The organism is Streptomyces sp. A 4/2 (assembly GCF_940670765.1).
Lineage (GTDB): Bacteria > Actinomycetota > Actinomycetes > Streptomycetales > Streptomycetaceae > Streptomyces.
In genome coordinates this window covers 1-56,238 of record NZ_CALNVW010000023.1, presented here as the reverse complement: position 1 = coordinate 56,238, position 56,238 = coordinate 1, and the positions used below count along the sequence as shown (strand labels likewise).

The window sequence follows — 56,238 nt, the reverse complement described above, 5'->3', positions numbered from 1 at the left end:
GTGGGCTCGGTGCGGTCGGTCTGCGGAGGGGGCGTTTCCATGCCTGCCTTGGATCTGAGTGGCTGTCACTCGTGGGTCGTGAACCGAACGGTCATGAACGGATCGGCCATGAACGGATCGGCCAGGAACTCATCGGTCGGTATCTGAATCTGATCGGTCGTGCACTAGTGCGTCTTGTCGTGGTCGGCGCTGTCCACGCCGTCCCACAGGTTCGCGTACCAGGGCCGGTCGGCCGCCCCCTGCTTCTCGGGGCGCTGCGTGCGGGAGTCGGGGTCGACGACGATGTAGCTCGTCTCCCCCGGCCGCACGTAGTGCAGTTGCTCGCGGGCCAGCCGCTCCACGTACGCGTCGTCCTGGAGCCGGGCCTTCTCGTCCCGCAGCTCCTCCACCCTGGCCTTCGCGTCATGCACCTGACGTCGCTGGTCGGCGATGTCGTTGCGCTGCGACACGTACTGCCGCATCGGATACGCCAGGGCCACCACCAGCGTGCAGAGCACCATCAGCAGGACCGCCGCCCGGCCGGTGAGCCGGGGCCTGCGCGCCTGGCGCTTCGACTGGGAGCGGTAGACGCGGGCCGCGGTCTGCTCGCCGAGTGCCTTCAGTCTGGTCGCGGTGGAGAACCGGTCCCGGTTCCCTGCCATGCCGCCTCCCCGTGTACGCACGTCCGTCCCCGGACACGGTACGGGACCGGGTGCGAGGACGGACGGAGGCGGGAGCGGATCAGCTGGAGCGGAAGCGCGGGAATGCCGAACGGCCCGCGTACACCGCGGCGTCGTCCAGGATCTCCTCGATGCGCAGGAGCTGGTTGTACTTGGCGACGCGCTCGGAGCGGGCCGGGGCGCCGGTCTTGATCTGGCCGCAGTTGGTGGCGACGGCCAGGTCGGCGATGGTGACGTCCTCGGTCTCGCCGGAGCGGTGGGACATCATGCACTTGAAGCCGTTGCGCTGGGCCAGCTCGACGGCGTCCAGGGTCTCGGTCAGCGAACCGATCTGGTTGACCTTGACGAGCAGGGCGTTGGCCGAGTTCTCCTCGATGCCACGGGCCAGGCGCTCCGGGTTGGTGACGAAGAGGTCGTCGCCGACGATCTGGATCTTGGAGCCCAGCTTCTCGGTGAGGACGTTCCAGCCGGCCCAGTCGTCCTCGAAGAGCGGGTCCTCGATGGAGACCAGCGGGTACGAGGCGACGAGCTCCTCGTAGTACTCGGTCATCTCGGCGGCCGAGCGGGACTTGCCCTCGAACTCGTACGTGCCGTCCTTGTAGAACTCGGAGGCGGCGACGTCCAGCGCGAGCGCGATGTCCTTGCCCGGGGCGTAACCGGCTTCCTTGATGGCCTCGAGGATGAGGTCGAGGGCGGCGCGGTTCGACTCCAGGTTCGGCGCGAAGCCGCCCTCGTCACCGAGGCCGGTCGACAGACCCTTGGTCTTCAGGACCTTCTTGAGGGTGTGGTAGACCTCGGCGCCCCAGCGCAGGGCCTCGGAGAAGGACTCCGCACCGATCGGGGCGATCATGAATTCCTGGATGTCCACGTTGGAGTCGGCGTGCGACCCACCGTTCAGGATGTTCATCATCGGAACGGGCAGCAGGTGCGCGTTCGGGCCGCCCAGGTAGCGGAAGAGCGGGAGGTCCGAGGCCTCGGAGGCGGCGTGCGCCACGGCGAGCGAGACGCCGAGGATGGCGTTGGCGCCGAGCGAGCCCTTGTTCTCGGTGGCGTCCAGGTCGAACATCGCCTGGTCGATCAGCCGCTGCTCGGTGGCGTCGTAGCCGACGAGCTCCGGGCCGATCTGCTCGATGACGGCGAGGACGGCCTTCTCGACGCCCTTGCCCTGGTAACGGTTCGGGTCACCGTCGCGAAGCTCGATGGCCTCGAACGCACCGGTGGAAGCACCGGACGGAACTGCAGCACGACCCGTGCTGCCGTCGTCGAGGCCGACCTCGACCTCGACCGTGGGGTTACCTCGGGAGTCCAGGATTTCCCGGGCTACGACGACGTCGATCGACGGCACTAGCATCTCCTTCTGGGATGTGACGCTATGGGCGCAGGGTCTCTTTGGCCTTGCGACAAGAGCCTAACCGCCCAGGGCACCGCCACCGGCAGGGCGCCCGGCCCCTGGGACGAAAAAGGGCCCAAAAGCTCGTATTACGGTACGGAAGTCAGTGAAGTACTGACCAGTAGCCAAAAGACCCCGACCCGGCGCGTACGGGGGAGTCGCGCCGGGCCGGGGCGTTCAGGGGAGGAGAGCCGGGGATCAGCTCAGGTGAAGCTGCTGACCCGGGTAGATCAGGTCGGCGTCCTTCACGATGTTCTTGTTCAGGTCGTACAGCTTCTGCCAGCCACCGGGGGTGTGCGCGGCGGCGGCGATCTCGCTGAGGGTGTCGCCGGCCTTGACCTTGTACTCGCCGTCGCCCTTCTGGATCACGACCGGGGCGGCGTGGCGGGGAGCGGCGTGGCGGGGGGCGGCCTGCTTCGGGGCAGCCTGCTTCGGGGCGGCCTTCGTGGTGGTGCGGGCCTCGCCGCGCGAAGCGGTCTGCTGCTCGCCGCGGCTGCTCTGCTGGCTGGTGCTGGAGCTGGCGCTGGAGCTGCCCGAGTGGCTCGACGTGGAGGTGTTGACGCCCGGGTCGACACCGTCGTTGCTCAGGTTTCCGGCACCGGCGCAGGACCAGGCACCCGGGCCCTGGATGGCGAGAAGCTTCTCGGCCACGGCGATCTGCTGGTCCTTGGTGGCCAGGTCGGCACGCGGGGCGTACTGCGTACCACCGGCGGCGGCCCAGCTGGAGGCGGAGAACTGGAGCCCACCGTAGTAACCGTTGCCCGTGTTGATGGACCAGTTGCCGCCGGACTCGCACTGCGCGACGGCGTCCCACGTGGAGACGGAAGCGGCGGAGGCCGAGGTCGCGCCCAGCAGCGGCACGGCTACGGCCGCACCGGCGACACCGGCGAGCGTGGCGATGCGGACGGCCTTGGAGGGGCGACGGTGCTTGGACTTGCTGGAAAACAGCATGGGGACTCTCCTCACCGACGCCTACGAGGTGAGCTGTCGGGTTCGGGCCAATGAGTTGCCCGGCTGCGCGACCTAGCGCACAGCTTCACCCCAAGCCGGTTCCAGTTCGTACCGTTCGCTGACTCACGAACGGACGGCCGGCCCCGGCGCTTACCTGGGTCCCCCGCTCCTGCCTACGGCGCTTTACGCGTCGACTGTTTCCCCTCGACCGATGGCAGGATTCGGCGTGGCGATCGAAGAGGCCCGCGGTGCGAGCGGTCTGACAAAAACACAGGACTCTCCGATATTCAAAGATGACCATGAAGGGCGGAACGCCCTGGTTTACAACCCCCCGCATCCTGTTTTCGCAGGTGAGGGGCGGCGCACGCCGGGCGGACAGTCTGGACATTCAGCAAGTCGAACGAGAGCCATGTCTCACTCGAACGAAGCGGACATAGCCCCGCGAACTACCCTTGTTTTTGGTCGAGATCAAGGCTCTGGCCAGGAACGATGTGGTCCGGGTCGGCGCCGACCGTCCGCTGGTTCGCCTCATAGAGTGCGGGCCATCCGCCGGGCAGATCGTGCGCTTCCGCGATCGCCCAGAGGTTGTCACCCTCGCGGACGGTGTAAGTGCCGTCCGTACGGGCGGTATCGCGAGCCGGACCGGCGGAGCGCGAGGCGTGGCGGCCGGAATCGTCACGGCCGACACCCGCACCGTCCTGCGCCTCACCGCCACGGTGCCTGCCCGCCGTTCCCCCCTGACCGGATCCCGTGGCACCCTCAGGCGCCGACGTGGAGCCGGAAGGTGAGCCGGAGTCAGAGCCGGAGGGGTTCGCAGAGTCGGACGGTCCAGAAGAATGGGACTTACTTGATGAACCGGACTTATTTGATGAACCGGGTGAAGTGGGTGAAGCGGGCGAACCGGGCGATGCGGCCGAAGCGGAGCCCTTCGATCGCGGCGCCGAGGCCGAGGACTTCGGTGCGGGCGTAGCCGGATCCGAAGCGGAATCGGTCGCCGAGGGCGTGGGGCTCGCGGTGTCCGGAGCGCCCGGATCCACGGACGGGGTCGCGGTGTCACTCTCCGTCAGGCCCGAGATGTCCGCGCAGCTGGCCCAGGGCTTCGAACCCTCGGCCGCGAGGACCTTCTGCGCCACGGCTATCTGCTGGGCCCGGCTGGCGAGGTCGGGGCGGGCCGCGTACTGCGTGCCGCCGTACTGGTCCCAGGTCTTCTGCGAGAACTGGAGCCCGCCGTAGGCCCCGTTGCCGAGGTCGGCGCTCCAGAGGCCGCCGCTCTCGCAGAGCGCGACCCGGTCCCAGGTGGAGGCGTCGGCGGCGTGCGCCCCGGTCGCGGCCAGCAGTGGAAGGGCCATGGCGGAGCCCGTGACTCCTGCCGCTACGACAAGAGCTGGAGCCTGACGGGGGCGGCGGTGCCGACCGTTCCCGGTGCGCATGCGGTGGCCTTCCGTGTGACGGATGAGTCGAGGGGTGAACGTAGCCGTACTCGAACGTCAGTCACAAGTCGATGCAGCGCAGATCACGTGAATGTCACATCCTTGACGGTGCGTCACTTCTGGCTGGGGCCGAACTCCACCGGAAGGGTGCGCAGTCCGCGCATGATGAGCCCGCCGCGCCACCGCAAATCGCCAGGTTCCCCCGCAAGTCGCAGGTCCGGCAGCCGCCGCAACAAGGTGGCCAGCGCGGTCTGTGCCTCCAGTCTGGCCAGGGGGGCGCCCAGGCAGTAGTGGATGCCGTGGCCGTAGCCGAGGTGCTGGTTGTCGGTGCGGGAGAGGTCCAGGGTGTCGGGCTCGGTGAAACGCTCGGGGTCCCGGTCCGCGGCGGCCAGGACGACGAGCACCGGATCGCCCTCCGCGATCGTCTGCCCGCCCAGTTCCAACTCCTCGGTGGCGTACCGCCAGGTGGCCAGCTCGACCGGGCCGTCGTAGCGCAGAAGTTCCTCGACCCCGGTGGCCAGCAGCTCCGTCTCGCCCGCGGCCAGGGACGCCTGGAGCCGTGCGCGCTGGTCCGGGTTGCGCAGCAGGGCGTACACGCCGTTCCCGATGAGGTTGACGGTTGTCTCGAACCCGGCGAAGAGCAGGATGAACGCCATCGCCGCCGCCTCGTTCTCCGTCAGGTGCTCACCGTGGTCGCTCGCCCGGATCAGCCCCGAGATGAGGTCGTCGCCCAGGTCCTCCCTCTTACGGTGGATGAGTTCGGCCAGGTAGTTCCGCATCTTCTTGACGGCCCGTCCGACCCCGCCGCGCGGGCCGCCGCCGTGCCGGATCATCATTCCCGCCCAGTCCCGGAAGTCGTCCTGGTCCTCGCGCGGGACGCCGAGCAGATCGCAGATGGCGTAGATGGGGAGCGGGAAGGCGAACTCATGGATGAGGTCCGCCTCCCCCTTCTCTCCCTCCCCCTTCTCCGCATCCGCCTTTTCCAGGAAGGCGTCGATCAGCTGGTCCGTCAGTTCCTGCACGCGCGGCGCGAAGAGCGCCACGGTGCGCGGGGTGAAGGCCTTCGAGACGAGGCGCCGCAGCCGGGTGTGGTCCGGCGGGTCGATGTTCAGCAGATGCGTCATCAGGTCCGCCTTGCGCTCCCCCGGGATGCCGGTCTTGCCCTTGGCGTGCGGGGACTCGGCGTGGTGCGCGGGGTTCTTCGACAGCCGGGGTTCGGCGAGGGCGCTGCGGGCGTCCGCGTACCGCGTCACCAGCCAGGCCTCCACGCCGCTGGGCAGCGCGGTCCGGTGCACGGGGGCGTGCTCGCGCAGCCAGGCGTACGCGGGGTACGGATCGGTGGCGAACTCCCAGGTGAAGAGGGCGGGGGTGGGGCCTGCGGCAGTCTCGTCGGTCACGTCTCGACGTTAGACGGGCCTGTCTCCGTCTGCTGCATCGCGTCCGGGGGCGGTGCCGCTGTCGAGCTGGGCGAGGGTGTCCGCCGCATGGATGCTGCCCGCGTCCGCGGCCCTGTGGTACCACTTCCTCGCCTCGGCCCGGCCGTCCCCCCGCGTACCCATCTCTCCCCCACCTCACCGGCGTCCTGCCGACCACGTGACGACCTCACCCGCGACAGCGAGCGCGTGAGGTGGTTACCCGTCAACTCCCGCTTCGGCGGCCCGGATCGCGTCCCGGTACGCACGCGCCGCGGCCCGCAGCGCGGACTCCGGTTCGGTGCCTTCCGCCTCGGCCCGTGCGGCGAGTGCGAGCAGTTGGTAGCCGACGCCCTCCCCCTGCGGCAGCGGAACGTCCAGTCCCCCGGCGCGCACCCGCGAGCTGAGCTTCGCCGCGAGGGCCAGCGCGGGCTGGCCGACCGGAACACCGTCGGTGACCGAGACCCGCTGCTTCTCGATCGCCTTGGTGCGGTTCCAGTGCGCGTGGACGTCCTCGGCGGTCAGCGCCGTCTCGTCGCCGAACACATGGGGGTGGCGCCGGACGAGCTTGTCGACGAGGCCGCCCGCGACGTCGTCGATGGAGAACGGCTCGTCCCCTTCTTCCCCGCTCGCCTCCTCCGCGATCCGCGCGTGGAAGACGACCTGGAGCAGTACGTCGCCCAGCTCCTCGCGCAGTTCCTCGCGGTCGCCGTCCTCGATCGCCTCGACGAGTTCGTACGCCTCCTCGATGAGGTACTTCGCCAGCCCCCGGTGGGTCTGCTGCGAGGTCCACGGGCACTCGCGGCGCACCCGGTCCATCACCTGGACGAGGTCGAGCAGGCGCGCGCCCGGCAGGTCGTACGAGCCGGGCAGCAGCTCCAGGTCCGGCATCCGCACCCGGCCGCTGCCCGCGAGCCGGGCGAGACCGTCGGTCAGTGGCCGGTCGCCCTCGCCGGAGGGGAGGACCACGACCGTACGGCCGCCCGCGCACTCCTCGACGAGCCGGTGCGCGTCGGGCGACGCGTGCTCGACGGTGACGCCCGCCTCCCGCAGGTACGGCAGCTGGGGGTGGGTCTCGTCCCCACACAGCACCCGGTCGGCGGCGTGCAGCAGTTGCCAGGCGGGCCAGGACAGCAGCCCCGGCGCGACACGGTGGCTGGTGGTCAGCAGCACGATGCGGCCGGTGGCGCCGTCGGGGCTTTCCGGACCGGCGGGGACGGAGGCGGCGTCGGAGGCGTTCGGGGTGTCTTCAGCGGTCACCCCTCGAACGTACCCCGCCGGCCGGAGGCCCTACGCCCCGGTCTGGATGCCCTGCCCCTTGGCGGTCTGCGCGATCCACGGTGCCTGGTACTCGCCGAGCTGGCTCTTCTTCGCGTTCCAGACCCCGTAGCGGGGATTGACGTCGACCCCCATGGCCTTGGAGGTCTTCGCCATCGCCTGGAGCACCACGGTCTGCCCGGCCGAGGTACCGAGGTCGGCGCCCAGCTGCTGGGCCAGCTTCGACGCGGTGACCTGCTCCTGGAGCGCCGCGTCGATCTGGCTGGGGGCCACGCCGTTCTGCTGGAGGTAGACCTGCTGGAGCCGCTGCTCGCTGCCCGCCTGCTTGGCGAGCTGGTCCCGCGCGTCCTGCACGTCCTTGCGGGTGACCTTGACCCCGGCGTCCGCCGCGGCCCTGGCGAGCACCCGGTCGAAGATCATGCCGCCGAGCTTCATTCCGCTGAGGTTGTTGCTGCTCTTGATCATCTCGGCGGCCTGCGGGGACTTGTTCTGGGCGTCGCGCACCTCCTTCACCTGCGCCTGGACGGCAGCGACCGTGATCCGGTCCTTGCCCACGACGGCTGCGGCCCCGGGATGCGCCTGACTGCCGCAGGCGGCGAGGAGCGGGGCTGCGCCGAGGAGCGCGGCGGATACGGAGAGCGCAGTGCGACGGCGGCGGTGCAAAGGAGCCTCCTGGCGGCGAGTTTGTGCAGACATCGGTGCGGGTGCCCGGCGCCCCCGGCAAGGGGGTTCAGGGCCTGGCGACGAGCGGGTAGCACAAGGCCTTGCGGTGATCGATGTTAGGCATTCGGCGTGGCGGGGGCCACTGGTTCGACCAACGATTCGGAGGCTTCCGGGTTGTCGGGGCGGAGCATGATCGTCCGTGAGATGACGAAAGTGAGCGGAATGGCCGCCGCGGCGGCGACCAGCGGCGCGTAGTGCGGGCCGAGGTGGGCCAGGTCCACCAGGACGTAGACACCGCCCGTCGTGATCACGAAGTTCGCCACGTTCGTCAGCGGGAACAGCAGGAACTTCCGCCAGGTCGGCCGGATCCGGTAGGTGAACCGGGCGTTCATGAAGAACGAGCCGATCATGCTGAGGCAGAACGCGAGGGTGTGCGCGGCGAGATAGGGCAGCTGGGTGAGGAGCAGCAGGTAACAGCCGTAGTACGTGGCGGTGTTCACCCCACCGACCAGCGCGAAGCGGACCAGCTGGGCGATCGGGGCGGTCATCTGCGTACAGCTCCAGGAGGCAGGGGTGAGGGGCGACCCCTCTCGGTGAAGTCAGGGAGAGGCAGCCCTTCTCGGTGAAGTCGGGAGGGGCAGCCCCTCCCGGTGAAGTCGGGGCGACGGTTCGGTGAACTCCCCGCACTACGGGCCAATTCAGCCGATTCCTTGCCATATTCGACGGATGACGTTCCGCCGTAGGGCCCTGCCGCCCCGCCTCCGCGCCACCGTACTGGCGACGCTGCTCACCGTACTGGCCGTGTGCACCGGTGATGCCGCCGCCCGTATCTACCCGTACGGCCCGCGCCACCGCAGCGTCAGCGACCTGGGCAATCAGTACGTCCCCTTCCACGCCCACCTCCAGGACCTGCTGCACGGCCGGGCCGACGGCGGGCTGTTCGTCAACTGGCAGTCCGGGTTCGGGATGTCCTTCCTGCCCGACCTGGGGACGTATCTGAGCAGCCCGTTCGCCCTGGTCGTCGGCTTCTTCCCGAAGGACCGGGTGGATCTCGCTCTGTACGTCGTGACCCTGCTCAAGATGGCGGCGGCCTCGGCGGCGATGGCCTCGCTGCTCCTCACCCTGCGGCCCGGCCGCTGGTGGGCGGCCGGGCTGCTCGGTGCCTCGTACGCGCTGTGCGGCTGGTCGGTGCTGGAGGCGTCGTACAACCCGATGTGGCTGGACGGGCTGATCGCCTTCCCGCTGCTGTGCCTGGTCGGCGAGTGGGCGAGGGAGAGCCGCCGGCCGCTGCTGGGACCGGTGGTGGTGGCGCTGGCCTGGACGGCGAACTTCTACACCGCGTACATGGCGACGATCGGCGCCGCGCTGGTGCTGGTGGTGCGGCTGCTCCTGGAGAGCGGCTCCGGGGAGGCAGCCGGGGCAGTCGGGGCGGGTGCGCGGATACGGATACGCGCGCTGCTCCGCGCCGCCCGGACCGTACTCCTCGGCATCGCGCTCGCCGCGCCCCTCCTGTACCCGGTGTTCCTCGGGACCGAGCAGGCCTACCCGGGCTGGACAAGGGAGTTCACACCCGCGTCCTGGACGGACCTGTTCGCCCGGACGCTCCCCGCGACGTACAGCTTCTCCACCCCCGCGCTCTTCCTCGGCACCGGCACCCTGCTGCTCGTCTTCGCGCTGGCCTTCCACCGGGCGGTGCCCGTCCGGGAACGCGCCGCCTGGACGGGGCTCGTGGTCCTGGTCGCGCTGTCGTTGCAGTGGAAGCCCACGCATCTGTTCTGGCACCTCTTCGCGACACCGAACGGCAGCCCGTACCGGCAGACGTTCGTCCTCAGCGGGCTGCTGGTCATCGCGGCCTGGACCGCGCTCTCGTACGGTCTGCCGGACCGGCGCGCGCTGCTCGGGGGGTGCGGGGTGCTGGCCGTGATCGGCGCGGTCGCGGCGTCCTCCCGGATCGTCACCGTGTTCACGTACCCGCTCCTCGTGCTGGGCCTGGCGGCCCTGGCGGGCGGCCTGCTGGTACTGGCGCGGGCCACCGGCCGGCGGGGGATGGTGGCGCTGGGGGTGCTGCTGCTGGCGGCCTCGCAGGCGGGGCAGGCGGCGGCGACGACGGCCTACGCGGACCGGGTCCGGATCCACCGCCTCGACGACTACGCCCCCTGGGGCCGCCATCTGGACCAGGAGGCGGCGGCGGTCGCGAAGGCGGACGGCTGGCCGCGCTACCGCACCGACCCGGGGCGCGAACAGACCACCGGGAACGACCCGTTGCTGGTCGGCGGGCAGGGGGCTTCGTACTACAGCAGCATGACGCCGGACGTGTACACGCGGACGATGGCGGCGCTCGGCGACGGCTGGACCTCGCGCGGGCGGAACATCCAGTCGCTGGACAACCCGGTCACCGACGCGATCTTCTCGGTGGGCGCACGGGTGCACTCGTCACCGGACGACTCGTCACCGGACGGGACCCGGCCGCCGACCGTGACCCGGGCCGAGGTCCCCCCACTGGTGACGGTGCGCCCGCCGGGTCCGGTACCGCACTTCGGCCGCTCGCCGTTCCGCAACCAGGAGGCGCTGCTGGGCGCGTCCGTATATACGTATGCCGCCGCGTGCCCGGCGGGCAGTGAGGTCTACTACTCGGCGCCGAACTTCACGGGCACGGTGCGCCTGGGCCCGACGGAGGTGGCGCTGAACGGCGGCCAGAAGGGCCGACGGGCGGCCGTGCAGCCGATGGGGACGGCGCCGGGCGGGGTCGCGGTCACGCCGGGAGGTGCGGCGATCACCACGTCCGGGGAGAGGGACACGCCGCATGGGGAGACGGTCACACCGCACGGTGAGACCGTCACGCCGCACGGGGAGGCGGGATCGTCGCCGCACGGGGAGACGGGCTGCCTGTCGAAGGCACGGCTGGCGCGGGCAGTGGCCCATCTGAAGGCCACCGGAGCGACCTCGGTCACGGTGACGGACGACTCGATCCGCGCCCAACTCCCCCCGAGCTCCAGGGGAACAGCCGTCCTTGCCATGCCGAGCATCCCCGGCTGGCAGTGCCGCACCGGAAACGGCCCCGACCACCTGGCAGGCTCCTACCTGGGCCTGGTGTCCGTACCCCTGAACGGCCGGGCAACGACGGTGAGTTGCACGTTCCGGCCACCGGGACTGCGGGCGGGGTCGGCGGCGGGAGCACTGGCGGTACTGGTGCTGGCGGGAAGTGCGGTCGTACGGCGGGCAGTTCGGGCGCGGCGCAGCGGCGGGGGCAGCACGCTGACACTCGCGGGACCGGCCTGAGGCGGGCGTCGACCTGAGGCAGGCATCGACCTGAGGCAGGCATCGACCTGAGGCAGGCATCGACCTGCGGCAGGCATCGACCTGCCCGCCCAAGGCCGGTGCGTCAGCTCTGCCAGGCAGCAAGCAGGTCCGCCGGACCGAGCGCCACGTCCGGCCGCACCCCGTCGGCCAGGCCGGCAGGGCACACCGCCAGCAACTGGGCGGTGTCGGCGCCGGGCACATGGTGCCGCGCTTCGGCGAGATGAGCGAGGTCCCGGGCGCCGAACTGCTTGTTCCCACGCCACTTCACCGAGCCGACCAGCAGCGCCTTCTTCCCGGCTGCCGCTGGAAGAACGATGTCGTACTCCGTGCTGTTGTCACGGTTCCACCAGCTGCCGGCCTGCCCTGCGCCCTCCAGGCCGGGCAGGTCGGGGCCGAGGCGCGACACGGCGTCCTGGACGAGTGGTTCGACGGCCCGCCCGCGCCAGCTCAGCCAGCCGCGGTCGAACGCGCTGCGGGCGATGTCCGGCCGCCCCCGTGCGATGTGCGGCAGTTGCTCCTCGACGAATCGGAACCAGAAGCGGAGACAGGGATCGGCGATGCGGTAGCGGCGCAGCTTGCTGTTCGCGCCGCTCCCGACGGGGACGTCGACGGTCACCACGCCCTTGTCGGAGAGAACCCTTATGGCACGCGTCACCGCGGTCTGCGCGGTGGAGTCAGCTCCGGGGAGCCGGCCCACGACCTGGTTGAACGTACTGGAGCCGATCTCGGTGCCCCCGATGACGGAGAGCACCCTCCTGGCCTGCTGCGCATCGGGGAATTCGGAGTCGAGGGAGCGTTGCCCCATGACCGCGAGATCGCTGTTCTCGTCGCCGAGCTGCTCGTGAACGAACGCGGTGGTGCTCTCCGCGCGCGCCCGGTCGGCGACCAGTCGGGGGTAGCCGCCGGTGACCAGCGCGGTGTCGAACGCGGCGACGGCGTCCGCTTCGGTACCGACTCCAGCACTCAGCGCTTCAGCGCATTCGGCAGGGTTGAACGGCGAGATCGTCTGGTTCTTCGCCCGCCCGTACAGCGGCCGGTCGTGCTCGGTCAGCCGCTCCATCATCGTGACGTCCGAGCCGATCAGCACGAAGAGCACGGGAGTGTGCTCCAACTGGCGGTCCCAGGCGTTCTGCAGCTGTCCTTCGAGCGACGGATCGGCCGCCGCCGCCCACGGGAATTCGTCGACGACCACGACGGAGGGCGTGTCCCGACAGGCCACAGCGATCCGGCCCAGCGCGTCCCGCCAGTCCGTCGGCGGCGCGGCGAAGAGGGAATCCGCGTCCTTCAGCGGGGTGGTCGACGTACGCATGTCGGCGACGAGGGTCTGCAGCTGAGCTGCGGGGGCCGCGTTCTTGACGGCGGTGAAGTAGAGATACGGCAGTCCGGACTGTTCCACGAACCGGGTGAAGAGCCGGGACTTCCCGACCTGTCGTCGCCCGCGAACGGCGAGCAGCTGACCGGTGCCGGTGTCGCGGATACGGTCCAGTCGGCGGCCGAGGTCGTCGAATACGTACCGGCGTCCGTAGAAGTCCACGCCCGCTCACCTTCCGTCAGCCCCCGTAACATACATCGACGTATCATACATCGATGTATGTTTACTGGCGGGCTTGTCCCGCCCGCTCCGCCTGCCCCCTGGCGCCCACCTCGCGGGCCGCGGCGGCGATGTTCTGCAGCGCAGCGATATGCCCGTCGAGCGCGTGCCGTCCGGCCGGGGTGAGAGACAGCCAGGTCCGGGGCCGCTTGCCGACGTAGCCCTTGCGGGCCGTGAGGTATCCGGCGGCTTCCAGCGCGGAGGAGGTCTTGCTGAGGACGGAGTCGGAGACCTGGCAGCCGTCGCGTACGGCGGCGAACTCTGCCTCGTCGCAGGCGGAGAGGAAGGCCGCGACAGCCAGCCGGGTGGGGTGATGGATCGTCTCGTCGAGAGCCGGGCGATCATCCGGCGTCGGGCCATCATCCGGCGTCGGGCCATCATCCGCCCCCAGACTGCCATCCGGCCCCGGAGGTCTGCCGTCGGTGGTCACACGAGCTCCCCGAGCTTCTGCTTGATCGCGGCGTTGCGTACGACGCAGACGCACCACACGCCGAGCCCCCACAGGGTGAACACCGTTATACGCGTTGCACCCGCACCCAGTCCGGACAGCGAGCACACCACCCACGCCACGACACCCGCAGCAACAGCGACCAGCAGCCCGAGCCAGCGCTGCCTGAGACGCGAGGACAGGGACCGGCTCACCTGAACCCTCGCCGCACGCTTCACGGCCACGGCGAGCGCGATGACGACCGCCAGACCTCCGAGCGACAGCACGAGCGACAGCAGCGCGCCCCACGCGCCCTTGCTCCCGGCCCAGGCCTCCCCCGCGGCAGGCACGATCAGGGCTGCCGCTGCGGCCGGGCCGTACCAGGCGGGCATCAGCCGCGAGTTCAGGGCGGCCCGCTCCCTGGCCACATCGATGTTCCGCAGGGCGTCCGTCGCGCCGTCGACGGTGATGGCCACGCCCTGTGCAGGTGCGGGGTTGTCCTCGTGCATCGTCATCACGCGCTCCGGTTCCTGTCCCTCGTACGCCGGACGTGCATCCGGCCTGGCGTTTTTCATCCTGGCACATACTTTCCAGGATGGAAAGTGAAGGTCCGGCGCCCCCTGGCACGGCCACCACCCGCACCACCGACCCCAGGGGCGGGACGTTCACGGTCGCTTCACTGCGGGGACCACGGAACGCCCCCTTTCTGCTGGCATGCGCGCCCTAATCTCTTGGTTCAGACCGGTTACCAATCCGTTACCTGCATTCGTATCCGTATCCGTATCCGCACCAGCGACAAGGAATCCCCCGTGAGATTCGCGCCCCTCGCGATTGCCGTGGCCTCCGTCACGCTCGTCTCCCCCGTACTCGCGCACGCCGACGCAAAGCCCACGCCTGCTTCCTCCTCCGCATCCGCCTCCACCTCTGCCTCCGCCTCCACGGGCCACGCCATAGCCGCGCCCACCATGAGCGTCCCGGGCGGTCGTTACACGAAGGCCGTCTCCGTACAGCTGAAGTCCGAGCGCGGAACCGTCGTCCGCTACACCCTCGACGGGACCACCCCCACGAACACGAGCCCCGCGTACACCCCCGGAAAGCCGCTACGGATCAGCAAGGACACCAACCTGACGGCCGCCGCCTTCGACGGGAAGAACGGGAAGAGCGGGAAGAACGGAAAGACGTCGAGCCCCGCGGTCTCGGCCGGCTACCTCATCAAGACCAAGGAGGAGCCGGTCGCCAAGCTCGTGATCATGTCCGACGTCCACACGGGCAGTCACGCCACCGGCGACGCGCGCTACAACGCCTTCTTCAACACCATCGGTTCGATCTTTCCGCAGCCCGACGCCATCCTGTCCAACGGCGACATGATCAACGACAACGGTGACGGCCACGGCCCCGACCACAAGGCCGTGGCGGAGATCTTCGAGGCGAACCTCGCCCGCAAGGGCATGACCGACACCCAGCTGCTGATCTCCAACGGCAACCACGACGCCAGCCTCGCAGCGATCCGCGCCGGATACCCCCGCGAGTGGTTCCCGGACAACGGCGGCGGCTACTACGAGTCGAACGTCAACGGCGTGCACCTCTTCACCGTCAACACCGAGACGTACAACTCCGACACCGCACAGCGCGACTGGCTCAAGAAGCGGCTGACGCAGATCACCGCCAACCCGGCCAGCATCAACAAGCCGATCCTCATCCAGGGCCACCGGCCCGCCACCGGCAGCACCGTAATGGACGACCAGCAGACGTCCAACCCGCTGCTCACCCAGGACCTGTCCGCGTTCCCGCAGGCCGTCTACTTCAGCGGCCACTCGCACCTCAACATCAACGACGAACGGTCCATCGCCCAGAAGGACTTCACCGCCGTCAACGACGGCTCGATGTCCTACGTCGAGGTCGACCACGGCTACCAGGCCATCACGGACACCGGCCTGGCCGACCGCTTCGAGGCGACCACCGCGCAGGCCCTCTTCGTCGAGGTCTACAAGGACCGCACGGAGATCGCGCGCGTCAACATGGCCGCCGACAAGCACGACATCTACCAGGGCGGCGAATGGTCGGCGAACCCGAACCCGCCGTACTCCAGCTCCGGAACGCTCAGCGGACCGACCTGGACCCTCCAGCTCAAGGGCAGGACCAACCAGGAGATCAAGAAGAACTTCCGCTACACCGCCACCGCCCGCAACACCGTCGCCCCCAAGTTCACGGCCCAGCAGCCCCTGACGGCCGTCCGGACCGACGCCGGAGGCACCGCGCTGCGGATCCAGCAGGCCAAGGACGACCAGATGGTCCACCACTACAACGTCGACATCACCGACAAGGCCACCGGCAAGAAGGTGCTCTCCACCAAGATCCTGTCCGAGTACTACTTCATGCCCCGCCCCAACACCCTTGACGTCCCTGTTGCGGCGGTCACGGCCGGCGGTAAGTACACGGCCCAGGTCGTCGCCGTCGACACGTACGGGAACGCCTCCCGGCCCGCCTCGCTGAACTTCAGCAAGTAGCACCAGGCACGGCGGCGTACGTCACGAACTCTGCCCACGAATCCCGGGCGAAGTCGAGGCGTGCGCCGCCCTTGTCCTTCGAATCACGCACGTGGACAGCGGCAGGCGCGGCTGCGACCTCGATCCAGTCGTTGTTGTCGCCAGTGCTGTGACCGGGATGGTTCACCGTGGTCGGGAGACGGCTCACGGACGAGCGCGGTCCGCGAGGCGACTGGTATTACTGGTGCATGCGAGAAGAGACCGCGCGGTCCGCGATCGACACGTTCATCTCCGCCTTCAACGCCTCGGACGACAGCTATGTGACTGCGCTGCTCTCCCAGGCCCTAACCTCGGACGTGGTCTTCTGGGGGCCGTTGGGCCGCAGTGAGGGGATCGAGGCGGTCGAGCGGTTCGTGCTGGACATCCGGCGCCACCCCGCGGGGACCGGCACGATGGTGCGCTGTTCGGCGGTGGACATGCCGGACGAGTGGGCCCGGTACCAGTGGGTCTTCACGACGCCGGATGGAGGCCCCCGCCTGGCGGGAACGGACGTCGTCCATCTGCGGCGGAGCCTCATCGACCAGGTCATCGTCTTCGCGGGAGAAATCGAGCCGTCCGCCTCTTGAGTCGTTCTCCCCTGGAGCCGCCCTTCTCCTGAACCGGCCCCAGCCGCTGCCCCTCCTGGTCGGTCGGTCTGCGCACACGGACAGGCTCGGCCACCGGCGCCTCCAGCGGTCGGATCGGACGTCACCGCACGTCCAACCGCCACGACGACCAACCCGGCGAACCTATGTGGTCACAGCAGTAGCGCTGTAACTGCTCTTGAACCACTTCAGCTCGGTGGCGGCCATGTATCCCTCAGCGCTCCCTGCGGAACAGGTCAACGTCCGGTCGTGTACGCAACGAAGTCGGTCCACGGACCGCGCGAGAAGACAAGTCGCCCGCCATGCTTGTCCTTTGAATCCCGCACGTGGACAGCAGCAGGGGCGGCTGCGATCTCGACGCAGTCGTTGCTGTCGCTAGCGCTGTAACTGCTCTTGAACCACTTCAGCTCGGCGGTGGTCATGTCTCTCCCAGCAGTTTCTCGATGAAGGCCAGAGACTCTCGCGGCGTGAGAGCCTGCGAACGGATAATCCCATAGCGCAGCTCAAGGATCTGGATGTCCTTGGGATCGGAGATCAGGTAACTGGCCAACTGCGCCTCCGTGTACCCGACCGTTGTACCGTCCCCAAGTTTCAGCACTTGAAGCTGGCCGCCCATTCCCGCATGGTCCTCGCGGTCCGTCGGCATCACCTGGATTTCGACGTTCCGCAACTGCCCTACCGCCATGAGGCGTTCCAGTTGTCGGCGAAGCACCAGCCTGCCACCCAGCGGGCGGCGCAACATCACCTCCTCCTGCACGAAGGTGAGCGTCGTGGCCGATCGCTCGAAGATGCTCTGGCGCCCCATGCGCGCCTCGACCTGGCGGTTGATCTCATCCTCCGGATATCCGGGCCGCCGCATCTCGAACAGCGCTCGGGTGTACTCCTCGGTTTGAAGCAACCCATGAAGGTTGTGGTTTCCGTACACCCCCAGCTCGACGGCACTCTCCTCCAACCGCGCCAAGTCCCTCACCTTCCTTGGCAGTCGGGCGTCCGCCACGTCCTTCTTCATCGCGGAGATGATCCCGCCCGCGCCCAGCACCCTGTCCGCCGCGTCCAAGAACTCCGGCTTCGGTGCGCGCCGTCCGCGCTCCACCGACGAGACCTGTTCCTCGCCGTACCCGATCGCCGCGCCCAGCTCCGACTGCGTCAGGCCTGCCCGCTCCCGCCACAGCTTGATCTGCCGACCGACCGCCCTGAGCACCGCAGCCGATTCGTCGTCCATCGCATGTTCCATGCCGCCCACCTTCGACACGGGGTACGGACCGGACAGAACCGGACCGCACCCGGACAGTGACGCTCCGTACCGGCGTCAGTCCTTTTCAGCCTAGACACAGTTGGCCACGCTGAGTGACATGAACCAAGAAATCGCCCATTCCGCCGCCCCGGTACAACAGTTCAGCGTGCTGTTGTCCGCGACCCGACGAGGGGCCCACCAGGCACGCCTGTTCAGCGTGCAGCAACTCAGCGACTGGGGGCTGCCGTTCGACGCCGCCGCTCAGATCGTGGCCGAGCTGGCCGCCAACGCAGCTACGCATGGTCATGTGCGCGGCAGAGGCTTCCGTCTGACGCTCATGTGGTGCGGGGCCTCCGTGCTGCGCATCGAGGTGACCGATGCCCGCCCCGAGCGTCTGCCGCAGCTGGGCCGCCCCCATCCCCGGGAAGCGGAATCCGGCCGGGGCCTGCTGCTGGTGGAGGCGTACGCCGACCGCTGGGGGACGTACGTCGGGCCCTCGCCCTGCAAGACGGTGTGGGCGGAGCTGGATCTCACCCCGGTGACCGCGTGGGCAAGAACCCGGTCAGGCACGCGGTCGGGCACGCGGTCGGGCACGGGGTCGGGCACGGGGTCGGGCACGGGGTCGGGCACGGGGTCGGGTGCGCGTCCGACCGGGTTCCGGGTTCCCGTGATCCGGACTTCCGCGATCCAGTCCGACGCGACGCCAGAAGACAAAGAACCGGGGAAAGAACCAACCCAACCCCACCCCTCCCCGCCTGGTCACCCGCACGGGTGACAGGTAGCAACTCCGCTGGCGATCAAGGGATTCGGTAGGGCAGGGTCGGCCGCATCACGCAACCGACATGAGACGGCCCCCGCCGGGACTGCAATCCCGGACGAGGGCCTGACCACCCAGGAAGAGCACTTCCCGATGGCTGAACAGCAGTTTAATGCGCCTGTGCGCGCCCGGTCCGGCGGTTCCGGCCGTTCCCGAACGGGACTTGGACATGTAGTCGTACGTCACCCCGAGCGCTTCACCGTGGTCGGAAACCACCTCGCCCAGCACCCCGCTCTGTCGCTGACGGCGATCGGCCTGGCCACCCACATCCAGTCGCTGCCGGAGGGCGCGCTGGTCGGGATCAAGTCCCTGGCCGCCAAATTCCGCGAGGGCGCGTCCCGAATCGCCGCAGCGTTACGGGAGTTGGAGGCCTACGGCTATCTGAGCCGGACGAAGGTACGTCTGCCGTCGGGGCGGATCGTGACGCGGACGACGTCGTTCAACAACCCGGATGGGGAACGGCCCGCAGCCCCTCGGCCACCCGCAATGGACCTCCGGCCGCCTCGGCCCGTACCGGCTGAACCCGCCCCGGCCGGCTTCACACCCGTACCGGCTGAACCCGTACCCACGCCCGCACCGGTGCCCGTACCCATGCCCGTACCGACCGGACCCCTACCGGCTGGACCCGATCCCGTTCCGGTTCCCGATCCCGTACCCGTACCCGTACCGACCGTCCCCCGCGACCAGCCCCGGCACACCCCCGCCCCGCTCCCCCGGCCCTCGGCCCCCGACCCGGCCCGCGCCCGTACCGCCGCCGATCTCCTGGCCGGACTCCGCGCCCGGGACGCCCGCCTGTTGCTCTCCGCTGCGGACATCAGCAGGCTCACCCCGGCCGTGTCGGCCTGGCTGGAACGGGGCGTCGAGCCCGCCGCAGTACAGCAAACCCTCACCACACTGCTGCCCCAGGAACCCCTGCACCACCCGGCGGGCTTCCTGGCCCACCGCCTCACGACCCTGCTCCCACCACCACTCCCACCGGAACCAGAACCGGCACCGCACGCACGCCCACACCCGTTCCAGACCTGCGAGACCTGCGACCGCGCCTTCCGCGCGCCGGAACCGGGACGGTGCAAGGAGTGCGCTGCCGAGCGCCGGTCCGGTGAGGTTCTTGGGGTCGCGGACGGGAACGCGGTCCGGAGCCGACCGGTCGCGGCCGTTCTACCTCCCGAGCCATGGCCGCACAGGGGGCACCCACATGCGGCCCATAGGCGGGTGCGTGCCGCGAACTGACCAGAGCTTGAAGGCCGTTGGCCACGTTGCCTGCAGGGAACTGGCCAACCAATGACGGATGGCCACATCACCAACGTGATCCCACCGCCATCGCGCGCCTTCCACGCCCGGTCTGAAGAGGCACTTGCGTACGTTGAGGGGTCAGCCCAGGGCCTCGATCGCCTTCACGATCAGAGCACGCGCGGGAGCCCCGTACACGGCACCCTTGTGCAAGGCACCGAACGCCTTCACGTACTGGCCCAGCTCGTCCGGCGCGGTGATCGTTACAGACGCGGACAGCGGCTCGTGGTCCACCCGCGCATCATCGAAGATGGTGAACGATTCGACCGGCCACATCGTTCGCTCCGCCGCTGCCGGAATCACACCGAGCGAGACGGACGGCAGGTCCATCGCGGAGAGCAGTGATCCCAGCTGACCGGCCATGACACCTGCGTTGCCGATGCGGTAACGGAGGACGGTCTCCTCGATCAGTATCCCGAAGCGGTGACCACTCTCCCGCACGATGCCGGAGCGGTTCATGCGCGCGGTGACCGCGTCCGCTACGTCGTCGGGCAGCCCGCGGAAGGTCGCGATGGCCTGGAGCAGCGCTGTGGCGTAGCCAGGCGTCTGGAGGAAACCGGGCACCACGTTGGAGCAGTACACCTTGAAGTGTCGGGTCCGCTCGAAGAGTGGCAGGTTGGCCTGCTGGAGCTGCTTGAGCCCTGTTCGCTGGAGCCGTTTCCACTGCACGTACATGGAGTCGGCCTGACGGTTCGCGGCAATGAGATCCGGCGCCAGGTTCTCCGCCCCGCACGCACGGCACCACGACTGGACATCACGGTCGGAGGGTGCCGTACGTGCGTTCTCGATGCGTGAGGACTTCGCTTCGCTCCAGGCGCACCGGATCGCAATCTCGCGTTTCGTGATCCCCGCGTCCAGCCGGATCTCACGGAGCCTCGCGGCCAGTTGTTCTCTCGCAGCCTGCACGCGGGACGACGGGGATGTGGGTGGCATAGCTGGTCTGATTACTTCCTAGCGGATCTCGTACTGGTCGTGCGGGATGCCACGGTCCCACACGCGTTCGAACCCTGCGGCGCACAGCTCCGCCAGGCCGGGGTCGTCGAGGATTTCGTCCTCAAGGAAGCTGCCGTCGCCGGCGAAGTGATGGATCTCCACCACGGTGTCGTCGAAGACCCAGAAGTCGTTGCCCGGCAGCAGCAGGTCTGACGCGTAGCGGCGCGGCAGCCACCGCACCTGCTCGCCGGCAGCCGTGTTCGCGTGGGTGACGTAATGCTCCCATCGGATGTAATCGGTCACCGGCTCGGAGACAACGCGGGCTCGACGGACCTGCACTCCCCGCGCCACGGCATCGGCGATCTGCTGGTGGAAGGGACGCCACCACTGGCCACGATCTGCCCAGTCGACGCGGTGCCCCTTCTGCCATGCCTCGTAGCGAGGGTTGCTGTAATAGCTGTCCCTCAACTCCAAATGGACAGCAGACCGTTGCGCACCGGCCAACAGGTCATCGAACGTGGGCGCGCTCGGCGGCATCACAGGCCTCCCTCAGGATGGCGACCATGCGCGCGGGAATCCGCACCACGGCCTCGTGGTCGGGCAGGGGACCAGTCTCCCGGACCTGATCCTGAAGCGCGTCGCTCGCCTTCCATCCCTGGATGACGAACTCCTGCGCCTCGTCGTCGACCCATACTCTCGGGCAGTTCTTCTCGTCGGTGTTCGGATCGATTCCGATGAACTGCAGCGCCATGGTGACCTCCAAGGTCAGTCTGCTTACACGGACTTGCATCACCGTCGGGCTCATCGCGACTCACGTCAAGGGCAAAAATGGCCACTGAACAGGCAGAGAAAGCCAGGTGCAAACTTCTGCAAGTTCGTGGTGAGCACAAGGCTGCTTTCTCTAGCCTCATGGACAGCGGTAGTCCCAGCTGTCTGTGCCGGACTGCCATCGACGCGCGCACTGCGGAGGCACAGGATGCCCTCAACCCTCGGCCCCCTACCGGCGATCGATTCGCTGTCCCAGCGCCAGCAGCGCGGCATGGACTGCGTGTGGTGCGGGATCACCCTCGCCCCTGGGACGGCCGTGGATCTCGGCCCGCGGGACGTGCGGATACTCGACCACACCACCCGGTGGTTCCCCCGCGCGTGCAAGCGCCACGACGGCACCGCCGCCTACCGGGCCGTGCTCGCCCACGCGGAGCAGTGCCCGGACTGCCTGACCACCGGCTGCCCTGTGGGCGCACAACTGCGGCGCATCGTAAGGGAGACGCGGAAATGACCGACTGCCCGCGCGGGGACCACGCATTCCCCTACGAGGACAACACCGGCGCGTACTGCGAGGAGCACGGCATCACTCTGCTGTGGCACGGCGAACCAATCACCCCGGACGACCTCGACGCCCGGCACGAGGAAAGACCAGCCGTGCAGGAAAGCGCCGACCCGCGATACGCCGAGCTGGTCGCGACGTGGAATCGGACCCAAACGCCGTCGCGTGACGCGATTCGCCCCGTGCGCGGCTTCGTAGCGCCGAGCGCGAAGCATTGACGCGTACGCCCCGGCCGCCAGCTCGTATGGGGCGGGCGGTCGGGGCTGTTCGTGAACCCATCTGGAGAGCGGTCGCCTATCGCGGCAGCCAGCAGGATCGGGACCGATGTGTTCGGGAGCGCGACCGTGCCAGATGCCGATCGCTTGCCGGTCAGCCGAAGGCCTTCTTGTTCTGCCAGCCGCCACTGATCACGGTGACGGAGGATCCGCTCCCGGTCCTGGTGGCCTGGTAGAAGCGGACAGTGCCGTCCTGGAGGAGAGCCCACATGTCCGGGATGCCGTCGCCGGTGACATCGGGGGTGCCGGTCAGGAGCGGGATGCTCGCCTTGCTCCAGCCGGTGCCGTACTCCGCGTCCACACCCGTGAGCGACCCTGCCGCGGTCGCGAGCGAAGGGATGCTGGTGCCGCCGTTACCGTCTGGCTTGCCCAGGCGCAGCAGTAGCCGGTCGCTGACATAGGTGCGGTATACGAGGTCCCCCGCGCCGTCGCCGTTGACATCGCCGACATTCACCAGATCACGTTCGTCCCACAGCGTCGAGGCCAGCTGGGTCGCACTGGTGAAGGTCCCTCCGGTGTAGCCGAGCAGACCCGCTCCTGGAACAAGGCGTTGAACTCGTCGTGATCAAGGAAATCCTCGGCCACGCCCACATCGGCGTCACCGCTACCGTCTACGCCCACGTCCGACTCCGCCTCCAGCGAGACGCCATCGACGCCCTCGGCACCACGCTCAGCAGCCCAGAGACCACCGCGACAGCCAGCGGCGACGGCGACGACCCGCCAGCACTAGCCGCCCTCGTCCACTGACGTTGCCGTCAACTACTGCCGTCACCCCACGCAGAAGCCCCGCCGGGACACACCCGACGGGGCTTCCAGTTTGCTGCAGCTACGCGTAGCTGCAGCACTCACGCACTAGTCTCCCAGAAACCACAGATAGAGATGTGATCCATTCTCCACCTGCAGACAGAGCGTTTCGATCTCCGCTGCTGAATCCTGCCCAATAATCTCGCGGACAGACTGGTGAGCGATTTCCCGTCGAAGCCTCTCGACCTGTCGCGAATTGAAAATTGTATCCGCGTAAGGCAGCAGGCTGCTCAAGAACGGAAATTTGTCTTCATCAATGCGCTGGACGGTTTCCATCCAATCCAGTCTGCAAGATCCGCGTAGCACGATTTCGCCGCTCTCCGTGCGTACCTGGGCATTGATCATCAGCCACCGCCTCGTCAGTTCGGGTGAACGCTCTCGACCGCACCGTTCCGCACCCATACCGCAACCGAGAACAGATCGTTCCCGTCCGCGTCGTAGCCGATCGGGTGACGGCTTCTAATGTCGAGAATGTGACGGTGGGCGGAACCGGTGCCGAGGTTCATGTTATCCATCGGCTTTCTCATCGCCAGCTTGGACCAGTTGCGGATATGGTCTGGCGTAACCCAGTCCTCGAATTTTGACTTCTCCGCCCATTTCCAGGAGTCCGCATGATTCGCGTCATGCCTCGGGAGGATATGTTCATCCATCACCTTATCCGAGACGGCCCCAGTCCCGCAGTTGTGAACGAGTACCGGAGTGACTCCCGCCAGCACATAGTACGTGTGTTACGCGGCCCCTCTCTGTCTGCGTATTCGCAGATCAGCGGCGGTTTCGGGTTCCACTGATGTTCGTGGTTGTGCGGGGGAATCCGTGGGTGTTGCCGTCGCTACTGCCGTCAGGAGCCCCGGGCGTGCGGTCGTGCTGCCGATGGCGCGCTGTCGGCAGCAGGGGGACTCTACTGCCAGGCTCCGGGCTCGGCGCGGAGTATGGCTCGGACGGTCTGCTCGTAGTCCTGGTGGCCGGTGGCGGCGCAGTGTTCGGCGATCCAGCGGGTCAGTTCGTCGGGGGTGTGCAGGGTGCCGGAGGTGGCACCGCAGTTGTGTTCCTCGCCGGTGACGCAGAGCGCCGTGAAGGCCGGCAGGGCCAGGGGGTCCGGGGTGGTGATCACGTGGTATTCGCGGAACCGGTAACGGCTTCGGGTGATGCCGCACGCCGGTGCACCTGTGTTCGTGGCGTCAGTCATCGCCGTCTCCTCCTTCCTCCGCCGCTTCGTCCTCCGGGTCTGGGAGGCGTTGCCCGCGTGAGTCGGCGACCCGGAGTGCGTCGGCGAGGGCTTCGGTCAACCGGCAGGCCAGCCGGCGGTATTCGGTGGCCGACAGACTCTTCGCGCCGGGGGCTGTGGAGTCTCGGGCATACTCCAGCAGTTCCTTGCCCATGCCGATCTGTACCGACTCGATGTTGTCGGCGAGGTTGGCGAGGTAGCCGTGGCCGTCGGTGCTGAGGTAGCAGGGTTTTCCCTCGGGGGTGGTCCACGGCAGCAGGCGCGGTCCGGTGATTCCTGCTGCCGCGTCGTGGAGGTCCCTGCGGCGCATGCGGTCCGCGTCGCTCCTGGGCTGGCTCATCGTGTACCCCCGGGCCTGGTCGCTGGTTGGAACACGAAGACCGTAGGTACTGAGGTGCCGTCACTCCATGTATGCATCACGGCAGTTGGTGACGCGGGGTGTGGAAAGTGTTGCGTTGCGTGGCAGTTAGCCGACGACGCCCAGGTGGTCGGCCATCTCGCGCATGTCGGCGGTGAGGGTGCGCTTGCGCTTCTTGAGGATCTCCTGCATGGTCTCGGCGGCCATCCGCTGGTGCCGCAGCCATTCCGGGGAGGCGTGGCGGACGCCTGCCAGTTCGTCCATGGCGCCGGTCAGGTCGTTGGTGCGGGCGTGGGCGCGAGCCACGTCGAGGCGGTGGCGGTTCCAGTTGTCGTCACTGGGGCGGCCGGTGTGCTTCCACGCCTTGGGTGACATGGCATCCTCGGCGGACTTGCGGACGACGGTGCGGGCGTCGCCCAGGACCATGGCATCCTCGACGCCCTTCATGCCGACAGTGAGCGGTCCGAAGGTGGTCCAGTGCCGGAAGAACGATCCGGTGTGTTCTCGGCCCACGGCGGCGGCTGCGGTGGTGGCCACCCGGTGATAGTGGCGGGCTTCCTGGGGGCGGTTGTTGCGGCCTGCGGCTGCGGCGGCGCGCAGGGCCAGCCACCCCCACGCCGCACACTCATCCGGGGTGGCGCGCGAGAGCCTCGGTTCGATCACATCGGCGGTGGCGGCGGCGAGTTGTTCGGCCTCGTCCAGGCGGCCCTGGCGCAGCAGGAGCCAGCACATGCCGATGACGCCGGAGGCCGCGGTGAGGGTGTCGCCGGTGCGGCGGGCGTCGGCGATCGCGTGGGACAGGGCGGTGTAGGCGAGGTCGTACTGGCGTACCTGGGTCAGGTAGCGGCCGGCCAACTGCATGGCCTCGGCGCGGGCCAGGAGTGCCTGGTGGTGTTCTTCGCCGTGGTCGAAGTGGGCGAGGGCCGTGTTGGCGTCGCGCAGGAGCACGGGCAGTTGAGAGGCGACGCTTCGGTAGCTGTCGGAGTGGTAGAGCACGGCCCCGTCGTGGACAGTGCGGCGGAAGCGCCGCAGGTTCGGCTCCTCCGTCGCGATCTCGCCGTCACTCTCGGCCAGGCCCACGGGTGGGGTAAGGGCGGCGCGGAGCTGGATCAGGTTGACCCGGTTCGGGTCCTCTCCTCGTCCCACAGGTTGCGGGGCATCCGGGGCCAGCAGAGTCGCTGTGGTGACGCCCAGTGCGCGGGCGAGAGTGTGCAGGGTCTCCATGCGGACGGTGCCGCCCTGTTCGACCTTGCGTACGGTGCCCGGTGAGACGCCTGCAGTGTGGGCCAGTTCCTCCTGGCTCATCCCCGCGCGGCGCCGGTACTTGCGGACGTTGTCGGCCAACTCCGTAGTCATCAACTCACCACCTCCCACCCCACGGTACGCCGGGCCAGCAGGCGGTGGGCCGCTCTCCGGCACAGTCCGGGCCTGAGCGGGTGGGGTCCCTCGTCGGTCGGGCAGCTTCGCCGGACCAGGGTTCCCCGGGGGCCGCCAAGGCTCACCTCGTGACGCGTGCGCTCGGCCTTGGCGGCCCCCGGGGGTTCCTGGTACGCCTCCGGTGACCGAACGGCGAGGGACCCCACCCGCGACCCGCGACCACTCACCACGACGAAGCCGCACCCGACACACGGCCCCCACTCCCCTCAGAGGGAGGGCCGGGGTCAGGGGCAGCGCCCCAGGTAGCTTGCTGCGCTGGCTGTTGCGCGTCCGGACCGGCGGGGCCGACGGCGAGCGGGGCGGAGACAGGAGCGGGCGGCGGCCCCGTGGGGCCGGGCGCGCGCGGGCCGCGCCAGCGGACCGCCTTGATCAAGTAAAGAAACTCTGAACAGCTCTCGCCTACGGGCCGCTGGTCAAGTTCGCCGGGTCGATGGTCAGGGGCGCTACCGCCGACGTCCCTTCGGTTCGGCAGGTGCGGCCTTCGGCCCCTCGGTCGGCGACGCGTCCGGCTCGGCATCGTCGTCGTGGAGGGATGGGAGGGAGAGGCCGCGCCGGTGCTTTTCTCGCTGGACCTTCCGGCGCTCGCGGTATACCCGTTGGTGTTCCTCGCGGATCGTGGCCCATCGCTGGTCCAGCTCTGCTTCTCGCGCCAGTAGCTCGTCGTCGCTGAGATCGGCGAACTCGGTTGCGGCTGTGCGGGCTTCGTAGGCGAGATCGTCTTGCAGCTGGTAGTTCGTGATGGGCCCGTGGTGTTTGCCTGGCTCTGGCTCCTGGCGGACGAAGACGCCGCGGCCCTTGACCGCGTACACGAGCCCGGCCTGCTTGAGGCTTCGATAGGCGTTCTGTGCTGTGGAGTTGGCGACTTTGAACCGCTCTTGGATCTCCCGGGCGGGCGGGAGCTGGGAGCCCGGAGGGTAGGTACCTTCCAGGATCTCCCGGCGGAGGATGTCGGCTACCTGAGCGTAGGGCGGTCGGGCGTCTTCGTTGCGGATGACGTCGGCCGGCCAGTCCGGTCCTTCGGTGTCAGCGCCCTCGTGATCGCCGTCGGCGCCTTCGGTGCTTCCGCCGACAGAGGTGCTGACGTAGCTGCCCCGGCCGAGCTGGGAGTGGACCATGCCTTCCTGCTTGAGCACCCGCAGGGCGTTTTGGACGGTGGAGCTGGAGACCCCGAACCGGTCGCCCAGCGCGTTGGCCGAGGGCATGCGTTCGCCGGGGCGGAACTCGCCGTTGAGGATCGCGTCCCGTAGGGCCTCGGCGGCCTGGAGGTACGGCGGCCGGGAGTCCTCGTCCAAGGGCAGGGTCATGCCCCCACGGTATCGCCAGCAGCCTGTAGCGCTACAGGCACATCTCCGGGCTCCCCACCTGACCACCTACCAACCTGATCGAAGTCACAACCTAATCGCGCTTGCAAGTTGAGCGATGATCTCCCTATGCTCCATGTCGAGCCGATCAAGCGGTTCCACCGAACAAGGGGTGTGATGGCATGGCCATGACTCGTATCCGTGTTGCTCTGCTGCCGTCGGCGGTGTGCATCGCGGGCACCGAGCCGGTGCTGAAGATCAAGGACCAGCAGACCGGGGAGGTCGCCACCGACCGGGAGACCGGTGCGTCGCTGCATACGGTGATGGTGATGGTCATGGAGGACGGCCGGGCCGAGGTTCTGAAGATCACGGTCCCGGAGACGGGCCTGGCCGCTGGGCTCAAGCCGGGGGCGATGGTGCGGCCCGTCGAGTTGTTCGCGACTCCGTGGGCGCGGATCTTCAACGGGCAGCTCTCCGAGGGTGTCGCCTACCGGGCCGCCCGTCTGGAGCTGGTGACGGTGGAGGCAGCCCAGTGATCTGCCGCGAACACCGCCCGCCGGAACGGGCGTTGACCCCGCTCCACCCCCTGCTGGGGACCGAGGGCAAGGCCACGTTCGCCTTCTCGGCGGCGGTGCTGGATCTGCTCGGCCTGCGCCCGGAGCAGGCGGCCCGCCTGGACCTCGGCGACGCGCTCCGCCTGATATGCGCAGAGGGGGGTCTGACATGGAGGCCGTGACGGGATACGCGTCGTACGTGCTGCCGATCACGATCGTGCTGGTCGGTGCGTGGCTGGTGTGGACGGTGGTGCGCTACGTGCGGGCCGACCAGGGCATGCGGGTCAGCATGCGGCAGGCCGTCCGGGTGCGCTGGGGCTGGGTACGGCTCGCGCGGATGGCCGGGCTGACGGTCACCGACAGGACCCCGAGTCTGCTGGCGCAGATCACCGCGCAGAAGGACGGCGCTACCCCCGCGCCCCGAGTGCTGACTCCGAAGATCAAAGTCAAGCCCGATCAGTTTGGGGTGATCGTGCGGGCCCGGACGCTGCCGCAGGTCGGGTTGGAGGAGTACCAGAAGTCGGCGCGGTTCCTCGCGGACGCATGGCGGTGCACGCGGGTCTCCGTGCTTCCGGACGGCCCCGGCAGGGTGGTGATCCGTGGCGTGCGCTCCGACCCGCTGACCACGCCGACCACCCACCGGCCCACCGGCCGCCCGCCTACGGATCTGACGCGCTGGGAACTGGGGGTGGATGAGTACGCCGCCCAGGTGTGCGTGTCCCTGGCGAATGTGCCCGGGGTGACGGTGGCCGGCGTCCCTGGCGCGGGCAAGACCTCCGGGGTCAACAAGTTCGTCTGCGACTTCGCGCCCTCGGCGGCGGTGCAGATCGTTACGGCGGACGGGAAGGTGTCGCGGGCCTCGGAGGGCGATTACGCCGACCTGGTCAAGCGGATGTTCGCGTTCTGCGGGGACGACCTCGACGAGGCAAACGCCCTGTTCAAGCGCCTGGTGGAGCTGCGCAAACGGCGGTCCTCGGTGATCCGTGACGTACTGGGCGTGAAGAACATGTGGCACGTCGGCCCCTCGCCGGAGTGGCCGCTCACGGTCCTGATCATCGATGAGGCGCACACGTACTTCCGCGAGTACAAGGGCAGCGACCCGACGACGAGACGCCTGGCCGCGCTGACGGCGGAGAACGCCCGGCTGGTGGAGGACCTGGTCAAGAAGGGTCGCAGCGTCGGCATCCTGGTGATCCTGATCAGCCAGAAGACCACCGGCGACGCCATCCCCACCTTCATCCGTGACGTGTGCCCCATCGGGCTGTCGTTCGCGCAGAAGACTGTGGAGGCCGCGGTGGCCGCGCTGGGTGAGGACATCCGCAACTGGCCCGACGCCAGCCCGGTCACCTTGCAGGACCCCGCCTACGTCGGCGTCGCGGTGATGGCGATGCAGGGCCGCCCCGGTTACACCCGCATCCGCACCCCCTACGTCTCCGACGCCGACGCCGCCCACATCGCGGACGCCACCTCGCACCTGACCGCCGACCCGGACCTGTGCCTGGACGCTCTCCTCCGCGCGACCGGCCGGACGACAACACCCGCCCCCTCACTCACCAAGTGACCCCGAACAGCCCACACCGGAAGGGAGGTTGAGGACATGGCGGAGGAACGGTTCACCCGGCGCACCGTAACCGTGGTCATGGCGGTCATCGCGGCCCTGGCCTTCGTCTTCTCCTTCGGCAACGTCTGGGCGCTCGCCCTGCGCCTCGGTGTTCCGCACCCGATCGCGCCGCTGATCGCGCCCATGGTGGACCTGTCCGTCGTCGGTCTCCTGGTCGCACTGCGGTTCCTGGCCCTGCGCGGCGTCCCCAAGGGCGAGTTGCGGGCCGGTACTCGACTGCTGCACCTGTGCGGGCTGCTCACCCTCGCGCTGAACACCGCCGAACCGCTGCTGACCGGGCGCTACGGACGGGCCTGCCTGGACACCGTCGCCCCGCTCCTGCTCCTCGGCTGGGGCCACGTCGGCCCCGCCTTCCTCGCCCAGTTCCACACCCTCACCCACCCCACCCCGCCCCTGGAGGCCGCCACCCCCATCCTCGAACCGGCGCCCGACGAAGCACCCGCACCCAAGCCCCCGACACCCACCCCGGTCGAGGAACTGGAGCCCACTCCGGCTCCGGCCACTGCTCTGCCAGCCGCCGCCCCGAAGGCAACTCTGCCCGCCTCCGGCTCGGTCCTGTCTGCCGCCCTGCTGGACGCGGCCCGGCGCATCGCGGACACCCACCGTGCCGAGCACGGAACCCCGATTACCGCCGCCCACCTGGGCACACGCATGGGCATCGCCCTGCCGGTGGCCACCACCGCACTCGCTCAGCTCTGAGCCCCGGCCTCCACCGGCCGAATCTCCCTCGCTGAACCCACGCCCATCCCTGGGCCTGGTTCGCCATGCCCCGAGCAGCACCAACACGCCTTCCGGTTCGGCTGGTTGCTGCTCGGGGCCACCCACCCGAACAGAAGGGAAACGCCCCGAATGGTCACCCTGGACCTGCGCCACGTGGCAAGCCCCGCCGTACGGGACCTGCTCCACCTCGTCAACCACCCCGACTTCGACCGCGCACAACAGCAGATCGAACGCCTCGGCGGCTGCGCCGAACCCGTCCGCTTGACCGGCCACAGCACCACCGTCGATGCCACGACCGGCGAAGTACTGCGCTCCTACACCTCCTCCGCCGAACCGACGGGCAGCCTGCTCACCACGTGCGGCAACCGCCGCTCCTCCCGTTGCCCGGCCTGCTCCCGCCTCTACGCCGCCGACACCTACCACCTCATCCGCGCCGGCCTCTCCGGCGGCAAGAACGTGCCCGACACCGTCCGCACCCACCCCCGCGTCTTCGCCACCCTCACCCCGCCATCCTTCGGCCCCGTCCACAACCGCCTCACCACCCCCGGCGGCGACATCCGGCCCTGCCGCTGCCGCAAGCTCCACGACCCCACGGACACGCTGATCGGAACGCCGCTGAACCCCGCGACGTACGACTACGAAGGCGCGGTCCTGTTCAACGCCCACGCCTCCGCCCTGTGGGCGCGCTTCACCACCTACCTGCGCCGCGAGATCGCCGCCGAACTCGGCATGACCCAGAAGGATGCCCACGCGGTCCTGCGCGTCTCCTTCGCCAAGGTCGCCGAGTACCAGAAGCGCGGCCTGGTCCACTTCCACGCCGTCATCCGACTCGACGGCCCGGACGGCAGCAGCCAGCCCCCTCCGCCGTACGCCACCGTCGCCGTACTCACCAAGGCCGCCCGCGCCGCCGCCAAGCGGGTCCGCGTCACAGTGAAATCGGATGCGGTCGGGGAACGCGAACTCGGCTGGGGCGAACAGTTCGACGTGCGCGAGATCGCCTCCTTCGGCACCGACGCCGAACTCACCGACCAGGCCGTGGCCGCCTACGTGGCCAAGTACGCCACCAAGTCCGCCGACGCCTCCGGCACCCTCGACCACACCCTCCTCTGCCGCCCCTGCCAGGGACGCGGCACCACCCTCCTGCCCCACGGAACGCCGCTCCCGTGCACCGGCTGCGGCGGCACCGGACAGGCCCGGCCGTTGCCTCGGCTTCCCGTCATCCGCCACATCCGACAGATGATCCGCACCTGCTGGGAACTGGGAGAGCTGCCGGAGTTCGCCCACCTCAAGCTCCGGAAGTGGGTGCACATGCTCGGCTTCCGGGGCCACTTCTCCACCAAATCCCGCCGCTACTCCACCACCCTCGGCGCGCTGCGCGACGCCCGCCGTACCTGGCGCACCGAACAGGCCCGCGCCCACGCCGACCTGCCCGACATCGACTCGACGACCACGCTCGTCGTCGGCCACTGGGCCTACCAGGGCTCGGGCTACAGCCCCGGCGGCGCACTCCTCGCCGCCCACGTCTGGCACCGCAAGGAACTGGAACGGCAGTTCGCGGCCGAAGGGGGCTGTTGATGGCCTTGCCCCCGCTCACTGTCCTCCACGCGGAGGCGGCACCGGCGCTGGATCTGCTCACGGTGCCCCAGGTGATGGCCCGCCTCCAGCTCGGCCGCTCCGCCGTCTACGACCTGCTCCGCACCGGACAGCTCGCCTCGATCACCCTCGGCCGCGCCCGCCGGATCCCCACCCACGCCCTCACCGACTTCATCCGCACCCGCCTCGAACAGGACGCCGCCTGATGACCACACCTCGCCCCGCCTCCTCCCGCCGCTCCCGTGCCCGTGCGAACGGAGACGGGACCGTCTACCAGCGCAAGGACGGACGCTGGGAAGCCGCCGGATACGTCCTGGCCCCCGGCAACACCCGCAAGCGCGTCCGCGTCTACGGCACCACCCGCAAAGACGCGATGACCAAGCTCACGGAGAAGATCGCCGCCAGCAACCGCGGCCTCCCCGTCGCAGCGGCCGACAGCACCGTGAGCGCCTATCTTGCGTACTGGCTGGACGGCGTCGCCGTTCACCACCTGCGGGAGAACACCCACACCCGCTACGCGGCCTCCATCCGCCTCCACCTCAACCCTGGCCTCGGCGTCAAGAAGCTCGCCCGGCTCACCACCCGCGACGTCCGCACCTTCCTCGACGGACTCCGCACCACCTGCCAGTGCTGCGCCCAGGAACGAGACGTTGTTCGGCGGTCCTGCTGCGCCATCGGCCAGTGCTGCGACAAGCGCCTGTCCCCGCTGACCGTGACGTACGTCCACGCGGTCCTCAAGTCCGCCCTGGAACACGCCGTCCGCGAGGACGAACTGCCGCGCAACGTCGCCCGCAACGTCAAGACCACCACACCCCGCCCACGACGCTTCCAGCCACTCACCGCCACTGAAGCCCGACGACTCCTCCACGGGGCCCACGGTGATCGGCTTCACGCCCTGTACGAACTCGCCCTGCGCACCGGACTCCGCAAGGGCGAACTCCTCGGCCTCCACTGGGAAGACCTCGACCTGGACGGCGGCACCGCCACCATCCACCGCTCCCTCCAGCGCACCCGCAGCCAGGGCCTGACCATCCTGCACACCAAGACCCTCGCCTCCGAACGCCGTATCGCCCTCCCCACCGAATGCGTGAGCTCCCTCAAGATCCACCAGGAACAGCAGCAGGAAGAGCGCCAGGTGGCCGGAACGGGCTGGACGGACAACGGACTCATCTTCACCACCCCGAAGGGCAGGCCGCTCGACCCTGGCAACCTGACCCGCCGCTTCCGCCGCCTCCTCCACAGCGCAGGACTCCGGACCATCCGCTTCCACGACCTCCGACACTCGACCGCCACCCTGCTCCTGGAACAAGGCGTCGACCTCGTCGTCATCAAGGAACTCCTCGGCCACGCCCACATCGGTGTCACCGCCGGCGTCTACGCCCACGTACGACTCCGCCTCCAGCGTCAGGCCATCGACACCCTCGGCAATGTCCTCGGCGACGACGCCCCCGACGACCCACCCACCGCAGCCGTAGTCCGCTGACGTTGCCGTCAGCGTTGCCGTCAAGACCGCAAGAAGCCCCGCCGGAATAAATCCGGCGGGGCTTCTTGCGGACCATATTAGTGATCCGGATCTGGCAATTCGAGTCCGTCGCGGTGAGCCCTCGCAAGGGCACTCTCTTCGATGCCAATTTTATTTTCACTGGCAATTCGAAGGAGAGCGGTTCTCATGGATGTGTAATCAACATGCGGCGGCACATCGATTGCCCACAGAGAACCGGTTGCATCAATCTCCCAGGAACAATCAAAGGCGCGGAGCGTGGTGTCGACTTCCTCCCCCACGCCGTCACCTTTGATGATGATGCGGACTGCCGAATGGCCAGACTCGGAAACGAACTCCTCGAACACGAGCTCCCTGCGCTCGTGATCAGCCCTGACCCGAACGATATCCCCGAAGGCAACACCCATCACGTAGAAGGGGGTGTTCCGGACCTGAACTTCCATCTTCACGGAAGTCTTCCCAGTCCAGAGTCGCTCCGCAGACGCACGCGCCCAGTGGGCCGTCTCTTCAGGGAGGTCGAAGGCTACCTTATACAGCCTCTCAGGCTTATCGTCCGACGCCGACTTTCCGGCGCTAGTCGTCGAGGAATTCTCTGAGCTCATCGTCCCAATCCTCCAGAGGCTTCGTGGATTTATCCCTGTTGCATCGACGGCAGGCTACAGCGCCATTATGGTCGCCGCCATGTCCACCACTGGCCCTCGGCTCTACGTGGTCGATCTGGGCATCGTCGGGCCTCCCCTTGATGGCGTTCCCATTGGCATCTCGCGATGCGCGCCGCTCCACCGTCTGCCCACAGTAGTCACACTTGTATTCGCCGCCATTCTTCGCGGCGTTGGCGTCGTAGACCTTCTGCCTCTCAGCATCAGTGAAATCCAAACCAGCTCTGTTGCAGTTATGCACAAGAACCGGTGTGGCCCCCGCCAGCACATAGTACGTGTGCTACGCGGCCCCTCTCTATCTGCGTATTCGCAGATCAGCGGCGGTTTCGGGCTCCGCTGGTGTCCGTGGTTGTGCGGGGGAATCCGTGGGTGTTGCCGTCGCTACTGCCGTCAGGAGCGCGGGGCGCACGGTGGTGCTGCCGCTGGCGAGGTGCCGGCGCAGAGGGGCTCTACTGCCACGCGCCGGGCTCGGCACGGAGTATGGCTCGGACGGTCTGCTCGTAGTGCTGGTGGCCGGTCTGGGCGCAGTGTCCGGCGATCCAGTGCGTCAGCTGGTCCGGGGTGTGCAGGGTGTCGGATGTGGCACCGCAGTTGCGTTCCTCGCCGGTGACGCAGAGCGCCGTGAAGGCCGGCAGGGTCAGGGGGTCGGGGACGGTGGTCACGTGGTACTCGCGGAAGCGGTAGCGGCCTCGTGTGGCGCTGCGGGACTGTGCGTCGGTGTTCGCGGAGTCAGGCATCCTCGGTCACCTCTTCCGGGTCGGTGAGGCGCTGACCGCGCGAGTCGGCGACCCTGAGCGCGTCGGAGAGGGCTTCGGTCAGTCGGCGGGCCAGCCAGCGGTATTCGGTCGCCGACAAAGTCTTCGTGTCAGGGGCCATGGTGTCTCGGGCGTATCCCAGCAGGTCCTCGCCCATGCCCAGCTGTATGGCTTCGATGTTGTCGGCGAGGTTGGCGAGGTATCCCTGGCCGTCGGTGCTCAGGTAACAGGGGTGACCGCCCTCGGTGGTCCACGGCAGCAGCCGCGGCCCCTGCGCCGTGAGTCCTCCGGGCTCTTGTGTCGCTCGCTCGGCCATCCTGATTCCCTCTCCTTGGCTCGACTCGTGGCTACTGATCACGGTCTCGCTGGTGTGAGCCTTTGGGAGTAGCCAGCGTGTCTGCCTTTCTGTCTGCCAAGCTGGTTGGGTGCGGGAGACGGTCGGGGAACTGGTCAGGCGGCTGCGTCTGGCGCGAGGGTGGAGTCAGGGGCGGCTCGCCGAGGCGCTGGCTGAGGCTGCGCCTGGGCGCGTTCCTCCGACACGAAATGACGTGTCCCGCTGGGAGATTGGGAAGCGGTCCCCGCGTGAGTGGCTGCCGTTCCTCGCGCGGGTGCTTCAGGTCCCGCGCGAGATGTTGGAAGCGGCGAAGGCTGTTGCGCCTGTCGAGTCCGCTGCGCACGTAGGGTCCGTGGCCGACTTCCTGCCCGAGGGCGACCCGCTGTCCCCACTGAGCGCCCGTTCGGGCCGCCGGATCGGGGCCGGGCAGGTGGCCGACCTGGCCCGGCGGGTTCACGGCCTGCGGCTGGCCGACGACGTGGTGTACGGCAAGGATCTGATCGGCCCCGCGCTGCGTGAACTGCGGGCGGCGGTGAAGCTCTACCGCGAGGGAGTGCATACCGAAGAGGTAGGTCGTGAACTGCTGCGGACTATTGGCGAGTTGGCGCAGATCGCTGGGTGGGTGGCATCCGACGCTGGAGAGCATGCCGAGGCGGAGCGGATCTACCAGCTCGGCATGAGCGCCGCACGAGCCGCGGGGGACGGCGTACTGTCCGGGAACGTTGCGGGCTCGCTGGCCTACCAGTGGAGCAACACCGGGCACGCCGCCGACGCGATCGGGCTGGCCCGCGCCGCGCTGGAGGACGCCGGAACGGACGCACCCCCGAAGGCTCGCGCGCTGTATCTGGACCGGGTGGCCTGGGCGCATACCCGCGCCGGGCAGGACCGCCCGGCGATGACCGCCCTGGAAGAAGCGGCCGAGGCTCTGGCTGAGGACTCGGCCGGCACCGGATCGCCGTCGTACCTGTACTGGATGGACGCCGGGGAATTGCAGGTCATGGAGGCCCGCGTCTACACCGAGCTGAGGCGCCCGCTGCGTGCCGTGCCGCTGCTGACGGACGTGCTCGGACGCTACGATGCCAGCCACTCCCGGGAGTTGGCTTTGTATCTTTCGTGGCTGGCCGTGGCCTACGCCGACGCCAACGAGCCCGAGGCAGCCGCCGAGACGACGAGCCGAATGCTCACTCTTGGGCAGAGCGGCAGCGAACGCACAGCAGAACGCACGCGGATCGTGCTGGAACGTCTGCGGGCCTTTCGAGACGTGCCCGAAGTCGCCGAACTGCTGGTGTCCTGACCATCCTTGGTGCACCCCGGCACGGAGGGAACCGCACACTGGCTGGCGCGAGGCAACCGGCAAGAAGCCGGCCTGAGCGGGAGGGGTCCCTCGTCGGTCGGGCAGCTTCGCCGTGCCAGGGTTCCCCGGGGGCCGCCAAGGCTCACATCGTGACGCGTGCGCTCGGCCTTGGCGGCCCCCGGGGGTTCCTGGTACGCCTCCGGTGACCGGGCGACGAGGGACCCCTCCCGCGACCTCGACCCCACACCACGACGAAGCTGCACCCGCACACGGCCCCCTGCCCCTCGGAGGGAGGGCCGGGGTCTGGGGCGGAGCCCCGGAAGTGGTTCGCTGCATGGGCTGTTGCGCGCCCGGACCGGCGGGGTCGTCGGCAAGCGGGGCGGAGACAGGAGCGGGCGGCGGCCCCGCAGGGCCGGAGCGCGCGCGGCCCGCGTCAGCGGGCCGCCTTGATCAAGTAAAGAAACTCTGAACAGCTCGGCTCAGGCGCCCGTGCGCTGCCGTTGTGCTCGGCAGGCTTCAGCGTCGACGCTTGCCTTCGGCCAGCCGGTCGCGCAGACGTTGGGCCTTGGCGGCGTTCTCTCCGGGCCTGTAGTTGCCGCTCAGGCGCTTGCATTGCTCCATGACTGCTCGCATGGCGTCGCGGTGGGCGCTGGCGGCTTCGAATTCGGTGCCGGCCTTCGCGAAGCGTTCCTCGGCGGCTTCCAGTTCGGCGGCCACCTCGTCGTCGGTCTTGCCGCTGAGCCGTACGGCTTCCTCGTCCACCCGGCGCTGGGCAGCCATCTCCTCCATCGACTCGTTGTAGTCCGCTGCTCGGGACGCCGCTGAACCCGGCGACGTACGACTACGCGGGCGCGGTGCTGTTCAACGCCCACGCCGGAGCCTTGTGGGCGCGCTTCACCACCTACCTGCGCCGCGAGCTCGCCGCCGGCCTCGGCATGACCCAGAAGGCCGCCCACGCGGTCCTGCGGATCTCGTTCGCCAAGGTCGCCGAGTACCAGCAGCGCGGTCTGGTCCACTTCCACGCTGTCATCCGGCTCGACGGCCCCGACGGCACCAACCAGCCCCCACCCCCGTACGCCACCCTCGCCAAGCTCACCGACGCCGTACGCGCCGCCGCTGCCCGGGTCCGTGTCACGGTCGAGTCGGACGCGATCGGGGAACGCGAACTCGGCTGGGGCGAACAGCTCGACGTACGCGAGATCGCCGCCTTCGGCACCGACGCCGAACTCACTGACCAGGCCGTGGCCGCCTACGTGGCCAAGTACGCCACCAAATCCGCCGACGCCTCCGGCACCCTCGACCACGCCCTGTTCTGCCGCCCCTGCCAGGGACGCGGCGCCACCCTCCTGCCCCACGGGACCGCGCTCCCGTGCAGCGCGTGCGACGGCACCGGGCAGGCCCGGCCGTTGCCCGGCCTCGCCGTCGCACGCCACGTCCGGCAGATGATCCGCACCTGCTGGGAGCTGGGCAGGCTGCCGGAGTTCGCCGAACTCAAGCTCTAGAAGTGGGCCCACATGCTCGGTTTCCGGGGCCACTTCTCCACCAAATCCCGCGCCTACTCCACCACCCTCGGCGCGCTGCGCGCCGCCCGCCGCGCCTGGCGCACCGAGCAGGCCCGCGCCCACGCCGGCCCGCCCGAGCACGACCCGGACACCACGCTCGTCGTCGGCCACTGGGACTACCTCGGCTCGGGCTACAGCCCCGGCGCGGGGCTCCTCGCCGCCTCCGTCTGGCACCGCAAGGAACTGCAACGGCAGTTCGCAGCCGAAGGGGGCTGCTGATGGCCTCGCCCCCATCCGCCGTCCTCCACTCCGGGACGGTCCCGGTTCTGGAGTTGCTGACGGTGCCGCAGGTGATGGCCCGCCTCCAGATCGGCCGCTCCGCCGTCTACGACCTGCTCCGCACCGGCCAGCTCGCCTCGATCACCCTCGGCCGCGCCCGCCGCATCCCCACCCACGCCCTCACCGACTTCATCCGCACCCGCCTCGAACAGGACGCCTCCTGATGACCACACCTCGCCCTGCCTCCTCCCGCCGCTCCCGCACCCGCGCGAACGGAGACGGAACCGTCTACCAGCGCAAGGACAGCCGCTGGGAAGCCGCCGGATACGTCCTCGCCCCGGCAACACCCGCAAGCGCATCCGCGTCTACGGCACCACCCGTAAAGACGCGATGACCAAGCTCACCGAGAAGATCGCCGCCAGCAACCGCGGCCTCCCCGCCCCCTCCGCACAGGGCAGCCTTGCGGCGTACCTGACGTACTGGCTGGAGACCGTCGCCGTCCACCGGCTCCGCGAGACCACCCACACCCGCTACACCGCCTGTGTCCGCCTCTACCTCAACCCCGGCCTCGGCAAGAAGAAGCTCGCCAAACTCACCGCCAAGGACGTCCGCACCTGGCTCGACCAACTCCGCACCACCTGCCAACGCTGCACACGCGGCACCGGCACCAACCGCGACCAGCCCCAGTGCTGCGCCACCGGGAAGTGCTGCCACAAGCGGCTCTCCCCGCTGACCCTGGCCTACATCCACTCCGTCCTCAAGTCCGCCCTGGAGCACGCCGTCCGCGAGGAAGAGATCCCGCGCAACGTCGCCCGCAACGTTCGCACCGGCACCCCACGGCCCCGCCGCTTCGAACCCCTCACCGCCGACGAAGCCCGCATGTTCCTGACCGCTACCAGCGGTCACCGGTTGCAGCCGCTGTTCGAACTCGCTCTGCACACCGGCACTCCGCAAGGGCGAACTCCTCGGCCTCCACTCGGAAGACCTCAACCTCGACGCCGGCACCGCCGCCATCCGCCGCACCAGCACCGGCGGGCTCACCACGCTGCCCACCAAGACCCGGGCCTCCGAACGCCGCATCGCCCTGCCGACCCGCTGCGCCCAGTCGCTAAAGCTCCACCACGAACAGCAACAGCGTGAGCGGGAGGCCACGGGCACCGCGTGGCAGCACAGTGGGCATGTTTTCACCACGCCGCAGGGCGGTCCGGTCGATCCGACCAACCTCACCCGGACTTTCATCACGCTCCTCCGCAAGGCCGGCCTCCGCCGCATCCGCTTCCACGACCTCCGCCACTCAACCGCCACCCTGCTGCTGGAACAGGGCGTCGAACTCGTCGTCATCAAGGAACTCCTCGGCCACGCCCACATCGGCGTCACCGCCACCGTCTACGCCCACGTCCGGCTCCGCCTCCAGCGCAACGCCATCGACACCCTCAGCACTGCGCTCGACGGTCCTGCCGGCCACGAGCCGACCCGCGACGACGGCAACGACCCGCCACTGTGCGGAGCCATCGTCCGCTGACGTTGCCGTCAACTACTGTCGTCACCCGTGCAGAAGCCCCGCCAGGACGCAGCTGACGGGGCTTCAACTTTGCAGTTCGGAACCGTGCGGAAAGGTCATACCCCCAGGGGAACAGCTCCCTCACGCCGCGAGAAACGGGCGAGACCCCCGAATGGAACCTCGCCCGTTCCTGCAAGCGTCAAGAAGCTACTTGCCTTCTTCCCTCAGCAAGATCTGAACCTTTGACGGAAATTGCGGATCATCCACCATTACCGAACAGATCACAAAGCCACGGAATCCCGTGAATTGCATTCGGGCATATTCGTTCGGGTCGTGCAATACGAGCCACCCAGACGGACATGGGAGTGACACCTCCAAGAGGTTCGCAGGAAGCACCACAGGCGGAGCCGACTTCCACACCTCGCATTCGACAGGACCGTCAACACTGGCCTGAACGCCGAAGATGAGCGAACTACCCTCTCGATACCAGCTGCTCGACTCCGGATCCCAGTCGCTGACGTCATCGTCACTTCCCGCATCCCGCAAGATCAGGCACCCATGCTCGATTTTCGCCAGGAATGCAACCGCAGGGCTATTAGCTACCATTCCTTCTTGCTCTTTCCTTGTGAAAGTTGTGAGACGACCCCGCCCTGCCGCCTAGCACAGGGTAGACAGTGAGGATACGCCGTCTGCGGAGATCCGGGAGCGACGAGGCTAGACGGCGGCTGGTGATCTGGAATCCAATCCCCCTCCTTGGTGCCAGGGGTCGTGGCATCGCAAGTGTGGCAGCCGTGCGCATTTCCTGATTCATTGATCAGATCTCGAACGCCATCTGCTTCGATGTCGCCGTTCTCCAGACCAACTCCCTCTCGGGCATTCGGACCAGCCCCCAGTGTCAGATCGCACTTCTGACCTGGCGTTGCATTGTGAACGAGAACCGGCGTCTCACCGGCCAGCACATAGTACGTGTGAACGTCATCGACCGTCAGGTCATGCGTACGCTGCCGCTTCGTGTAATGGGCGACTGCCGTGATCTGGACATGCGTGCCACTGCTGGTCCGGAGAAACATGCCCGGCCTGAGGTCGCCGGCCGTGACCCACTTCTTGAGCTCCGGGACCCAGAAGGGGTGAGTGTCGGTAGCGGTGAGGTGGGACTTTCTACCGGGAGTGGCCAGGGTGAGGGAAGTGAAATCCTTGTCGTCCTGGGTGATGATGGTGCCGACGACCTTCTTGGCTGTCGTCTTCCCCGTCTTCGGATCAGTGACCAGGACGACGTCACCGGTTTTTACGTCTTCTATCTTCTTGGTGGTGCCGTCAGCGAGGAGAACTTCCGTTCCCGGCAGGAAACTGTGCGGAACGACACAGCCAACAGGACTTTCTGCCGCCTTCTCGGCGGCTTCCATGATGTCCTTGGCCCATTTTCTCTCCTTATTCCATTTACGGAGAGTCTTGGCGATCTTCCATGCCGCCTTGATCAGCTTGGCACTCTTGGTAAAGACCGCACTCCAAGGAATGGCATTGATCAGCAAAGAGGCGCAGGATGACATGCTCTTCGCAATGCAACCCTTGACGTCATTCCAGCCGATGTAATCCTTGAAGAGCTCCCAGCCGACCTTCTTCACGACTTGAATGACAGGCGTGTTGAGGACCTTCTGTGCCTTGCTTACCTTCTTGGTCACGGCCGGGCTGTAATTCGGCACGCCATAGCGGGTGGTGCCCAGGTCCTTCGGACCGGTGGTGATGTACCGGGTCGGGTTGTCGGGCGAGGTGCCCGTCCCGCCGATGGGGTACCCGTTGCCACAGAGGTCCGCAGGACAGAGGCCCGTGGGATCGCTGTGTGTGACCGGGCTGCTGTTGCCGTAGGTGTACCCGTTCATCTGCTGCGGGTCGGTGACGTCCAGAACCGGGTCGGCGGAGAGGAAGCGGCCTATGGACGGGTCGTACTCGCGCGCCCCGAGGTGGGTGAGGCCAGTAGTGGTGTCCTGCGTACCGCCCACAAATCCCTTGGAGCCCGGCCAGCTGTCCGGTTGATTGCCGCGCGAGTCACCGAACGGGGTTGAACGGCGCTGCTGTTCGGTCTGGTCGGCGGCATCGATGGCGAGTTCGGAGGTGCCGTTCTGGTCGCCGACGAGGAAGGACAGCTTGTTGTCGTCGGTCCGGACAGCCTGGGTCCCGCCGCCGAGGTCGTAATAGCGAGTGGCCTTGGGCGTGGTGGCGCCCTTGGCGAGCGTGATCTCCGTGGAACCGAGGTAGAGGGTGGTGCCGTCGTCAGTGCGCTGGAGCAGGCGATTGCCGTCCGCGTCGTAGACGTAGGAGGTGCTCTTGGTGCCGCCGTTGCCGTCCGGCTGGCTGACCTTGGCGAGGTGGCCTTCCGGGTCCCAGGTCAGCGTCTGCTTGTTGCCCCCGAGAGTCCGGGTCTCCGTGTTGCCGCTCGGGTCATAGGTGTAGCTGTCGGTCGCGGTACCGGAGGGCCCCGTGGTGTCGACCTTGGTGAGGGTATGGGGCTGAGCGCTGTCGGGCTTCGGGTAGGTGTAGGTGTGCTTGATGTCCTGCGAAGCGTCGCCGGACGCATCGTGCAGGGTCTGTGATGTGCGGTTGCCACTGGTGTCGTAGGTGAAGGACTGCCAGTACGGGGCCGGGCCGCCCAGGACCGAACTGCCGGGCGTGGTAGCGCAGTTCGTCGCGCCCTGGGCCCATGCCTGCGTCATACGGCCCAGGTAGTCGTACTGGAAACACTGGTCGTCCGTGCCGGTGCGGGACACATCGCTGATGGACAGGATGTCCCCGGCTTCGTCATAGCCGTAGGTGGCAGCCTTGTCGGTGCCCGCGATGTCCTCGCGGTTGACCCGGCTGGTGCTCAGACGCTGGGTACCCCACTCGTAGGTGTTGGTGACCTGAGTCTTCTTGCCGCCGCTCTGGTACGTGTACTGGAGCGGCTTCCCCGTAAAGCTGTAGGCGGTGTCCGTGACATACGGAACGTCGTTGGTCCCGCTCAGCTTCACGGGACGCTGTACGTCGTCGTACGTGGGGGTGACCACGTCGCTGCTGAGACTGCCGGCCTTGGGGTACGAGGAAGAGGCGATCGTTCCGTCAAGGTTGTACTTGACGTTGCTCTGGTACGCCCCGGCGAGGGCTTCCTCCCCCTTGACGGAAGGAATGGTGACGGTGGTGCGGTTGGGTCGGTACAGCGTGTCGTACATGCTGTAGGTGGTCGTGTACGCGCTGCCGCTCGCGCCACCGACGTAGCGGGTGCTGGAGGAGAGCTGACCCTTGAAACCTGTGGGGTCCCATACCTTCTTGGTCAGCAACGGACCCGAGGCGTCACCGTCATGGGTCTCGGTCTCGCGTCCGAGGCCGTCGTAGACATGCGTGAGGATCTGCTGGCGGGCGTTCTTCGTGGAGATGACCTGCCCGCGGTCGTCGTAAGCAGTGGTGCTGCCGCCCTGGTCGGGATCGTCGACCCCGGTCTGATTGCCTTCCTGGTCGTAGGTGTACTTCCACTTGCTGCCGGACGGATCGGTGACCGTCGCCAGCTTGCCCGCCGGGGTATAGGCGTAGTGCGTGGTGTCGGCCGTACCGGTCGGCGTCGCTCCGTGGTACTGAAGCAGGGCCGTGGTGTTTCCGCGCGCGTCACTGACCGTCGTGGTCGGTGTGCCGCCCTTGGGTGGTGTGACGCTGACCCGGTCGCCCTCGTAGCTGGTGGCAGTGGTGGCCAGTACGGTGCTGTCCAGGCCATTGCCTGCGATGTCCTGGGATTTCACGACGCGGCCGAGGCCGTCGTAGGTGTTCCAGGTCTGTGACTCCACGGCGAGTGCGTTGTCGACCACGGACAAGGATGGGGACGGGGCGTCCTTGTCGTAGTAGGCGTCGAACTGCTTCGCTGCCAGGCCGCGTTCGTCGTAGAAGGTGTCAGTGAGCAGACGTCCGCCGGACGGGCCCTGGGTCTGAGCCTGGCGAGTCCGCAGGAAGCCGTCCAGCAGGGTGTACGACGTCGCCTGCTTGCCGTCATTCTTGATCGTCTTCGTGCCGACGGCGATAGGGCCCTTGCCGTCGTTGGTGTAGGTGAACTGAAAACTCGGCACGGCGCCCGACACCTTGGGGTGGTTGGGCAGCCAGACTGTCGAGTTGCGGCCCAGTGCGTCGTACGTCGTGTCGGTGCGCTTGTTGTTCGTGTCCACAACGGAGCTGGGAAGGCCACGCACCGGGTCGTACGTGGTCGTGGTCGTCTCCGCGGTGGTGCTGTCACCGGCGGTCGCGGGCGGCGTGGTGACCGTGGAACTCGTCGGCAGGCCCGTGGCCGGGGTGTAGGCAGTGGTCGTGGTGAGTCCGTCGGTCCGGACGGCGCGAACCGGTGCGGTGGCCTCGGTGGCCGTCACCGTGGCAGAGATATCGGTGTCAGTGAGCTGGCGCCCGTAGGCGTCGTAGGTGGACTGCGACTCCAGATAGGCGGCCTTGGTTCCGTCGTGCGACTTGAGATTGGCGGTGCGGGTGGCATCGCCCTTGGTCGGGGCCTTGCCGTAGTCCTGACCGTCATAGGCCGTACGGACATCGGAGATGACGTCCTTCGACCGGTTCGGAGTAGCACCGCAGGTGCCGGCGACCGTCTCCACCCTGGAGGGTGAATCGAGAATCCAGTCGGTCTCGTTGTCCACATAGGTGGTACGTGTGCACTGGTCGTCGTCACCGGTGCTCTCGTCGCCCCGGTCCTCGGTCTGGACCGGGCGGCCCAGCGTATCTTCGAACGTGTTCGACTTGGACGTGACCATCCACTTCGCGCCCTTGCCCCCGTCCAGCGAGGTCCAGGTGCGTTCTGAAGCGGTACCGGTCAGGTTGGCCGTCGTCGTGCCCCAGGAGCGGACGCGTTTGGCGGTCTCGTGGTGCCAGGGAGTACTGACGGTCTTGCCGAGCACCACTCCACCCGGACCGCTGTAGTTCTCCGTCTTGTACTCGAAGCCCGCTGCAGTGTCGTGGTCGGTGATGGTGCCGCCGTTGTCGTCCGGGACCGTGACCGTCTTGGAGCCACCGTCAGGTCCGGCCTTGTCACCGTCCATGCCACGCAGGAAGTAGTGGTCGGTCTGTGACTTCATGCCGACCGGATCCTGGCCTCCGGTCTGCACCTGCACGTGTCCGTAGCCGCGCCAGGTCGACCAGGTCTTGTACTTCTCCTTGGTCAGGCCGTCATCGTCGTCGTAGTGCCAGGCCGCGCCGTCCGGATAGCTGTAGCGGGTGACCATGTCCGGCGATGACTGAGTACGGTCGGTCTGGGTGACGGAGTCGACAACGTACTTGTTGAACCATTGGATGGTCGGGTCCGGGTCGCCTTGCTTGGTGAAATACACCGGGAAGCACCGCGTGGTGTTCGTTTCCGGCTTCGGCAGATGGTCCGCATCACAGGCGGCGACGGTGTAGTTGACGTCCAGCTCGCCGCCCGACTCGTCCGAGACCCCGGACAGGCGCTCCTTGATGAAGGGTGACGTGTCGTCCTTCGGCATCTTCAGCCGGTTGGTGCGCTGGTCGTACGTGAAAGTGACTGCGGGCAGGGCGATTTCGGGGGTAGCCGACTTTCCGACGTGCTGGACCGAGTCGAGCAGCAGCTGGTAGTCGATGTCGGACATGCCCCAGCGCTGACCGAGCTTCCACTCGTCGACCGGGGAGTAGCCGGTGCCGTCCGGCTTCAGTATCTGCGTGGTGACGTCGGAAAGGCGCTTCCGTGTCCAGAACGACGGCGAAGCACTGTTGGTGCAGTCCTTCCCGGATACGCAGTTGAGGTCCCACGGTGTGTCGTACCAGTAGGAGGCCTTGTCGTCGATGGTGCCGGAAGCACAGGTAACACCAGTTTCAGGGAGGCAACGTTCCACGGAGGTGAAGTCGACCTTTGCCAGGGCCTTCTTGCTGTACATCGCGGTCGAATTCAGACCGTACTCGATCCGGTCGAGCGTGCCTCCGCGCGTGTATTGCGTCTCGTCCGAGGGCTTCAGGTTCCGCCCGTAGTAGTTGTCCTCCTTGTCGTAGTAGTAGGCCATCGCGTTGCCGTGCGAGTCGACGGCGTAGTCGAGGTTCCACTGCCACGCCTGCTGGCACCATGAATCAGCGAAGGTACTTTTGTGGCAGGGCTCGTCGGCGTCATTGCCGTAGACGGGGACGGTCCAGGTCGAGTCAGTGGTCTCGTCACCTGCCGCCCAACCCGGCAACTTGTTGTATCCGAAGTAATAACTGGTGCCATCAGTGGTGGTGACGCGCCAGTACTCCTGGTCGTTGTCGCCGTTGTCACGGTCTGTGCCGTACAAACGGTCAACCTTCGTGCCGTCGTCGTTCTTGAGCTTGAAGGTGTCCTTGCCGGTCGAAATAAGTTCGCCCGAATGTCCGTTGAACGACATGGTCGCGTTGTCGTCGAACCAGCACTGGTCGCCGGGCTTTTGACCGTCCGCGTTCTTCGCGCCGTCGTCGGTGCAGGACTTGTAGTTCCGGCTGATGGAACCCGACCAGAGGCTGAATCCGTCTCCGGCCCAGGACGCCTGATTGTTGCTGTTGGACGTACGGCCGTCGATCCCACCCGAGGAGTACGACAGACTTACGTCCGGCCCGAAATCACCGGGCACCGAAGGAGCCGGCATGGCGTACGACCAGCCGAAGTCACCGGTGTTGAGGTTGGTCTGCCAGGTCGCCGATGCGGAGAGCTGCGTCGCCGAGTAGTCACCGTGGTCACTCGACGCGCCCGCTGTGGCAGCGAGGAGCACAGGAGCCGGGGCAGCCTTCGCGTCTACCTTCTCGGCGGAGTCCGTCTGCGCGGTTGGCAGGGAGAGGCTCGCGCGGAGCAGCCCGGCCTGGGCGTCGTTGCGGGTGGTGAGCGGTTTGGCCTCAGCGCAGTCCTTTGCTGTGGGGTCATCCGCAGCACAGGCAGGAAGCTGCACCAGTGTCAGCCGCTCGGCGTAGGCCCCGCCGTATGCCTGGGCGAAGGCCGAGTAGTCGACACTGATGTCCACGGCGCTGCCCGTACTGCCTGCTTGCGGCTGAACGGAGAACAGCATTCCGTCGATACCGGCTCGCTTGGTGGTCTCCGGGTCCAGTACGCGCACCGTGGTCTTGCCGGTCAGCGGGGCAGGGATCGGCTTACCGGCATCTGCGGAGCGCGTGGACTTCTTCACTACCGGACGGCCCAGGGAGATCGGTAGCTCACCGGCCCGCGTGTAGGCCCCCTGCGCGGGTTGCTCCACGGCCTTCTTGGTCGCAGTCCGACCGGCGGCGTCGGGGGCACTCGACGAGGTCTCCGGTGCCAGGGACACCGTCGCCGTACCTGATGTCGGCCACGCGTGCGCCGGATCCTTCTTGGGCGTCGTGGGTTCGCCGTCGCTCTGCCGCGGCAGCATTTTCACCCCGTGCCCCTGCACCGGCTGCTCCGACCCCGGCACCTTGAGCAGTGTGCTCGGGGGCTCGGCCACGGCGGGCACCGCTTGGAGCATCGCGGCCACCATCACCGTCGGGAGCGTCACAGCAACACTCCGGCATACCGACCGTATTCGCTGTCTCCGGGCCTTCGACGACATTCCCCGCCCCCGCCTCATTTCTGGTCCCGCTCCCCGCCGCTCCTGCGGCCGTTACCCACCACAAAGGCAGGACTGAATTCGGACTGGCTCTTTGAATTCTGCTGCTGTCGCTTATTGCCCATGCCGGGCAGAGTCATGGCCCTGGAACGGTGTCCACATCGTCTCCGGAGCTGAGTCGCGAGATCTGCGTGTCGCTCGCCGCCCCTTGGAGGACCCACACATCGTCTACCTCGCCACTCCAGTACTCGCCCCAGGTGCTCGTCCCCGTCTTGGCCCGGCCCAACTGGAGCCCCTCGGCCGCAACGAAGGGCACAACCGATGAATTCCACGGAACGGACTCAGCACATTCGGGAGTGTTCGGCGTGCCGTCGTCATCGTCATCGGTACAGAGCGTCGGGATCAGGGCCCCATCGACATACAGCCGGATCTGTCCCTCAGACGCGTCGTACACGACTGCCAGATGGTTCCATGAGCTGTTGTTCTGGAAATTGTCGCTCTCGGCAGTTGCCGTCTTGGGGGACACACTGTCCGAATCCGACACACTCAGCTGCCAACGTCCGTGATTTTCAGGATCGTTAGCGTCGGGCACATATCGCACCGCGAAGCCGTTGGTGTTGACGCCCGCCATACTCAGGACGGTGACCGTCTTGGTCGGGCGGCTGGGTGCGGTAACCCAAGCGCTGACGGTGAAACTACTACTTGTGTCCACCGGGGAGTTTGTTGTCGCGGCATAGCCGGTGCTCGAACCGTTGAGCAGCAGTCCGCCCTCGCCGATCGGATTGCTCGTTCCGGAAGCGTCGATGCCTGCCCCGCTGCCCAGCGCCATCGGGTGGGGGGTGTGGTCCTCGCGGACAAGGTCGTCGGGCGAGGAGGCCGGGGGTCCAGAGGCCCCATCGAGCCTCCACCGGCCCTCGACACTGACCTGCCTTTCGAAGATGTCGGCGATCTCCGGTGCGGAAAGGGCCCGGTCGTACATCTGCACGTCGGATATTTCGCCGGGGAAGTAACTTCCCGGAACTCCGGCGTAGTTGCCCGCTCCGATCTGCACGGCTCCGCCGCCGTAGAACGGTGAATCGGACTTGGTGGTGGCGACCCACTTGCCCTGCACGTAAAGGCGCAGGTCATCAGTCACGGCGTCGTACGAACCAACAACCTGGGTCCATTCGCCGCCTGCTGCCATCGCTGCATTGCCTTGCGCGGCACGGATCGGAACTCCGGCAGCGCTGTCCTCTGAGTACTCGTTGAAGGCCCACCCATAGGTCGGCGAGTAGTAGAGCTCGAAGCCCGGCTTCTCCTTGCCCGTCTGTGTGGCGATGATTGCCGCGTGCGTGGGCTTGGTTTTCGTCAGTTTCGCCCAGGCCACTACCGAGAAGCCGCGCTGATTGTTCAGGTGCGGACTGGCAGTCGTCGCATAGTCGTCGATTCCATCCAGGCTCAGAGCCACGCCGTCGCGACCGTTCTCTCCCGCCTTGGCACCCCCCTTGAGCACTGCGGGTTCGACATCTGCATGTCCCGCCACCTGGGTGGTGGGACTGCCGCTGTCGTCGGTGGCCTTCTCGTCCAAGGGAAAGACAGCGCGAGCCGGCCTTCCCGGTCCGATGGGCTGCTTGGCATGCAGCCGAGCCACATCGGCCGCGGCCAGCGGCTTGTCGTAGATGCGGACGTCGTCGATCGTGCCGGGGAAGAAGCTGCCCGGACTTCCGCCGTAGGATCCGGCGCCGATCTGGAGACCACGCCGGGCTTCCCACGCGTCGTTGTACGTGACTGTGCCTGCAGGCTCCCCGTCCACGTAGAGACTGAGTTCGTGCGAAGCAGAGCTGAACGTTCCCGCCAGATGCACCCAGGACCCGGCTTTGACCCCGCCAGCAGTCGCCTGCATCACTCGCACCGGGGTGGCCCCAGTCGTGTCGGACTCATACTGATTGAACGCCCACCTGTCGTATGCGGACGAGTAATACAACTCGAATCCAGGTGAGTTGTTTCCAGGTTGGGCTGCGATCACGGCCGCGTGGTCGGGCACTACGTCCGGCTTCACCCACGCAGCAACGGAGAATCCAGTTGATGTCGCCACCGTCGGGATGTCCGACTGGAGATAGTCATCTACACCGTCGAAGGAGACCGCACCGTCCACCGCGCCCGGCACCCCGAGTGTTGGACTGCCGTAGGCATCCAGAACTCGGTCACCACCGTGGCCTGCTGCCTGCGTCGACCCAGTCGGGTCGTCCAGGTTCCACTGTGCTCGTACCGGCTGCCCGGCCTTGACCCGGAACATGTAGGACACGGGCTCGCTGGCGTTTCCGGCCGAGTCGAAGGCCTTTGCGTACAGGAAGTTCACGCCGGATCGGGTCGGACGGAAGCTCACCGTCCTGTCCGCGCCGTTGCTCGTCTTCACCTCATTGACCGCGGACGGCTCCTCGTTGACCCCGTACCAGTACTTCGTCACGCTCTTGTCGGTGGTCGACAGAGTGAAGGTCCCGTACTGTCCGACCCCGTCGTACGTCGGGTCCATCGGGTTGCTGTCATCGGCCGCCGGATACTCGCCCGAGTTCATGCCCGGGCCCGGCGGGACAGTCGTGTCCCACACGAAGTTGCAGCCCGTCGCGGACCCTGCTCCGGACCAGGGCGAATAGCTGTAGTACTTGCCTTGGTCGTAGTCGACGGCCCGTGCGTACCAGGCGATCGTCTTGTTCTTCGGGATCTTCTTCCCGTTCGACAACGTCTCAGTGAGTTGCGTGGAGAAGTCTTTGCCTGACGCTTTCGGTGTCATCTTCGCCGACGTCCACTGAGCCTGCATCCCACTGCCTGTGTCCCACCACAGCTGCCACTCCACGCTGACCTGGTCGCCGTCCGGGTCCTTCACGCCGGTCGCCTGGATCTTGGGAAGAGTGCGCACCGACACCTTGTCCGCTGAGCTCTTGCAGGTCGCCCCGGGGGACATTGACAGCTGGCTCATGGCAATCTGCTTCGGCGGCTGGTTGTACACCACTCGCAGAGAGACACCCTTCGCAAACCGCTTCCACCCGTACTTGTCGTCCTCATTCGTGGCACGCAGGCCGAAGGACGTGGTCGAGGAGTTGTGCGACGCGGCGTACTTCACTCCTGCTGTCGCGTCGAACTCCACGTCTCCGCCAGGGCAGGAGGAACTGAAGCCCTTGGCGACATCTCGGGTGTCCAGTTTCTCCAACCAGTTGTCCTTGGAACTGTTCCACGTCGTACCGGAGTTGAAGCCCTTGGTCCGCCACAGCTCGACCGCACGTCCGTCGCACGATGCCGACCAGGTTTCCTTCGCGATGAACGTCGCGCTCAGAATCGACTTCCCGGCGAACTTCGATGTCGGGAGCTGGTAGAACAACCGCTTGGTGTCCTGCGGTGCGCAGTAGTCCCAGCCGCAGTAGCCCATCCCGGCATCCGCGTCACCGTTGAACCGCCACTGCGGGGCCGACGCCCAGTACTTCGAGACCATGGTCCACTCGCCCACCTTGGAGGTATAGGTCTGCGGATCGATGTACACGGGGAAGGTCGTGGTGTCCTCGGTGAGCATCCCCTGATCCGGGGTCAGTTGCAGCTTGTCGCCGCCCCCTGACACCACTACGCCGATGGGTGCCACTTTCGCGGCGTCTCCCGGACCGGACTCGCCGCCCCCGGCCGCGTCGGAGACGGTCCTGGCCGACTTCTTGGCGGCCGCCGACGGTGCTGCCACCGCAGGAGCCTCGCTGGAGTCCCACATGAACGGCTGCGGTGCCTGGAAGACGACGCCCCCCACCTGCGCATCTTTCGCTTCAAGCCCCCCGGAGGCCGTAGCCGCGACGTCCAGCCCCGGAGAATCCACCCCCAGCTCCAGATTCGCCAGCGCGGGATCCTTCGCCGCCTCTGCCGTCTTGACGACCAGCAACTCCGAGAATCCGTCTGTGGCCGCGCGTATCTTCAGATCCACCTCCGGCAGCACATCGGCGTACGTCGCGGTGTCCCCGTTCAGCGTCGGCGCAGGCAGTGCGCTCGGCCATGAGAACGAGAGCTTCTTCCCCGTGCGCTCCAGCGTCACCAATGGCTCGGAGCCGCCCCCGGAGAAAGCCATCCCAACCGCAGCGGCCTTCGGCCCGACTGTGCCATCGCTGCGCTGTTCCAGGGTGTTGTCGATGGGCTTCCACACACCGCCGATCCGCGCGCGCACCGGCTGGAGATGCTGCACATCCTCCAACTGCCCATCAGGAGTGGCATACGTCTCGCTCGACTCCGAACGCATCGAAGTGATCTCGACATTCGCACCCCCCGACGCTGCGGCCTTCGCTGCGGCATCCAGCGTTTCGGCAGACTTCGGGACATTCGCGATGTCACGGAGGGCTGAGGTGCGGGACGTCTGTTCTGCGGCTCGCGCCAAGGAAACGGCGCCTGGGGCCGGAACGACGCCCATCACGGCGGCAGCCACCGCCCCAGCAATCAGGGCTCTCGCACCGCGGCGCCCACCGGACCTACTCATCCCCACCCCACCCTGCACAGCCCCTGCAACTACGTCACGGGATCTTCAAATATCGAAGGCAGGTAACTCGGTGTCATCTACATTCGTCAAGGGGTGACTTGACGCGAAGGCGGCCACTCAAGCGCCGCAGGCCGGGCCGCCGACCACTCAGCCGCCCCGAGCGATCATCCGGCAAAGATCCACATACGCCCTTTTGCCCGTGGCACATGTCGGACTTGAGAGACCAAGCCTGAGGGGCAAGCTTCCACGTTCACTTCCATCCTGGCGCCCCGGGTCCCGATCGGAGATTTTTCCTTTACTTGACCATTTTCCGAGAACCAAAATGCCTTTTCGTCCATGGCTGAACGACGGGGAGCTCTGGGACGCTTACGTGGGATAGCGGGTCATAGTGACACTTCGCAATCCGGACGGTGGCCGCTGGGTGCCGGTCAGAACCGAAAAGCTCGAACCCTGCTCCAGCCGGTGCCGTACTCCGCGTCCACACCCGTGAGTGACCCTGCCGGGATGAGGCGGTCGATCCGGACACAGGCACCTCGAAGACGACCTCTCCTTCACCTACGACAAGATCCTCGGCGCGCTCGGCCAGCCGTATTCGTCCACCCGGTACACCGACGGTTTCCCGTACACCACGACCGTCACCGGATACGACGACGAGTACCGCCCGACGGGCAAGGCGATCACCATTCCCGATGTACCGCACAATGCTTCGCCCACAGTCACCGGCGGCCAGGTGGACACAGCCGGTGATGTGAGCAGTACCTACTCGTACGGCATCGACCCGTCGGGTTCGGGTGTGCTGAAGCAGCCCCACACGCTCACGGACATCACCAGCGACAGCACGGCGACCGACACCGACGCGACGATGGGTTACGACGACACGGGCAACACCACCTCGCGTACCTACGGCGGAGATACCCAGACGCTGACGTGGACCTGGGACGGCAAGGCCGAGAAGGTCTCCGGCTTCGGCCAGAACGGCAAGGGCCAGGTCATCGGCCTGGAGGGGAAGTGCCTCGATCTGACAGGCGCGGAATCGGCCTCGGGGACGGCGGTTCAGCTCTACTCCTGCAACGGCACCAAGGCGCAGCGCTTCCGGATCGATCCGGCCAAGTCGAGCGACGCCACCACGGGTGCACTGAAGATCCTCGGCAAGTGCGTCGCGCCGACCGGCGGCGCGACGGCAGACCACACGGCGATCACGCTGACCGACTGCACGGGTGCGACGAACCAGCAGTGGACCGCGACCTCGTCGCACACGCTCAAGCACGTGGCTTCAGGGAAGTGTCTCGACGTCCCGTCCGGCAATTCGGCCGACGGCACCGACCTCCAACTCCTCCCCTGCGGCAACGGAAGCAGTGCCCAGCAGTGGACCTTCGCCGACGAGACGACGTACGTCTACGACGCCTCCGGCAACCGGCTGATCTCCTCGACGGTCGGCGGTCGCACCCTGTCGCTCGACGACGCGGAGCTGACCACCGATGCCGCCGGTGCGCCGGCCTACTGCCAGCGCTACTACGGCCAGGCCGGTGCGCCGACGGTGATGCGCCATTCCCAGGGCGGGTCCGCGAGCAGCAAACTGATCGCGATGGTCACCGACGACCACGGGACCGCGGTGGCCTCGGTCAGCCTGGGGGCGGGCCAGGACATCGTCCGGCAGAAGACGGATCCCTTCGGTGTCGAACGCGGCACGGGGGACGGCAAATGGCTCTCGCACCGGGGCTATCTGGGCGGTTCGGACGATGCGGCCAGCGATCTGACGCACTTGGGCGCGCGCGAATACGACGCGTCGACGGGACGGTTCATCTCGGCCGACCCGGTGCTGGACATCGGCGACCCGATGAGCATGAACGGTTACGCATACGCCGACAACAACCCGGTCACGTTCAGCGACCCGAGCGGCCGGACCAAGTGTGACGTCAATCCTGAGCTCTGCCACCACGGGCCCTACACGAAAGAGACACCCGACAGCGGCAACAGTGACCCCGCGCCAAGTGGCTCCAGCAGCACCGGTCAGCAGACGGTCACGATTACGGTGACCAGGACCATCACGGTCACCACACCTCCAGTGCACTGCGACTGGTGGTGCAAGGCGAGTGGATGGGTTCATAAGCACAAGGAGATCGTCAGCTTCGTCACGGAAGTTGTGGTCGGAGCCGCCTGCGTCGGGGCTGCGGTGGGCGGGAGCACGGTCACGGCCGGCGCGAGCTTGACGGCTGTGACCGGCTGCGGAGCACTGGCGGGAGCCGCGGGATCCGCTGTCAACAACGCACTCGATCCGGACGCGGATCACAGCGCCCTGGGGACTCTCGGGGACGAAGTGGATGGCGCTGCGTGGGGTGCGGCCACCAGCCTCGTGGGCGACGGGCTGGGGAAGGTCACGGAGAAGGGCGCAGCCAAACTTGTCAGCAAGATCTTTGGCAATAAGGGCGGCACTACGGTTGGTTGCCTGCACAGCTTCCCGTCAGGCACCGAGGTGTTGCTTGCGGACGGTAAGCACAAGCCGATCGAAGACGTCGAAATCGGCGACACCGTGGCCACCACGGACGTCGACAGCGGAAAGCCAGCCGAGAAGAAAGTCGCCTCGACAATAACGACCGAGGACGACAAGGACTTCACGAAACTCACCATCGGTGATGGCCACGCAATGTCGACCCTTATCGCTACGGACACCCACCCCTTCTGGGTGCCGAAACTCGACAAGTGGATACCGGCCGGAGATCTGCATACCGGCCAGTTGCTACGCACGAGCGCGGGCACGCTCGTGCAGATCACTGCGATCACGCGATTCTCCGAACGCCAGCGAACGCATGACCTCACTGTTACCGGTATCCATGCGTACTATGTGCTGGCGGGGGCTACGCCGGTCCTGGTACACAATTGCGGTGAAGGCATCGCAACATTGCATTATCACGGCGACGGGAATCACTTCAGCATTGAGGTGACGGATGGCAAGAAAGTGAGACACACTCATCTGATGCCTCATGACGGGGAAGCTGTCGTCTCACCGTATTCCGGCCCTCCAAGCATTATGAGTCGAGACGTTGTCCTTCCGAACGCTAAGGCCGCCCTGGAATTCCAGGAGAAAACCCAGGGAAGCTGGGGCAAGTATCAGACATACGGAAATAGTTGCCTAACGTACTGTACGAATGTACTGCGAGAAGGAGGGGTTGACGCTCCGGAAGGAAGGGCAGCTGTTCCGTGGGTGAGGAAGTTCCTCTCCGGCGGTCAGTAGGGTTCTCACCGAGGACCCTACTGACCAGCAACATTCAATCACTGCGTCCCGATCATAAGGAAAACGGATGGCTGCAAGAAATTCTGAAGCGCTAGATGTATTCCTCAAAGTTGCTGCTGACTCAAGGGTTTCGTGGCGTACTGTCGAGTTCGCGGGCCGAGGAATCTCGGCGGATGCAGCCAGCGTCGTCTGGATGCTTTCCAGAGGAAAGCATTCGCGGAGCGGAGAAGAGTTGGCCGATCTCCTCATGGGACAGATTGATCTAATTGACTCCCTGATCGAATTGTGGCGATCTTTCGACAGCGGAGAGCTCTCTGAAGCAAATTTCGAAGACCAACTAGAAACGATTGTACTGGGACTGGAGGAGTGGATTTCACAAGCCTCACGGTAGTGAAATTAGCAAGTCTTTCCAGAAAAAAGTCCTACCGAATGCCGGAACACCCAAAGTCCGAGCAGGCGATAAGAGACGGAACAGCCTGACAATTCTTGCGATTTAGCGTGTCATCAGACCAGGTCGGACGCCTGGTGAATTTGAGTGCGCAGGTGACGTTACCGGGAGTGCAGAGCGGGTCCACCTTCTGACCCCAAAGACCTCCTTGGGTGACTGCTTGACGCTTTGGCATTGCCGGGCAAAGACCGCCTCGCTGGAACTCGTGCAAAATATCTCAAACAACACGGACAGTACACAATTCGGCGGGATGCACCAAATGGCGCATCCCAGTAAGCCTTTTCGTGATTCTCCTCCATAAATGATGCACATCTCTGCCGTCGCGCCATAAATGCTGAAAATTAGCGCGAGTCCACCTTTCACGAACTGAGGAATTGATGTCTCGAAATATTGCAAATGTGGTGACTGAGGAATCGCGGAGATTGCTGGAGCCAGGCGAGTCCGTGTCGCGCGTCTATCTCGCGCAAGGCGGAATCAACCCCTGGTCCCTGATCGCTTTCTCCGTGGTCGGGCTGGTGCTCGTTCGGGGGCTGAGCGGCGCCATGGGACAGCCGGGCGGCTTCGGGGCGCTCGGTGGGCTTGTCGGTGGGTTCGTTGGCTGGTTGATCGCCACGATGCTGACCACACGCCGGGTGATTCTCAAGACCGACCGGTCCGTGGTGCTGCTCGCCTGTGGCAAGTTCACCGCCAAGAAGCCGGTCAAGGTGGTTACCCGGTTGCCGAAGGGGACCAAGGTAGGGCCGCTGTCGGGTACTTGGGCGCCGTTGGAATTCGGGGGCGAGAAGCTGTGGATTCATAAGATGTTCCACGACAACATGCCGGAGTTGACGACCAAGCTCGGCTGAGCTCCCGGGCGGCGTATCGAGCAGCATGTGAGGGTGAGGGGCAGTGGGTCGGTTCGGCGGGCAGGTGGCGGACCGGCCAGCCAGTCCATCGGACCCACCGGTGTTTTGTAGCAGGGTGGTCCATTGCCCTATCCCCGCCGCATCTCG

At 67.3% G+C, this 56,238-nt stretch carries 53 protein-coding genes, 3 pseudogenes and 1 riboswitch (1 of these 57 only partly in view); of the genes and pseudogenes, 23 read left to right on the top strand and 33 right to left on the bottom strand.

Annotation, left to right across the window (positions count from 1 at the left end; all coding sequences use genetic code 11):
• From NBY69_RS17980 to NBY69_RS17935, 10 genes are all read right to left on the bottom strand, one after another.
• Nucleotides 1-41: the 5' end (the start) of a DUF501 domain-containing protein gene (locus tag NBY69_RS17980; protein WP_250302013.1), read on the bottom strand. Its footprint begins 493 nt before the window's first position; the window shows 41 of its 534 coding nt (coding positions 1-41); its start codon is at nt 39-41; its stop codon lies off the left edge, out of view.
• 123 nt (nt 42-164) lie between these two features.
• The gene (locus NBY69_RS17975) at nt 165-641 is read right to left on the bottom strand and encodes a septum formation initiator family protein (protein ID WP_250302012.1); all 477 of its coding nucleotides are present in this window, start codon (nt 639-641) and stop codon (nt 165-167) included.
• A 79-nt stretch (nt 642-720) separates the two neighbouring features.
• A complete protein-coding gene (gene eno, locus NBY69_RS17970) occupies nt 721-2,010 on the bottom strand; it encodes a phosphopyruvate hydratase (protein ID WP_250302011.1) in 1,290 nt (429 codons plus the stop codon).
• A gap of 237 nt (nt 2,011-2,247) precedes the next feature.
• Nucleotides 2,248-3,000: a transglycosylase family protein gene (locus NBY69_RS17965; protein WP_250302010.1), complete on the bottom strand. Its 753-nt coding sequence runs from the start codon at nt 2,998-3,000 to the stop codon at nt 2,248-2,250.
• Between the two features lie 3 nt (nt 3,001-3,003).
• A riboswitch (cyclic di-AMP (ydaO/yuaA leader) is annotated at nt 3,004-3,191 on the bottom strand.
• 255 nt (nt 3,192-3,446) lie between these two features.
• The gene (locus tag NBY69_RS17960) at nt 3,447-4,349 is read right to left on the bottom strand and encodes a transglycosylase family protein (protein WP_308409489.1); all 903 of its coding nucleotides are present in this window, start codon (nt 4,347-4,349) and stop codon (nt 3,447-3,449) included.
• Between the two features lie 194 nt (nt 4,350-4,543).
• Nucleotides 4,544-5,827 carry a cytochrome P450 gene (locus tag NBY69_RS17955; RefSeq protein ID WP_250302008.1) on the bottom strand — a complete coding sequence of 428 codons (1,284 nt, stop codon included), beginning with the start codon at nt 5,825-5,827 and terminating at the stop codon, nt 4,544-4,546.
• A gap of 9 nt (nt 5,828-5,836) precedes the next feature.
• Complete coding sequence (locus NBY69_RS17950) at nt 5,837-5,989, bottom strand: hypothetical protein (RefSeq protein ID WP_250302007.1); 153 nt, start codon at nt 5,987-5,989, stop codon at nt 5,837-5,839.
• A gap of 72 nt (nt 5,990-6,061) precedes the next feature.
• Nucleotides 6,062-7,102 (bottom strand): nucleoside triphosphate pyrophosphohydrolase, encoded by a 1,041-nt coding sequence (locus NBY69_RS17945; RefSeq protein WP_284348431.1) that lies wholly within the window; start codon nt 7,100-7,102, stop codon nt 6,062-6,064.
• A gap of 30 nt (nt 7,103-7,132) precedes the next feature.
• The gene (locus NBY69_RS17940; protein WP_250302006.1) at nt 7,133-7,783 is read right to left on the bottom strand and encodes a SurA N-terminal domain-containing protein; all 651 of its coding nucleotides are present in this window, start codon (nt 7,781-7,783) and stop codon (nt 7,133-7,135) included.
• 116 nt (nt 7,784-7,899) lie between these two features.
• A complete protein-coding gene (locus NBY69_RS17935) occupies nt 7,900-8,331 on the bottom strand; it encodes a GtrA family protein (protein WP_250302005.1) in 432 nt (143 codons plus the stop codon).
• A gap of 178 nt (nt 8,332-8,509) precedes the next feature.
• Here NBY69_RS17935 and NBY69_RS17930 point away from each other — a divergent pair, with 178 nt between their 5' ends.
• The gene (locus NBY69_RS17930) at nt 8,510-11,062 is read left to right on the top strand and encodes a YfhO family protein (protein ID WP_250302004.1); all 2,553 of its coding nucleotides are present in this window, start codon (nt 8,510-8,512) and stop codon (nt 11,060-11,062) included.
• A 103-nt stretch (nt 11,063-11,165) separates the two neighbouring features.
• Here NBY69_RS17930 and NBY69_RS17925 read toward each other — a convergent pair whose 3' ends face one another.
• The 3 genes from NBY69_RS17925 to NBY69_RS17915 all read right to left on the bottom strand — a co-directional run bounded on the left by NBY69_RS17925 (nt 11,166) and on the right by NBY69_RS17915 (nt 13,616).
• Nucleotides 11,166-12,617 (bottom strand): ATP-binding protein, encoded by a 1,452-nt coding sequence (locus NBY69_RS17925; RefSeq protein WP_250302003.1) that lies wholly within the window; start codon nt 12,615-12,617, stop codon nt 11,166-11,168.
• Between the two features lie 61 nt (nt 12,618-12,678).
• Nucleotides 12,679-13,104: a transcriptional regulator gene (locus NBY69_RS17920; RefSeq protein WP_250302002.1), complete on the bottom strand. Its 426-nt coding sequence runs from the start codon at nt 13,102-13,104 to the stop codon at nt 12,679-12,681.
• Nucleotides 13,101-13,616 carry a hypothetical protein gene (locus NBY69_RS17915; protein ID WP_250302001.1) on the bottom strand — a complete coding sequence of 172 codons (516 nt, stop codon included), beginning with the start codon at nt 13,614-13,616 and terminating at the stop codon, nt 13,101-13,103. The genes NBY69_RS17920 and NBY69_RS17915 overlap by 4 nt, the downstream gene beginning before the upstream one ends.
• Nucleotides 13,617-13,910: 294 nt before the next feature.
• Here NBY69_RS17915 and NBY69_RS17910 point away from each other — a divergent pair, with 294 nt between their 5' ends.
• Entirely contained in the window at nt 13,911-15,608 is a 1,698-nt protein-coding gene (locus tag NBY69_RS17910; protein WP_250302000.1) for a chitobiase/beta-hexosaminidase C-terminal domain-containing protein, read from the top strand.
• Here the strand turns inward: NBY69_RS17910 and NBY69_RS37655 are convergent.
• Complete coding sequence (locus NBY69_RS37655; protein WP_374211296.1) at nt 15,598-15,774, bottom strand: DUF397 domain-containing protein; 177 nt, start codon at nt 15,772-15,774, stop codon at nt 15,598-15,600. The two genes, NBY69_RS17910 and NBY69_RS37655, sit on opposite strands and share 11 nt — an antisense overlap.
• 61 nt (nt 15,775-15,835) lie before the next feature.
• On the opposite strand from NBY69_RS37655, the gene NBY69_RS17900 reads away from it, so the two are divergent.
• Nucleotides 15,836-16,213: a nuclear transport factor 2 family protein gene (locus tag NBY69_RS17900; protein ID WP_250301999.1), complete on the top strand. Its 378-nt coding sequence runs from the start codon at nt 15,836-15,838 to the stop codon at nt 16,211-16,213.
• Nucleotides 16,214-16,467: 254 nt separating this feature from the next.
• Here NBY69_RS17900 and NBY69_RS17890 read toward each other — a convergent pair whose 3' ends face one another.
• Together NBY69_RS17890 and NBY69_RS17885 are read right to left on the bottom strand one after the other, a co-directional pair.
• On the bottom strand, nt 16,468-16,653 hold the full coding sequence (locus tag NBY69_RS17890; RefSeq protein ID WP_250301998.1) for a DUF397 domain-containing protein: 186 nt from the start codon (nt 16,651-16,653) through the stop codon (nt 16,468-16,470).
• On the bottom strand, nt 16,650-17,465 hold the full coding sequence (locus NBY69_RS17885; protein WP_250301997.1) for a helix-turn-helix transcriptional regulator: 816 nt from the start codon (nt 17,463-17,465) through the stop codon (nt 16,650-16,652). The genes NBY69_RS17890 and NBY69_RS17885 overlap by 4 nt, the downstream gene beginning before the upstream one ends.
• 118 nt (nt 17,466-17,583) lie before the next feature.
• Between NBY69_RS17885 and NBY69_RS37530 the strand changes: the two genes are divergently transcribed.
• Nucleotides 17,584-18,240 carry an ATP-binding protein gene (locus tag NBY69_RS37530; RefSeq protein WP_308409488.1) on the top strand — a complete coding sequence of 219 codons (657 nt, stop codon included), beginning with the start codon at nt 17,584-17,586 and terminating at the stop codon, nt 18,238-18,240.
• Nucleotides 18,241-18,375: 135 nt separating this feature from the next.
• A complete protein-coding gene (locus NBY69_RS17875; RefSeq protein WP_250301996.1) occupies nt 18,376-19,512 on the top strand; it encodes a hypothetical protein in 1,137 nt (378 codons plus the stop codon).
• 141 nt (nt 19,513-19,653) lie between these two features.
• Here the strand turns inward: NBY69_RS17875 and NBY69_RS17870 are convergent, their stop codons facing one another.
• The 3 genes from NBY69_RS17870 to NBY69_RS17860 are packed head-to-tail and all read right to left on the bottom strand — an operon-like array spanning nt 19,654 to nt 21,256.
• Nucleotides 19,654-20,505, bottom strand: coding sequence for a helix-turn-helix transcriptional regulator (locus tag NBY69_RS17870; RefSeq protein WP_250301995.1), 852 nt, complete (start codon nt 20,503-20,505; stop codon nt 19,654-19,656).
• A gap of 18 nt (nt 20,506-20,523) precedes the next feature.
• On the bottom strand, nt 20,524-21,042 hold the full coding sequence (locus NBY69_RS17865; RefSeq protein ID WP_250301994.1) for a DUF6879 family protein: 519 nt from the start codon (nt 21,040-21,042) through the stop codon (nt 20,524-20,526).
• Nucleotides 21,014-21,256 carry a hypothetical protein gene (locus NBY69_RS17860; RefSeq protein WP_250301993.1) on the bottom strand — a complete coding sequence of 81 codons (243 nt, stop codon included), beginning with the start codon at nt 21,254-21,256 and terminating at the stop codon, nt 21,014-21,016. Before NBY69_RS17860 ends, NBY69_RS17865 begins: the two co-directional genes overlap by 29 nt.
• 225 nt (nt 21,257-21,481) lie before the next feature.
• Between NBY69_RS17860 and NBY69_RS17855 the strand changes: the two genes are divergently transcribed.
• Nucleotides 21,482-21,784, top strand: coding sequence for a hypothetical protein (locus NBY69_RS17855; protein WP_250301992.1), 303 nt, complete (start codon nt 21,482-21,484; stop codon nt 21,782-21,784).
• The gene (locus NBY69_RS17850) at nt 21,781-22,050 is read left to right on the top strand and encodes a hypothetical protein (RefSeq protein ID WP_250301991.1); all 270 of its coding nucleotides are present in this window, start codon (nt 21,781-21,783) and stop codon (nt 22,048-22,050) included. Before NBY69_RS17855 ends, NBY69_RS17850 begins: the two co-directional genes overlap by 4 nt.
• 151 nt (nt 22,051-22,201) lie before the next feature.
• Here the strand turns inward: NBY69_RS17850 and NBY69_RS17845 are convergent, their stop codons facing one another.
• Nucleotides 22,202-22,561, bottom strand: coding sequence for a hypothetical protein (locus NBY69_RS17845; protein ID WP_250301990.1), 360 nt, complete (start codon nt 22,559-22,561; stop codon nt 22,202-22,204).
• 107 nt (nt 22,562-22,668) lie between these two features.
• Here NBY69_RS17845 and NBY69_RS17840 point away from each other — a divergent pair, with 107 nt between their 5' ends.
• On the top strand, nt 22,669-22,854 hold the full coding sequence (locus tag NBY69_RS17840) for a hypothetical protein (protein WP_250301989.1): 186 nt from the start codon (nt 22,669-22,671) through the stop codon (nt 22,852-22,854).
• Nucleotides 22,855-22,959: 105 nt separating this feature from the next.
• On the opposite strand, the gene NBY69_RS17835 is transcribed toward NBY69_RS17840, so the two are convergent.
• The 6 genes from NBY69_RS17835 to NBY69_RS17810 form a co-directional block, all read right to left on the bottom strand.
• Nucleotides 22,960-23,256, bottom strand: a complete 297-nt coding sequence (locus NBY69_RS17835) for a hypothetical protein (RefSeq protein ID WP_250301988.1) — start codon at nt 23,254-23,256, stop codon at nt 22,960-22,962.
• A gap of 14 nt (nt 23,257-23,270) precedes the next feature.
• Nucleotides 23,271-23,561, bottom strand: coding sequence for a hypothetical protein (locus tag NBY69_RS17830; RefSeq protein ID WP_250301987.1), 291 nt, complete (start codon nt 23,559-23,561; stop codon nt 23,271-23,273).
• 248 nt (nt 23,562-23,809) lie between these two features.
• The gene (locus NBY69_RS17825; RefSeq protein ID WP_250301986.1) at nt 23,810-24,097 is read right to left on the bottom strand and encodes a hypothetical protein; all 288 of its coding nucleotides are present in this window, start codon (nt 24,095-24,097) and stop codon (nt 23,810-23,812) included.
• Nucleotides 24,090-24,476 (bottom strand): hypothetical protein, encoded by a 387-nt coding sequence (locus tag NBY69_RS17820; RefSeq protein WP_250301985.1) that lies wholly within the window; start codon nt 24,474-24,476, stop codon nt 24,090-24,092. Before NBY69_RS17820 ends, NBY69_RS17825 begins: the two co-directional genes overlap by 8 nt.
• Nucleotides 24,477-24,602: 126 nt before the next feature.
• Nucleotides 24,603-25,850: a helix-turn-helix domain-containing protein gene (locus tag NBY69_RS17815; RefSeq protein WP_250301984.1), complete on the bottom strand. Its 1,248-nt coding sequence runs from the start codon at nt 25,848-25,850 to the stop codon at nt 24,603-24,605.
• A 524-nt stretch (nt 25,851-26,374) separates the two neighbouring features.
• Nucleotides 26,375-27,235, bottom strand: coding sequence for a GntR family transcriptional regulator (locus NBY69_RS17810; RefSeq protein WP_250301983.1), 861 nt, complete (start codon nt 27,233-27,235; stop codon nt 26,375-26,377).
• Between the two features lie 179 nt (nt 27,236-27,414).
• Here NBY69_RS17810 and NBY69_RS17805 point away from each other — a divergent pair, with 179 nt between their 5' ends.
• The 7 genes from NBY69_RS17805 to NBY69_RS17775 all read left to right on the top strand — a co-directional run bounded on the left by NBY69_RS17805 (nt 27,415) and on the right by NBY69_RS17775 (nt 33,203).
• Nucleotides 27,415-27,768 carry a hypothetical protein gene (locus NBY69_RS17805; protein WP_250301982.1) on the top strand — a complete coding sequence of 118 codons (354 nt, stop codon included), beginning with the start codon at nt 27,415-27,417 and terminating at the stop codon, nt 27,766-27,768.
• Entirely contained in the window at nt 27,765-27,968 is a 204-nt protein-coding gene (locus tag NBY69_RS17800) for a hypothetical protein (protein ID WP_250301981.1), read from the top strand. The genes NBY69_RS17805 and NBY69_RS17800 overlap by 4 nt, the downstream gene beginning before the upstream one ends.
• Nucleotides 27,956-29,347: a cell division protein FtsK gene (locus tag NBY69_RS17795; protein ID WP_250301980.1), complete on the top strand. Its 1,392-nt coding sequence runs from the start codon at nt 27,956-27,958 to the stop codon at nt 29,345-29,347. The genes NBY69_RS17800 and NBY69_RS17795 overlap by 13 nt, the downstream gene beginning before the upstream one ends.
• A gap of 36 nt (nt 29,348-29,383) precedes the next feature.
• Nucleotides 29,384-30,106: a DUF2637 domain-containing protein gene (locus NBY69_RS17790; protein ID WP_250301979.1), complete on the top strand. Its 723-nt coding sequence runs from the start codon at nt 29,384-29,386 to the stop codon at nt 30,104-30,106.
• Nucleotides 30,107-30,256: 150 nt separating this feature from the next.
• Nucleotides 30,257-31,702, top strand: a complete 1,446-nt coding sequence (locus tag NBY69_RS17785) for a replication initiator (RefSeq protein WP_250301978.1) — start codon at nt 30,257-30,259, stop codon at nt 31,700-31,702.
• Nucleotides 31,702-31,926, top strand: a complete 225-nt coding sequence (locus tag NBY69_RS17780; RefSeq protein ID WP_250301977.1) for a helix-turn-helix domain-containing protein — start codon at nt 31,702-31,704, stop codon at nt 31,924-31,926. Before NBY69_RS17785 ends, NBY69_RS17780 begins: the two co-directional genes overlap by 1 nt.
• Complete coding sequence (locus tag NBY69_RS17775; protein WP_250301976.1) at nt 31,926-33,203, top strand: tyrosine-type recombinase/integrase; 1,278 nt, start codon at nt 31,926-31,928, stop codon at nt 33,201-33,203. Before NBY69_RS17780 ends, NBY69_RS17775 begins: the two co-directional genes overlap by 1 nt.
• Before the next feature lie 77 nt (nt 33,204-33,280).
• Here the strand turns inward: NBY69_RS17775 and NBY69_RS17770 are convergent, their stop codons facing one another.
• From NBY69_RS17770 to NBY69_RS17755, 4 genes are all read right to left on the bottom strand, one after another.
• A complete protein-coding gene (locus NBY69_RS17770; protein ID WP_250301975.1) occupies nt 33,281-33,823 on the bottom strand; it encodes a DUF4265 domain-containing protein in 543 nt (180 codons plus the stop codon).
• On the bottom strand, nt 33,795-34,097 hold the full coding sequence (locus NBY69_RS17765; RefSeq protein ID WP_250301974.1) for an HNH endonuclease: 303 nt from the start codon (nt 34,095-34,097) through the stop codon (nt 33,795-33,797). Before NBY69_RS17765 ends, NBY69_RS17770 begins: the two co-directional genes overlap by 29 nt.
• 232 nt (nt 34,098-34,329) lie before the next feature.
• Nucleotides 34,330-34,617 carry a hypothetical protein gene (locus tag NBY69_RS17760; RefSeq protein WP_250301973.1) on the bottom strand — a complete coding sequence of 96 codons (288 nt, stop codon included), beginning with the start codon at nt 34,615-34,617 and terminating at the stop codon, nt 34,330-34,332.
• Nucleotides 34,610-34,951 (bottom strand): hypothetical protein, encoded by a 342-nt coding sequence (locus tag NBY69_RS17755; RefSeq protein WP_250301972.1) that lies wholly within the window; start codon nt 34,949-34,951, stop codon nt 34,610-34,612. Before NBY69_RS17755 ends, NBY69_RS17760 begins: the two co-directional genes overlap by 8 nt.
• A gap of 109 nt (nt 34,952-35,060) precedes the next feature.
• On the opposite strand from NBY69_RS17755, the pseudogene NBY69_RS37650 reads away from it, so the two are divergent.
• Both NBY69_RS37650 and NBY69_RS17750 read left to right on the top strand, forming a co-directional pair.
• Nucleotides 35,061-35,264 (top strand): annotated as a pseudogene (locus NBY69_RS37650) (helix-turn-helix domain-containing protein); the annotation flags it as partial.
• A gap of 57 nt (nt 35,265-35,321) precedes the next feature.
• Nucleotides 35,322-36,263 carry a transcriptional regulator gene (locus NBY69_RS17750; protein ID WP_250301971.1) on the top strand — a complete coding sequence of 314 codons (942 nt, stop codon included), beginning with the start codon at nt 35,322-35,324 and terminating at the stop codon, nt 36,261-36,263.
• Nucleotides 36,264-36,779: 516 nt separating this feature from the next.
• Here the strand turns inward: NBY69_RS17750 and NBY69_RS17745 are convergent.
• Nucleotides 36,780-37,052, bottom strand: coding sequence for a hypothetical protein (locus NBY69_RS17745; protein WP_250301970.1), 273 nt, complete (start codon nt 37,050-37,052; stop codon nt 36,780-36,782).
• 14 nt (nt 37,053-37,066) lie between these two features.
• On the opposite strand from NBY69_RS17745, the pseudogene NBY69_RS17740 reads away from it, so the two are divergent.
• The 3 genes and pseudogenes from NBY69_RS17740 to NBY69_RS17730 form a co-directional block, all read left to right on the top strand.
• Nucleotides 37,067-38,044, top strand: a pseudogene (locus NBY69_RS17740) (replication initiator); the annotation flags it as partial.
• Nucleotides 38,044-38,268 (top strand): helix-turn-helix domain-containing protein, encoded by a 225-nt coding sequence (locus NBY69_RS17735; RefSeq protein ID WP_250301969.1) that lies wholly within the window; start codon nt 38,044-38,046, stop codon nt 38,266-38,268. The pseudogene NBY69_RS17740 and the gene NBY69_RS17735, both read left to right, overlap by 1 nt.
• Nucleotides 38,268-39,566 (top strand): annotated as a pseudogene (locus NBY69_RS17730) (tyrosine-type recombinase/integrase). Before NBY69_RS17735 ends, NBY69_RS17730 begins: the two are co-directional and overlap by 1 nt.
• Nucleotides 39,567-40,144: 578 nt before the next feature.
• Here the strand turns inward: NBY69_RS17730 and NBY69_RS17725 are convergent.
• Together NBY69_RS17725 and NBY69_RS17720 are read right to left on the bottom strand one after the other, a co-directional pair.
• Complete coding sequence (locus NBY69_RS17725) at nt 40,145-47,035, bottom strand: polymorphic toxin-type HINT domain-containing protein (protein WP_250301968.1); 6,891 nt, start codon at nt 47,033-47,035, stop codon at nt 40,145-40,147.
• A 187-nt stretch (nt 47,036-47,222) separates the two neighbouring features.
• A complete protein-coding gene (locus NBY69_RS17720; protein ID WP_250301967.1) occupies nt 47,223-51,515 on the bottom strand; it encodes a LamG-like jellyroll fold domain-containing protein in 4,293 nt (1,430 codons plus the stop codon).
• A gap of 799 nt (nt 51,516-52,314) precedes the next feature.
• On the opposite strand from NBY69_RS17720, the gene NBY69_RS17715 reads away from it, so the two are divergent.
• The 3 genes from NBY69_RS17715 (at nt 52,315) to NBY69_RS17705 (ending at nt 56,091) form a co-directional block, all read left to right on the top strand.
• The gene (locus tag NBY69_RS17715) at nt 52,315-54,798 is read left to right on the top strand and encodes a ricin-type beta-trefoil lectin domain protein (protein ID WP_250301966.1); all 2,484 of its coding nucleotides are present in this window, start codon (nt 52,315-52,317) and stop codon (nt 54,796-54,798) included.
• A gap of 67 nt (nt 54,799-54,865) precedes the next feature.
• The gene (locus tag NBY69_RS17710) at nt 54,866-55,189 is read left to right on the top strand and encodes a hypothetical protein (protein ID WP_250301965.1); all 324 of its coding nucleotides are present in this window, start codon (nt 54,866-54,868) and stop codon (nt 55,187-55,189) included.
• A 500-nt stretch (nt 55,190-55,689) separates the two neighbouring features.
• A complete protein-coding gene (locus tag NBY69_RS17705; protein ID WP_250301964.1) occupies nt 55,690-56,091 on the top strand; it encodes a hypothetical protein in 402 nt (133 codons plus the stop codon).
• The last annotated feature ends 147 nt before the right edge of the window (nt 56,092-56,238 follow it).

Bases quoted from the DNA above. Each gene is read 5' to 3' on its own strand.
- NBY69_RS17710 (WP_250301965.1), top strand. From the start codon at position 54,866: ATGGCTGCAAGAAATTCTGAAGCGCTAGATGTATTCCTCAAAGTTGCT.
- NBY69_RS17870 (WP_250301995.1), bottom strand. From the start codon at position 20,505: ATGCCACCCACATCCCCGTCGTCCCGCGTGCAGGCTGCGAGAGAACAA.
- NBY69_RS17790 (WP_250301979.1), top strand. From the start codon at position 29,384: ATGGCGGAGGAACGGTTCACCCGGCGCACCGTAACCGTGGTCATGGCG.
- NBY69_RS17875 (WP_250301996.1), top strand. From the start codon at position 18,376: ATGGCTGAACAGCAGTTTAATGCGCCTGTGCGCGCCCGGTCCGGCGGT.
- NBY69_RS17780 (WP_250301977.1), top strand. From the start codon at position 31,702: ATGGCCTTGCCCCCGCTCACTGTCCTCCACGCGGAGGCGGCACCGGCG.
- NBY69_RS17950 (WP_250302007.1), bottom strand. From the start codon at position 5,989: ATGGGTACGCGGGGGGACGGCCGGGCCGAGGCGAGGAAGTGGTACCAC.
- NBY69_RS17745 (WP_250301970.1), bottom strand. From the start codon at position 37,052: ATGGAGGAGATGGCTGCCCAGCGCCGGGTGGACGAGGAAGCCGTACGG.
- NBY69_RS17855 (WP_250301992.1), top strand. From the start codon at position 21,482: ATGCCCTCAACCCTCGGCCCCCTACCGGCGATCGATTCGCTGTCCCAG.
- NBY69_RS37530 (WP_308409488.1), top strand. From the start codon at position 17,584: ATGAACCAAGAAATCGCCCATTCCGCCGCCCCGGTACAACAGTTCAGC.
- NBY69_RS17885 (WP_250301997.1), bottom strand. From the start codon at position 17,465: ATGGAACATGCGATGGACGACGAATCGGCTGCGGTGCTCAGGGCGGTC.
- eno (WP_250302011.1), bottom strand. From the start codon at position 2,010: ATGCTAGTGCCGTCGATCGACGTCGTCGTAGCCCGGGAAATCCTGGAC.
- NBY69_RS17815 (WP_250301984.1), bottom strand. From the start codon at position 25,850: ATGACTACGGAGTTGGCCGACAACGTCCGCAAGTACCGGCGCCGCGCG.
- NBY69_RS17860 (WP_250301993.1), bottom strand. From the start codon at position 21,256: ATGGCGCTGCAGTTCATCGGAATCGATCCGAACACCGACGAGAAGAAC.
- NBY69_RS17770 (WP_250301975.1), bottom strand. From the start codon at position 33,823: ATGAGCTCAGAGAATTCCTCGACGACTAGCGCCGGAAAGTCGGCGTCG.
- NBY69_RS17965 (WP_250302010.1), bottom strand. From the start codon at position 3,000: ATGCTGTTTTCCAGCAAGTCCAAGCACCGTCGCCCCTCCAAGGCCGTC.
- NBY69_RS17805 (WP_250301982.1), top strand. From the start codon at position 27,415: ATGGCCATGACTCGTATCCGTGTTGCTCTGCTGCCGTCGGCGGTGTGC.
- NBY69_RS17825 (WP_250301986.1), bottom strand. From the start codon at position 24,097: ATGACTGACGCCACGAACACAGGTGCACCGGCGTGCGGCATCACCCGA.
- NBY69_RS17890 (WP_250301998.1), bottom strand. From the start codon at position 16,653: ATGACCACCGCCGAGCTGAAGTGGTTCAAGAGCAGTTACAGCGCTAGC.
- NBY69_RS17775 (WP_250301976.1), top strand. From the start codon at position 31,926: ATGACCACACCTCGCCCCGCCTCCTCCCGCCGCTCCCGTGCCCGTGCG.
- NBY69_RS17835 (WP_250301988.1), bottom strand. From the start codon at position 23,256: ATGATCAATGCCCAGGTACGCACGGAGAGCGGCGAAATCGTGCTACGC.
- NBY69_RS17960 (WP_308409489.1), bottom strand. From the start codon at position 4,349: ATGGCCCTTCCACTGCTGGCCGCGACCGGGGCGCACGCCGCCGACGCC.
- NBY69_RS17755 (WP_250301972.1), bottom strand. From the start codon at position 34,951: ATGGCCGAGCGAGCGACACAAGAGCCCGGAGGACTCACGGCGCAGGGG.
- NBY69_RS17735 (WP_250301969.1), top strand. From the start codon at position 38,044: ATGGCCTCGCCCCCATCCGCCGTCCTCCACTCCGGGACGGTCCCGGTT.
- NBY69_RS17760 (WP_250301973.1), bottom strand. From the start codon at position 34,617: ATGCCTGACTCCGCGAACACCGACGCACAGTCCCGCAGCGCCACACGA.
- NBY69_RS17975 (WP_250302012.1), bottom strand. From the start codon at position 641: ATGGCAGGGAACCGGGACCGGTTCTCCACCGCGACCAGACTGAAGGCA.
- NBY69_RS17915 (WP_250302001.1), bottom strand. From the start codon at position 13,616: ATGACGATGCACGAGGACAACCCCGCACCTGCACAGGGCGTGGCCATC.
- NBY69_RS17930 (WP_250302004.1), top strand. From the start codon at position 8,510: ATGACGTTCCGCCGTAGGGCCCTGCCGCCCCGCCTCCGCGCCACCGTA.
- NBY69_RS17900 (WP_250301999.1), top strand. From the start codon at position 15,836: ATGCGAGAAGAGACCGCGCGGTCCGCGATCGACACGTTCATCTCCGCC.
- NBY69_RS17935 (WP_250302005.1), bottom strand. From the start codon at position 8,331: ATGACCGCCCCGATCGCCCAGCTGGTCCGCTTCGCGCTGGTCGGTGGG.
- NBY69_RS17830 (WP_250301987.1), bottom strand. From the start codon at position 23,561: ATGGATGAACATATCCTCCCGAGGCATGACGCGAATCATGCGGACTCC.
- NBY69_RS17850 (WP_250301991.1), top strand. From the start codon at position 21,781: ATGACCGACTGCCCGCGCGGGGACCACGCATTCCCCTACGAGGACAAC.
- NBY69_RS17795 (WP_250301980.1), top strand. From the start codon at position 27,956: ATGGAGGCCGTGACGGGATACGCGTCGTACGTGCTGCCGATCACGATC.
- NBY69_RS17865 (WP_250301994.1), bottom strand. From the start codon at position 21,042: ATGCCGCCGAGCGCGCCCACGTTCGATGACCTGTTGGCCGGTGCGCAA.
- NBY69_RS17810 (WP_250301983.1), bottom strand. From the start codon at position 27,235: ATGACCCTGCCCTTGGACGAGGACTCCCGGCCGCCGTACCTCCAGGCC.
- NBY69_RS17820 (WP_250301985.1), bottom strand. From the start codon at position 24,476: ATGAGCCAGCCCAGGAGCGACGCGGACCGCATGCGCCGCAGGGACCTC.
- NBY69_RS17785 (WP_250301978.1), top strand. From the start codon at position 30,257: ATGGTCACCCTGGACCTGCGCCACGTGGCAAGCCCCGCCGTACGGGAC.